This window comes from Flavobacterium sp. LC2016-23 (assembly GCF_009674775.1).
Classification (GTDB): Bacteria; Bacteroidota; Bacteroidia; order Flavobacteriales; family Flavobacteriaceae; genus Flavobacterium.
On the sequence record NZ_WKKE01000013.1, the window covers coordinates 1 to 57,671 of the forward strand.

A 57,671-nucleotide genomic window follows, 5' to 3' on the forward strand; every position below is an offset into this window, starting at 1 on the left:
TCTAAGAATCTAAGAATCTAAGAATCTAAGAATCTAAGAATCTAAGAATCTAAGAATCTAAGAATCTAAGAATCTAAGAATCTAAAATCAAAACCCCCTCTGGCGTTTCGCTTCAAAAATTAAAATGGCAGCTGCGACAGAGACATTCATACTGTCGATTTCGCCCTGCATCGGGATGATGATATTTTGTGTGGCAGCATCACGCCACTCCTGTGTAAGGCCTGTAGCTTCTGTACCGACTACTAAGGCTGTCGGGGTGGTAAAATCCTGTGTGTGATAGGAAGTGGAATCTTGTAAGGTAGCGCAGTAAAAATCGATCTTTTTCTCTTTCAGAAAAGCAATAATTTCAGCCGTGGTTCCTGTAGCAATCTGATTGGTAAACAGACAGCCTACGCTGGAACGAACGATGTTCGGATTGTACAGATCACTTTTTGGGTTGGCGATCAGAACGGCATCTAAATTGGCAGCATCTGCAGTACGCAAAAGGGCACCGATATTTCCCGGTTTCTCGGGTGCTTCTGCTACTAAAATTAATGGGTTGGCCGATAGTTTTAAATCGGATAACTTCAGTGATTTTGTTTTGGCGATAGCCAGAATACCTTCGGTTGTATCACGGTAGGCCAGTTTCTGGTACACTTCCTTGTTGATTTCTATCAGCTGAACCGTTGTGCCAACTAATTTATGAATCTGATTTTCAGTCACTAATTCCGGTAAAAATAAAACCGTTTCTATTTCGTAGCCGCCTTTTATGGCTATTGAAATTTCACGTAAACCTTCAATTAAAAATGTTCCGGTTTGCTTGCGGGCTTTTGCTTTTTCCTGCAGCAAAACAAGTGATTTTATAAACGGATTTTGGATTGAAGTAATTTGTTTCATTTTTTTTTAAAGGTACTTAGGTTCTTAGGGGCTAAGGTACTGAGTTTTTTTTAAAATAGGGGCAAAGGTTTAGAGTTGCAAAGGTTCAGAGGTTTTTTTAAAATAATGGCTAAGTTTCTGAGGGGGCTAAGGTGCTGAGATTTTTTTAAAATAGGGGCAAAGGTTCAGAGTTGCAGAGGTTCAGAGGTTTTCTTAAGATAGGGGCAAAGGTTCAGAGTTGCAAAGGTTCATAGGTTTCTTTTGCAGGGTTTTTAAAACCGTTAGGATTTAAAAAATAAAAAAAGTCGCCACGAATTTGCTTCGCCTTTTCGCTATCGCTCGGGTCACGAATTTTCACGAATTAAAAATTAGTGCAATTGCTTCGCCTGTTCGCTGTCGCTCGGGTTGCGGCAAAAAAATCAAGGCATCTAAACCGTTTATTTCTCAAAAACTTCTTTAATCTCACTCGCAACAGGATGTGCTGCGGTAAAAGTATATCCCATGATTTTGGCGATGGTTTGCGCAAATTGTTTTTGATAGAGCTGCGTTTCTGTTTTGATTTCCCCTTTCGGAGAAATTTCAGGGCCGAGTGCGGCGAACCAAATTTCGGAGGCGCCGGCAATTTTGTCACCGTGGCTTGTCCATTCTGATTTTGTTTTATCGCCACGACCGTGGTCTACTGTGATTAAGAGTGTCGTTTTGTTTTTGTACTGCGGATCATTTTGTACAAAATTCCAGATTTCTTTTATCCAGGTGTCTACCTGATGCGCGGCATCCAGATAAGATCTGTAATGTCCGGCATGTGCCCATTCGTCGGTTTCTCCGTAGGCAATATAAAGTACTTTTGGTTTGTTGGTTTTGAGTTCGTTTATGGCTTCATAATGGGTGAAAACATCCAGGCACTCATCTTCATGAAAGGGTTTGAAAGAATTGTCACGCATTTCATTTAATACGTTCTGAACCGCTGTAGGTTTATTTCCTCCAACGGGATCAAAAGCTGAAATTACGGGGAAATTGCTTCTTTTTTCATTTAAAATGCGATCAAAAGCATCCCAGGCGCCAAAAGCGGCAGTTTTTCCTTTTAATTTGGATTGTTTATTTAAAAATTCCAATACATTCACATTTGGATTCGCCATATACGAATTGGAGTTGACCAAAAGATCTACATTTCCGGTCATAATTTCGCTGTATCCCGGATAACTGAACCAATACGGATTTGAAACATCAACTTTATTGCCTAAATCACGATTGCCGTAAATCTGACCTTTGGAAGCGATTTCAGACCATAAAAAAGGCAGTAGTTTTTTGCGGTTTTCTTTAGAATCTGGACTGTAGTATTTTTTGTAAATGTAGGTACTGTCTCCCTGATTGAAGTTTTTATCATTGGCAATTGCAGCATCCATTCCTTTAAAAACTTCCTGCCATCTAAAACCGTCTGTGGTAATGATAATAATGTTTTCTGTTTTTTGTGCGGTTGACAAAAAGCTGATTAAAATGAACGGAATAAGAAGTAATTTTTTCATTTCTATTATTTTAGATGGAGTTTGAAATTAGGAATAGGAAACGATAAATATGTCAAAACTAACTAATATTATTCGAAACAATAAAGTCATTTTTAATTCATGTTTTAAAAATAACCCTAAATTAACAAAAGGAATACCTATAAAATTCCGCGTGACTTAATCTCCAGATATTTATTAATCGCATCCAAAGTAAGGTTTTCCGGTTGTGTAAGGATGGAGTGAATGCCATATTTTTTGAGTTCATTGGCAATTAAACGCTTTTCGAACATGAATTTTTCGGCAATGACCTTATCGTATACTTCCTGAATTGTTTCGGTTTTTTTGTTGATGATTTGGTTGAGTTCGGTATTGCTGAAGAAAATAACGACCAGGAGATGGTTTTTTGCAATTCCTTTCAAATAAGGCAACTGACGGTTGAGGCCATCCATCGTTTCGAAATTGGTATACAAAATAATCAGACTTCTCTGGTTGATATTCTTTTTGATGTCTACATACAACCTGCTGTAATCACTTTCGAAAAAATCAGTTTTGATATTGTATAGTGTTTCCAGGATTTTCTGCATTTGCGAACCTCTTTTTTCGGCAAAAACCCTGTTTTCAACCTTTTTAGAAAAGGCAAAAATCCCTGCTTTGTCCTGCTTTTTCAGGATCACATTGGATAAAACCAAAGTTGAATTGATGGCATAATCCAGCAGACTTAAGCCGTTAAAAGGCATTTGCATGCTGCGTCCCTTATCAATAGCCAGGTAAACGGATTGCGATTTTTCGTCCTGAAACTGGTTGACCATTAATGCATTTTTTTTGGCTGTGGCTTTCCAGTTTAAGGTTCTGAGGTCATCGCCCGGAACATATTCCTTAATTTGCTCAAATTCCATCGTATGTCCGATGCGGCGGATTTTTTTAATTCCGTATTGAAAGAGGTTATTCGAAAAGGCAAACAAATCGTATTTTTTCAATTGAATATAAGACGGATAGGTAGGAACCATCTGGTCTTTGTCGAAAGTAAATCGTCTTGAAATTAATTTTAACGGGGAAGAAACATAAATATTCAGGTTTCCGAAAAAATACTCACCACGTTCTGTCGGACGCAGTTCGTACTGGATGTCTTCGTGGGCAGAAGCTTTTATGTTTTTCAGAATTTTGAAATCCCTTACCTGAAACTGGAAAGGAATTTCATCAATTATCTTCACGGAAATTGAAAAAGTATACTGATTTTTTATCGCAATTTTGATCGGGTTTAAGTCCCCATTCGAAAGCTTTTCAGGAGTACTTCTCGTTGCTTCAATACCCGTTTTGGCTGCATATAAAAGCAAAATATCGAGCAGCAGAAACGTACTTAAAACCAAAACAACAAACCAGACGCCATCATATAAACGTGGAAAAATAAAAGCACAAACAAACATCCCTATAATGCCTAAAAGCACATAGAAGAAGAAGTTATTGAGATATAGGCTTTTTATGAATTTCATTTTTTTATTTTATGTTTTCAGTCCGGTTTTCAGTCGCAGTTTTCAGTCTCAGTCTCAGTTTTAGTTTTCAGTCTGCCAACTGCGACTGCGACTACAAGCTGCGACTCTTTTCTACCTCGGAATTTCAACTGTTTCGATGATCTGCTTAATGATCTCAGCACTTGTAATACCTTCCATTTCGCGTTCCGGTGTCACGATAACACGGTGTTGTAAAACAGGAACCGCTGCTTCTTTGATATCTTCCGGTGTTACAAAATCACGGCCACGAATGGCTGCAAAACCTTTGGATGCATTCAGTATGGCTATTGAGGCACGAGGAGAAGCTCCTAAGTATAAGAAAGCATTTTCACGGGTATTTACGACGATTCTGGCAATGTATTCCAGCAGGTTCTGTTCTACCCTGATTTGTTTGATCAGTGCCTGATAGGCTTTGATTTCTTCCGCAGAAAGAATCGTTTTTATAGCTTCTAACTTACCGTGATCCTGTAATAGATGTTCTCTTTGAATGATCAGGATTTCTTCATCCAGTTTCGGATAATCAATGGTGATTTTGAATAAAAAACGGTCTAATTGCGCTTCCGGCAAACGGTAGGTTCCTTCCTGCTCAATTGGGTTTTGTGTGGCAATAACAAGAAAAGGAGTTTCAAGAATATACACCGATCCGTCAATGGTAATCTGGCGTTCTTCCATAACTTCAAAAAGGGCGGCCTGTGTTTTGGCAGGAGCACGGTTGATCTCATCAATCAAAATCAGATTCGAGAAAATCGGCCCTTTTTTAAATTCAAATTCAGAATTTTTTAAATTAAAAATAGACGTTCCCAAAATATCAGAAGGCATTAAATCCGGTGTAAACTGAATTCGGCTAAAGCCAATATTTAAAGTTTTGGACAATAATTTAGCAGTAATCGTTTTGGCTACTCCCGGTACACCTTCGAGTAAAACATGCCCGTTGGATAAAATAGCAACCAAAAGCTGATCGATCATTTTATGCTGGCCGACAATTACCGTTTCAAGCTCTTTTTTGATTGTATTAACGTGCTCTAAAAGTGGCGCTAAATTCAATCGGGTTTCAAAATTTACGTTTTCGTTGGTAACTTCTGTTTCTGGTGTATTAAAATCGTCCATGTTTTGGTATGTTTTCTTTTGAATGAATTTCTGTTAAAAATATTAATTTAAAATCTTCTCGATCGCATTATTAATCCGGATTAAATCTTCTTCGAGGCTTCCGTGGTAACTTTTCCGGTGTTCGTTGATCAAAAATACAAGTTCCCGGATATCATTTTGGTCTTTCCCTGATTTATAATGCAGTTTTGTAATAAAAGTATCATCGAGTTTTGTGGTATCAAGTAGATATTCATTTCGCATTCTTTCCAGGAAATAAATAATTTTTTTATCGATAATATTATCATGATCTCCTTCCTGATAATACAAATTGCCGATTGTTTTGGTAAAATCTACTGTCAGGTTAGGCAAAGGTTTTAGTATCGGAACAATTCTTTGTTTTCGTTTGGCATTAAAAAGAATAAAAATAAGCATTCCGATTAAAAATAAATACCACGCCCATTTTAGTGCAGGCTGACTTAAAATGTATCGCAAAGGAGAATCCGAAATCGATTCGCTGTTCTGTCCTTTGGTGTACCAGTAAATATTCCCTTTTGGAACATAGGAAAGTACATTCTGGGCATATTGAAAATGATCTGCTTTTAGTAAATGATAATTTGTAAAAGCTACAGGCTGCATGTGCAGGTAAAAGTAACCATTTACATAAGGGACTTTTATAAAATTAACGTGCTTTTGTTTCTCATCGCCCTGATAGCCCAAAACGGTGGTCGTTGCGGTATCAATTTTGGCAAAGTAATCATCTGCGCCGATATCTTTAATACGATATTTTTTAGGGCTAAGTTTTTGATTGGCCAACCACAATTTTACATTAGGATCCGGGCCCTGAAATTGGGAGTTTAATTCGATTTTCAGACTGTCTAATAAAGACTGCGGAAATGTTTGCATGCTCAGGAAGGCATTATTGCCATGAGACACAAAATAGAAAAGTTCTGTTACCGACTGATTGTCAATTTCTCCCGTCGCTGCTATGTTTAGGAAAGTTCCTTTTATTTTGTATTTCCCTTCAATGGTATCCGGTACATATTTGGAATCTAAAAATTCATAAGGTGTTATGGTGGAAACCCTTTCAATCTTTTGATTTTTTAAAATGCCGTTGATTTCCTTATCAAAAATATACAATCCGTAAGGGATTTTATCATTTACAGAATAGGTTGGACGCCAATCGATAGGTTTTTGCTGGTTCGAACTGGCAATGATAATGATGGCAAAAACAAAAACCAGTATAGCGATGTAAATTTTGATAGACTTATTCATTGCCAAAGGTTTTTATGGAATTCTTAAAACGGTTTTCGGCTTTTTTGAAAGTAGGTTCATCAATTTCAAATTCACCATACCAAATGTAATTGTACAGATAGGACAAATACGTAAACTCTTCTTTATAAACAGGACTTTGGAGCTCGTACAAATAATCGGAATTGGTTTTTTCGATATCCCATTCAATATAATGATTCTGCGCCATCACTTTCAGCAGCCAAAGATAATAGTAGCGGATGGCAATTCTTTTTTCACCTTTTTCGATACTTTCCTGAATCAGTTTTTTAAAATCCAGGAGATGAATATTTTTCTCCAGTTCCGAGTAGTAAATGGTTTTTTTGCCGGAATCTTTTCCGAAAATCCATCTTCCTTCTTTTCCAATTAAAGCCTTTACGATCAGATAAATCACAAAAACAATAATCAGAACGGCCAGTACTTTTATCAGAATTGCTACAAAATTGAGTGCCGCTGCAGGATTGTTAAAAGTGAATAATCTTCTTAAAATTCCTGCCAGCCATTCTTTAAAATGATCCCAGCCATTCTTTTCAGGCGCTTTGTATTCATACACAAAATCGGAATTGGTATATTTTTTTTTGAAATTTTTAGAAAAGGTTTTTCCTTCAACCGTGGTCGTATCGATTTTAATATCTTTCTCCGTATACTTTACGGATGAAATTTTAGGAGGATCAATTTCAACTGCCGAAGAATCCTGGGCATTTGAAATGCCAAAGGACAAAAGAAAAAATAAAACAAAGAAAATTTTATTCATTATCGGTTCTGATTAGGTCAATTTGGCTGATAGTGGTTGTGTCTTTTTGTAAACGATATAGGGGTAAACCAGATAATAATATGAAATTACGCTCAGCGTAAAAAGTATAATAAAACTGCTTAGCCAGTTCGGCATATCAATCGAATAGCGGGTGATAAAACCTTCCAGAAATCCGGCGCTTATGGTAAAAGGAAAGGTGCTCAGGAAGATTTTGAAACTGTTTTTAAAACCGATTTTAAAAGAATTTACTCTCGAGAAAGTTTTAGGAAACAGAATAGAAGCTCCTAAAATAAATCCGGCAGAAGTTTCAATTACAATGGCAAAAATTTCCATAGAACCGTGAATCCAGATGCCGCGCACGCTTTTCCAGAAAACACCCTGTTCATAAAAAAAGTACTGAAAAGACCCGAGCATAATGCAGTTTTGGAGGGAAATATAAAAAGTTCCAATTCCTCCAAAAATTCCGTAAATATAACATCTTGCACCTACATATAGGTTATTCATGGTAATACCGATAAAACTTCCCCAGTTGCTTCCGGTTCCGTAAACGGCCATTGGATCTCCTTTTTTGATGTTTTCCAGGGTCATGTTTACATAACCGTCACCTAAGATCAAACGCACAAAATTCTGATCGTATCGTGCTGAAATCAACCCTATTGCAACGGTAATAAAAAAGAGCACGAATGAATACATCAGATACCTTCTGTATTCGTAAACAAGCAGCGGAACTTCAGTTTTGAAAAATTCCATAAACCGGTTCTTTTCAGCGCGTTTGGTTTTGTAAATCTTCTGATAAATCTGTGAAGCCAGGTGATTCAGGTAAACTACCGTTTTGCTTTTTGGATAATAAGTTTGGGCGTAAGATAAATCATTCATCATTTGAATGTATAAATTAGCTAACTCATCAGGATTTTTTTTAGCTTTACCGAAAATTGCCAGCTCAAACTCCAGCCATTTTTCTTTATTTTGTTTTATGAAGGCGATTTCTCTCATTAAGGGCTAAAATATAAAATATGTCAGAATTATCAATTAATACGACGCAAAATGTCAAAATAAATTTTAAGTCAGCTTCTGTCGGCGAGCGGATAGGCTCTTATTTTGTCGATTTGGCCATTAAAATAGCCTATGGGATAGTGATTTGGCTTATCTTTTTTTATTGGCTGCAATTGGGAAAATTATTAGATACCTTAGATAGCTGGTCCAGAATGTCAATTCTTTTGTTCCTATATTTTCCGATTATCATTTATTCGATCACTCTGGAAAGCATTTTTGAGGGACAGACCATTGGCAAAAAACTAATAAAAATAAAAGTAGTTAAAATTGATGGGTATCAGGCAGGTTTTGGAGACTATCTGATGCGCTGGTTTTTCAGGCTGGTTGATATCTCCATTTTTAGCGGAATTATTGCGATGGTAACGGTTGTTTCCAGTAAAAAAGGACAGCGTCTGGGCGATATGGTCGCAGGTACGGCCGTCATTACTTTAAAAAATAAAATCAACATCAGCCACACTATTCTGGAAGAAATAGGAGATGCCTATGTGCCAACTTATCCTCTGGTGATAAAATTGTCTGATAATGATATGCGGATTATTAAAGAGACCTTTCAGAAAGCCGATAGCAGAAATGATTACGAAACGATTCATAAACTGGTTTCTAAAATAGAAAGCGTATCCGGCATCAAAAACCAGTCAGGAAACGAACGTGATTTCCTTCGGGTAATTTTAAAAGATTATAATTTTTACACACAGAATATGTAGAATATTATTTTAAATAATTAATTTTATAAAAGGCGTAACCGAAAAGCCATAAGAGTAGGGGTAACTTAAATAATAAAGATTATGAGAATTACAAAAATTTTTGCGATTATAATGTTGCTTGTTTCAGTATCCGGTTTCGCTCAGGGCGGAAGCAAAAAATTAGATAAAATAATAAAACGTGATTATCAGATTATTGAATGTACGATTTCGAAAATGTCTGATAAAACAGTTGAATATTCCTTACCCGGAGAAACATTACAGATTTCATTGGATGTTTCCCAAATAGCCAGAATTGATTTTTCAAGCGGCCGTTCCCAGACTTTCGATGTTGCTGCAGCCAGTAATCCTGTTAGCAATAGCGGTTCATCAACTCAGATGACAGGTAATGCAGAAATGAAAACCAATACTATTGCTGTATTGCCGGTTCCTTATGTAAATTCAGATAATTTGCAAAGCTCGGAGGACATGTCAAAATTTGCCCAGAATGATCTTTACAATAAATTAATAGACAAGTCGGCTAACATTTTGCCGCTTACGGTTCAGGATTTAAGGACTACCAATAGTTTACTCCATAAAGCCGGAATTGACCATACCAATATTGATGATACGCCGATCGAAGACCTTCAGAGAATTTTAGGGGTTGATAATATTGTGGCGGCCAAAGTTTCGTTTACCATGTCTTCAAGTTCAACGGCTACCACTTATAACAGCGGAAATGCAAAAATAAGTGACAATGACAAAAAAATAAAAACAAACGATATTTCGACAACCACTGCTAATACTCAGATGTACTATTATTACACCGTATATTTTGATATGTACAAAAACGGAAGTAAAATTTATTCACAAACGAGAAAACCTTTCCTAAACCTGAAAGACAGCTGGATCGATTCTGTTTCGTATTTATTAAAAAGAAGTCCGATCTACGTAAAAAGATAGAGATTAAATCCAACCGGGAAATTCAAACCCTGGCTGCTAAAAATATAAAATGTTCCATATACTAGATATAATCGGCACCATGGCTTTTGCCATGTCGGGTGCCTTAACGGCCATGCACAAAAAGCTAGATCCGTTTGGTGTCTTTATTATTGCTTTTGTTACTGCCGTGGGCGGAGGAACACTTCGTGACGTTCTGATCGGCAGGACACCGGTAGGATGGATGCAGGACCTGCAATATGTGTATGTTATTACTTTAGGTTTTGGACTCGCGATTCTTTTCAGGAAAAAATTTGACAAATTACGGACTTCTTTATTTTTATTTGATACGATCGGGCTGGGTGTTTTTACTTTAATTGGATTGGAGAAAGGAATTTCAATAGGGCTGCATCCTTTCATTTGTATAGCTTTAGGGACAATGACAGCCTGTTTTGGCGGCGTAATCCGGGATATTCTTTGCAACGAAATTCCAACTATTTTCAGAAGAGAGATCTATGCAACAATCTGCATTTTGGGCGGAATCGTATTCTTTATTCTGAAAAAGCTGAATCTGGAAAATGATATTCTATATGTACTTACTTCTGTTGTAATTATTTCAGTTCGATTGATGGCAGTAAAATTTAAATGGTATTTGCCGGTATTTGACCAGAAATAGATTTTAAGCAATATATTAGCCACAGATTAAATAGTTTTTTGGTTAAGAGTTGAGAGAAAATCATTGAAATTATTAAATTTCGTGGCACAAAAATGACAAAGTATACCGTAAGAAAATATCAAAAAAAGGATTATAAAACCTGGAATTCATTTTTAGCTCAGGCCAAAAATGCTACGTTTTTATTTCACAGGGATTTCATGGAATACCATCAGGATCGTTTTGAAGATTTTTCACTTTTAGTTTTTGAAAATCAAAAGATAAAAGCAGTTTTACCCGGAAATAAAGCGGAAAATTCGATCCATTCGCATCAGGGATTAACGTATGGAGGACTGGTGTATGAGGGAAGTACAAAACTAGCATCGGTAATCGAAATTTTTAAAACCATTTTGTTTTTTCTGAAGGAAAATGAATTCGAGAAATTGTATTTCAAGACAATTCCGTCAATTTATCATCTCAAACCCGCCGAGGAAATTTTGTACAGTTTGTTTTTAGCTGAAGCCAAATTAGCCCGGCGCGATTCACTTTCTGTAATTGATTTATCACAGGAAAAAAACATTTCAAAAATCAGGAAAAGAGGCGTTCAGAAAGCAATTTCAAATCAATTGGTTTTAAAAGAAGAAAATGATTTTGAATCCTTTTGGAATGAAATCCTGATTCCGAATTTAGCCGACAAACACCATGCAAAACCGGTTCATTCGATAGCCGAAATGAAACAGCTAAAAGCACTTTTCCCGAATCATATACATCAGTTTAATGTGTACTCCGATACTAAAATTGTGGCAGGAGCTACTATTTTTGAAACGGAAACAGTCGCCCATTGTCAGTATATTTCGAAAAATGAAAAGCAGGGCAACCTGGGCAGTTTAGATTACTTATTTCAATATTTAATTGAGGAAAGATTTGCCGGAAAGAAGTTTTTCGATTTTGGAATTTCGAACGAAAATCAGGGAAAAAACCTTAACGAAGGATTATCATACTGGAAAGAAAGTTTTGGTGCCGGTACTATAATTCATGATTTTTATGAAGTGGAAACCGCAAATTATAGTAAATTAGAAACCGTTCTTATCTAATCAGACAAACACATGATACCTTTTCTGGATCTTAAAAAAATAAACAAACCGTATGAAACTGCTTTTCAGGAAAAACTGAAATCGGTTTTGGATAACGGCTGGTATATTTTAGGAAAAGAAGTAGAAACATTCGAAAAAGCTTTCGCGGCCTATTGCAAAACCGATTACTGTATCGGAGTGGGAAATGGTTTTGATGCTTTGGTGTTAATCTTTAAAGGTTATATAACGTTAGGAACACTGCAAAAAGGAGATGAAGTCATAGTGCCTGCCAATACCTATATTGCCAGTGTTTTAGCCATTATCGAAGCCGGTTTAGTGCCCATTTTGGTCGAACCAAAATTAGAAACCTACAATCTAAATCCGGATTTGATTCAGGAGAAAATCACTCCGAAAACAAAAGCGATTCTGGCCGTACATTTATACGGACAACTGGCCGAAATGGATCAAATTAATGAAATTGCAGACCAGAATAATTTGTTAGTGGTGGAAGACGCGGCACAATCGCATGGTGCTTTTGAAAATACCAACAGGGTGAAAATTCCAAATTCCAAAAATGTCACTTGGAACGAAGGCAAAAAGTTTTCAGGGGCAATTGCGTACAGCTTTTATCCGGGAAAAAATTTAGGCTGTTTGGGAGATGGAGGAGCCATTGTCACAAACGATTCGGCATTAGCAAAAGTGCTTTTTTCGCTACGAAATTATGGTTCTGAAAAAAAATATTATAACGAATATATTGGCGTTAATTCAAGACTGGATGAACTTCAGGCCTCATTTTTACATCTAAAACTGCCAGATTTAGATGCGGACAATGATAAACGCAGAAGTATAGCCAAAAGGTATGTAACCGAAATTAAAAACGACAAAATAGTGCTTCCTATTTGGGATTTTTCGAACAATCATGTTTTTCATTTATTCGTTATCCGAACTCCAGATCGCGAAGATTTACAGGAATATCTAACCCAAAATACAATTCAGACCGTTATTCATTATCCAATTCCGGTACACAAGCAAAAAGCATTTTCAGAATGGAATGATTTGTCATTTCCCATTACGGAAAGGATTCATAAGGAAGTTTTGAGTTTGCCGATGAGTCCGGTTTTGACAGCAAGTGAAGTGGATTGTATTATTGCCGTTTTAAATAGTTATTAATGTCTAATAATAAGTCATATCAACAGATTTTAAAAACGACTTCTCTTTTTGGTGGAGTTCAATTTCTCACAATAATCATTTCGGTAATTCGAACCAAATTTATTGCAGTTTTTATAGGCCCGACAGGTATGGGTATAATTGCGTTGCTAAATTCCACAATTAATATATTAGGTGGAATTTCAGGTTTAGGAATTGAAACTAGCGCTATTAAAAATATTTCGGAAAAGTATCAAGATGAAAATTTAAAAAGTATTTCCAAAATAGTTGCCGTAGTAAAAAAAATGATGTTAATTACGGGTATTCTTGGAATGTTATTGACTATTATCTTTTCAAAATGGCTTAGTATTTTTACTTTTGGAAACACGAATCAAATGTATTCTTTTATTTTTTTGTCAATAACATTATTATTTAAACAACTAACGTCGGGACAATTAATAATTTTACAGGGATTAAGAAAAATTAGGCTTTTAGCTAAAGCAAATTTATACGGAAATTTATTTGGTTTATTGTTTTCGCTTCCTCTATATTTTTTTTTTAAAATTGATGCAATTGTTCCCACTATCCTTATAACTTCTTTGTCTGCCTTTTTGTTTTCTTTTTATTTTTCAAACAAAATAAAGATTGAAAAAGAAGAAATTGATAACGCTTATTTCGCAACTGAAGGGAGAATTATCATTAAACTTGGAATAATGCTTACTTTAAGTGGACTTTTGACATTATTGTCTACGTATCTAATTCAGGTTTTTATTAGCTACGTTAGTGATGTTGAGCAGGTCGGTTTTTATAATGCCGGTTTTACGCTTTTAAATTCGTACGTTGGAATTATTTTTACAGCTATGAGCACCGATTATTTTCCCAGATTGGCTGCCATAAATAATGATAGCGAAAAAATTAAGGTAAGTGTGACGCAACAATCTTTTATTTCAATTTTAATCATTACACCTATTATAGTGTTGTTTTTAACCTTTATTCCCTTAATAGTAAAAGTTGTATACACTTCAAAATTCACTGCAATAGTGCCAATGGTCTGTTTTGGTATTTTTGGAATGCTATTTCGGGCAGTTTCATGGTCTATGGGTTATATTTTAATTGCTAAAGGAGATTCTAAAATGTTTATTAAAACGGCTATTTTATTTAATATTCTATCGCTTATAATGAATGCTTTTGCGTACTATTTTTATGGTTTGGAAGGCCTCGGAATTAGTTTTCTGATTTATTATAGTTTTCATTTCCTGATTTTAAAGATCATTACAAAAAAGCGATACGGTTTTTATTATGAAAAAGAGTTTTATGGTATTTACGTAATTTGTTTTGTAGTGTGTATTATTACTTTCTTCTTGAGATATATAGAGTTTGAATTTTTAAAATATAGTTTAATGGGGTCAATGTGTTTAATAGCAATAGTTTTTGTTTTGTTTCAAATGAATAAAGTGATGGATTTGAAAAATGTAGTAATATTGCCTTTTAGGAATAAAAATAAATAATGTTTTTTTATGTATAACAAATTGAGATTAGTTTACAAGCGATTTAAATTTTATTATTCAGTGAACTGGACTAAAACGTTATATTTTAATTTTAAAAAATTTCCTTTTGCTATTGCCAAAAAGCTTCCTGTTTTTTTTTACGGAAAGGTAAAGTTTACTTCTATTACTGGTGAAATTGAGATTAAAGCTCCCATAAATAAAGGAATGATTGGTTTTGGGCAATCCTATGAAATGAATACTATCCATAGAGGAACAGCAGAAATCAATATAAGTGGAAAATTAATTTTTAAAGGGCGTATACAGCTAGGGAAAGATTATTTTATCTTCATAAAAAAGGGCGCATATTGTGAATTAGGTCATATGTCTTCTTTAGGATCAAATGGAAAATTAATATGTACTGAAAAAATTATTTTAGGAGATTATGCCCGACTAGGATCAGAATGTCAAGTGATAGATACTAATTTTCATCAGATGATTGATACTAAAACTGGTACGATCTATAAAATGAGTTTACCTATACAAATTGGAAATTATAATTTTGTCAGTAATAGAGTTTCGATTATGAAAGGAACAAGAACTCCGGATTATTGTACTATTGCTTCAAATAGTCTATGTAACAAAAATTATTCTTCTTTCGGTGAAAATATCTTAATTGGTGGAGTACCAGTAAAATTAATTAAAGAAAATATTTCAAGAGATTGGGAAGGCGAAAAAGAAAATCTAGAAAAATGGCTTAGTGTTTAGTAATTTGAAGCTATGAATACTTTTTTTACTAGCATAATTTTACTCTTCTTTTTGTGATTCTATGATTTTAAAGATTTATTATTTGTAATTAAAACAAGATCTAATACCTTAACAAAGCTATTTAATATATCTTACTAGCTAGCTTTAAATGGATTACTGCTATTTTCTTAAATTCATTTAATAGTTTTCTTTAAGCCTTATAACACAATCACATTTTACTTTTTTGACTAATTTTTACTATAAATATATAGATGTTTTTAACATTAAATTTTTAATAAATTTCTGAATAAAAAAAACAGTAATTTCCTTTCTTGGTATAAAGTTTTTGCTACTTTTGCGCCAATTAATTTAGTCTTGAAAGTTTAATATGATGAGAGTTACTACAAAAATTTATTTAGCAATTATTTTTTTAATGGCATTACAAACAAGTGCCCAAATTAGCACAGGAACTGGAGGTGCAGCAAGTATATTAGCTAATACTCCTGCAACCAATACAAATGTAGGAATAGGAATTACTAATCCTACCGCTAAACTACAAGTTAATGGTGATATTAAAGGAGTACAAGGTTTTTTTTCAAATTCATTGCCAAACGGCTCCACTTTTTCAGGATGGCAAGAAAGGAATGATAAATGTTTGGTATTATCAGGAGGTGCATTAGTTGGAACTGGCCCCGGATATTTAAATACAAGAACATTTCAGTTTTTTGATTTTCCTCAATCAAATATTGATGCGAAATCATTGTCCTATTTTATAATAGGAGATAGAAGTGATAATAATAGATTAACATTTTTTTCAGAGACAGGGGGAAAATCGAGTTTTTTATTAGATGATAAATCTCAGACTAATATTTTTGCTGTTAATGAAGATGGAAATGGTAATGTTTTTATGCATTTACCTAAACCCAATTCCAGAGTGGTAATTGCTGGCTTCGGTGATTATCTACCGGAGCACAAATTTGTAGTCAGAGGTAGTGCCAAAATCGAAGGTAACATTTTAACAGACGCAAATATCGGTATTGGAACTTCAAGCTTTACAGATGGAGCTACTACGTATAAGCTTTCGGTAAAAGGAAAAATCAGAGCTGAAGAGATAAAAGTATATAACACCTGGGCTGATTACGTTTTTAGTCCGTCCTATGAATTGCCAACTTTAAATGCGGTAGAGACTTTTATCCATAAAAACGGCCATTTACCAAATGTACCATCAGCTAAGGAAATTGCGGAAAAGGGTCTGGAACTTGGAGAAATGACCAAAATTCAACAGGAAAAAATCGAAGAACTTACCTTGTATTTAATTCAGCAGCATAAAGAGATTGAAGAATTAAAGGCACAGGTTAAAGCATTATTAATTGCAAAATAAACGTTCCGTTTTTTATTAGAATATATGAAACACTACATAACGCTCTTTTTGTTAGGATTTTCACTCTTAACAAAAGCGCAAACAAACAAAATTGGCTTTGACTATGATGCTGCCGGAAATCAGATTAAACGCTATTTGTGTATAAATTGCCGTACGACAACTGAAAAAAGGGCTGATGTAAAGGAAATCGATTCACTTGCAGAAAAGGATTTGCAGAAATTTTATAGTGAAGATGTGATTTCCTATTATCCAAATCCCGTAAAAGAAGAATTGTATCTGAAATGGGAATTTTCAAGCGATAATACAGTGTCTTCTATACACGTAAATAACATCAATGGTCAGGTTTTAAAGACGGTATCCAATCTGCAGCAACTGACTACTCAGACTCTTGTTTTTGAACCCTATCCTTCAGGTCTCTATCTAGTGGTGCTCAATTACAGTAATGGCCGGCAAAAGACCATTAAAATCATCAAAAAATAAATTTTGACTGTAATTTTTAAGATTATAATTCCTGAACAAAACGGGTAAATTATTCTAAAAATTCAGTTTTCTTATTAGGAAATCATACTATCAGTTTAAAAATAACCTTTAGTTTATTGCTTCATTTTTAAATGAAAGTTAAACTGCCAAGGGAACAAATATTGTAATGAAGCATCATCTATTTACCTTTTTTTCGTTATTAATAATAAATTTAAGTTTTTCTCAGCAAATACTTAATAAACCTGAAACAGTTTCAAGAACGGTTTCTGATCCCAAGACAGTTATTTTGTTAAGTGGTTTTAGTAGCAATTCAGCAACGGCGGGTTCTTTTACTGCTAAGATAGGAACAAGCTCAGATCCTTTTGTGAGTGGCGGAACAACGAATTCAACTGCGGGAGAAAGCAATCTTTCGGGAGAAGTAGGAACAGGCAGTTTCCACGATACCAAAGGTACAATTGCCGTTGGAGGTGATGGACAGCTGCAGTTTATGCTGCCCATTGCATTGCCCCCGAGTATTAATGATGTGGCCCCACAAATGAATTTGTTTTACACCAGTGGTTTCGGTGTAGGGGTTGCCGGTATGGGTTTTTCACTTTCGGGCGTTACCAGTATCAGAAGAGTAGGTAAAAATATCGAAAAAGATAGTGAATCAAAAGGGGTACAGCTGGATTATACTGATTTTTATGAGTATAACGGACAAAGGCTATTGCTAAAAACATCCGGTGTTCCAACAACATACGGAAAAGATGGTACTGAATACGTTACAGAGAAATTTTCGACCCTGAAAATAAAATCTGTTGGTGCAATCAGTGGTCAGACGTATACGGGACCAGGCTCATTTGAAGTTACTTTTGATAATGGGGCTCAGGCCTGGTATGGTACTACAACAGATGCGCAAACTCCGGTGGAATATAATATTGTAAAATGGAAAGATGCACAGGGGAACTACATCACCTACAATTATAAAAAAAGCAATAATGTCTCTGTAATTTCAAGTGTACAATGGGGAGGTAATGAAACTTTAGGAAAACCGCATTTCAACTCTATTGTTTTTAATTATGTCACGAGAGAGCTCCCGGAAGTATCCTATGTACACGGGATTCGGTTTTTGCAGGACAAAATACTTTCAGACATTGTAGTCAACGCTAATGGCAAACAATTCAAAAAATATGTAGTCAGCTATGGCAAAGATGCAAACGGAACAAACTACCAATATGCCAAAAATATAACCGAGTACAATTCCCAAAATCAGGCAGCAAATCCGGTAGCCATGAGTTATGAAGGCTCAAGTGCATCGGCTTGGGCAGCCAAATCGTTTGCAGATAATGAAAACAATAAAATTGTAGGGGATTTTGATGGAGACGGTGTTTTGGATTATTTAAAGTATTTTGAAGCAACGCCAGCCGCAACAATATGCAATCAATGGGTAATGCAGGAGTATAATTACGAATGTTTACAATATAATGAAATTCCGGCACAGCCTAAAGCCATACGTTTTTTTAAATCATTTATGGACAACACAGTAAATGAAGGCCTTATTGTGATGGCATCGCCGACATTTACTAAGGATGAGTTTGATAAAGCAGTCGTTATTACCTTTAAAAATAGCAACAATGAAATTAGCCCCAGACAAGGTATTTTAATTCCTAAGAAATTAGGAATACAAGGTGCTACAGAAGGTCAGATCTATTCTTTAGATGCTAACAACCAGTTAAAATTAGAATACAGTAAACCATTAACCAATGATCAGACGTACCGGGATTCCTTTACGGAATCCGGAATAAAGGGAACAGGTAATTATCAGAGCTACAATATAGTAACTACTGTTTTAGATCCTACCCAGCTGGATTTGGATGGTGACGGCGTTTCTGAATTAATCATTCACATCAAAGAGAATACAACATCGGTCTATGAGACGATTGATAATTCGGCAGCTAAGTTAAAAAAAATGGCAGCGCCTCCTGTAGGATATCAAATTCATACCAATACAAGAGAAGAATACCGATATATCATACTGAATCTTGACTATAACCTGAGCGCCGCGAATTCTTTTTCAGAAACGTCGTATTATACCAATCTTTTTCGAAAACCCGTAATAGGTGATTTTAAAGGAGACGGAAAAATAGCCATTCTTAGTTTTAAAGCCGGTAATGCCACCACCATAACGTCATTTAAAAAAGATAAAACGACACAAAAATTTACAGAAGAAACGAGTCCGACTTCGTTTGTTTTTAATGGGTTGACAGAGAATGCGATTGTAGGCGATTTCAACGGAGATAAAAAAACAGATTTGATGATACCGGTGGCACTGGGTGCTGCAGTATCAACCAGCAACATGCAAACGAACTATAAAGCGGATGCACTGTCGGGAGACTGGCGACTTTATATTTCTACTGGCAACGGATTTAAGGAAGAATATAAAGCAGGACTGGGCAAATGGTATCCTTTTCAGGCTTTAAATTTATCCAATGTAGCCGCTTCCAGAAGAATAAATTATCAGGCTTTAGATTTGGATAAAGATGGTAAAAGTGAATTGATTCAGTTTGATTTATACACTATAAATTCTGAATTGTCTGCCGGTAAATATTCAGAAACTACCGTAAATATATTTAGTGATAGTGGCGCCGGCAGCACAACAGACGTTAATTTTAAAGCTCCGTCTACTTACACGTTCAAAAATAATGGATTGTATGATTATAACGAACTTGTTGGGGATTTTTATATCAATCAAATCAACAACAGCATTGTGCTTTTGGGCAAAAATCGGGAGGATGTTACTAAGGGTTTTATGTATACCTTCAATCTTTACGATACTTCAAAAACAGCACGTATCAATACCATCACACAGGGCAATATCCCTACGATAATTGACTACAAAGAACTGGATGGACAGGCAGATCCTGATTTTTATGCTGCCGTCAAAAAGGAAAAATACCCTTATGTAGAGTTAGACAGAGTTTCGAAATCTTTTGTGGTCGCACAATTGCGTCAACTCGACAGGAAGCAGGATTTTAAATACCGCGGACTTTTGGCGCACGTAAATGGTAAGGGAATGATCGGTTTTCGTAAAACCGCCCGTTCCAATTGGTATGCCTCAGGTTTCGAAAATACCAAAACCTGGTCCGGTCTGGAGATCGATCCGCTTCAAAGTGGTTCAGTCATCAAAGAATGGAGCACAAGGCAGGATAACGATGTTTTTCCAACGGATGTTTCCGTAAATAATCTGCAGTTACTATCTTTTAAATTTTTAGAATATACCACAACTAAATCGGCAACCACGGGAGTCGAAGCCATAGTGCCAAAACAGTCTACAGAAAAAAACTTCTTAGAAAACAAAACCCAAGTGGCAACCATGACCTATGGTGATTTTTATCTGGTTACTAAAGTAGAAACCAAAATCAATAATGGTTTTGCTACATTAACCTCTAATACCACTTATTTACCGGACAACGCGGCCGGAACAGGCAAGGATTATTATGTAGGAAGAGTTAAGGAAAAAGAAGATATTGTAACCGCTTATGGGGATACCAAAAAAAGCAAGGTGGGGTATACGTACGAAAATGGCCTGCCTAAAACCATAACAACATTCAATCAGGATTATTCGAAATCGGTAACTGAAACCTACACCTATGATGGTTTTGGTAATGTTACAGAAAAAAAGAAAACCAACAATCAGGACAGTCAGTCGCAATCGGTCAAAAATGAGTATGATGCTAAAGGATTGTTTGTGATAAAAACTACTGACAATTTAGGTTTGATTACCCAGACGACCAGTAATGACTGGGGGCAAGTGCTTACACAAACTGATCCGCTTGGAAACACGCTGACCAATATGTATGACGGATGGGGAAAATTGACGAAATCTAAACACAACTTAAGCGGAACTACTACATATACTTATCAAAAACAAGGGGACGATATCGTTACTACAGCATATAGTCCGACAGGAGATATCAAAGAAACCCGTACCAACAAAAAAGGAGAACAATACCTAGTGAGATCCAAAGGATTTGAGTCCGGATCTTATATTGCCAAACAGGTAGAATATGATGCAGTAGGCAGAAAAATAAAAGAGAGCGAACCTTACGATCAGGCTGAAACACCAAAATGGAATGTGTTCAGTTATGATGATTCGGTTTTTCCTCCAAAAGCGACCGTAACAGGATTTAATGGAAAAATTGTAGAAACAGAAGTAAAAGGACTGACGACAACCGTAAAAGAGTTAAACGGTTACAATCGAACGACCCGAAAAACTACTGATGTACTGGGTAATGTGACGGAATCAGAAGATAAAGGAGGAATTATAAAATTTACGTACAATGCGGCAGGGCAGAATACTTCGGCTGTTTACGCACAAAATACGGTGTTAACCAAATATGATTCCTGGGGAAGGAAATCAGAATTTACCGATCCGTCTAATGGAACCTATCTGTATAATTATGACGGGTTTGGAAACCTGATCAAAGAAACCAGTCCAAAAGGAAGCAAGGAATATAGCTACGATACCAATGGCCTGTTGATCACCCAAAAAGAGCTGTCAACAGCGGATAATGGGAAGGCAACCAACAAAGCCATCAGTTTCATTTACAATGCCACCGGAATGGTAACGGATAAAAAAGGGACTGCCAATGGTAAAAGTTACCTGACGTACCTGACTTACGATGCAAACGGGCGTGTCCTGACCACAAGTGAAAGCAGCAATGGAAAGTTGTTTTTTAAAAAGAATATCTCCTATGACGATAAAGGACGTGTAGCCAGTTACGACAAAGGACTCTATTCTTCCGGGCAGATGACCCAAACGACCCTCGAGAACGTTTACAGTACGTGGAGCGGTATGCTGTATCAGGTAAAAGATAAAAACACAGGAAAAGTACTATGGCAATTGAACAAAGCAAATGCCAACGGGCAGGTACTTAAAGCCAATTTAGGTGCCGTGGCGATAGATAATAAGTACGATGCCAATAATTTTCTGACAACTGTAGCGCATGCTTCAACAGTACAGCCCAATGTACTGCAAATGACATATGCTTTTGATGCGATAAAAAATGAATTAAAAAACCGAACCCGAAAAGGTGGCATAGTGGTAAATGAAGTATTTACCTATGACGATAATAACCGACTAAAAACCTGGACCAACCCTAAAACCGGATTACTGTCCAGTAACGGCTATGACGATAAAGGGCGTATTCTCGAAAACGATCAGACCGGAACAACCACTTTTAGAACAGACAAAATATATCAGGCCGACACGCAGCTGCTGAATGCAGTAGGTATGCAAAATTATACCAATAACATACCATTGACGATAAGTTATAACGAAAATAACGACCCCATCTATGTTGACGGAGAAAAAGGGGATGCACAATTTGGTTACGGACTTACCGACATGAGGCAAATGGTCACTTATGGAGGCAATTTTGTGGAAGACAAGCAGGGTAAATTCACCAAATACTACAGCGAAGACGGCAGTTATGAAATAACGACAGACAATACTACAGGACAGGAAAAGCACGTGCTGTATCTGGGAGGCACACCTTATGACAGCGATATTATTTACACAAAGAACTATGCTGATGCTACTGCAAAATACCTATTTTTACATAAGGACTATTTGGGCAGCATTCTGGCCATAAGTGATGAAGCAGGTAATCTGGTAGAACAACGCCATTTTGATGCCTGGGGTATTCTGACAAATGGTGCATTAAGTGTACTGGATCGCGGCTATACAAGTCACGAGCATTTTACAGAATTAGGTATTATCCATATGAATGGCAGGCTGTATGACCCGTTGCAAAGGCGTTTTCTGAATGCCGATGAAAACATTCAGGATCCTTACAATACACAATGTTACAATAAATATGGCTATGTAACGAACAATCCGCTGTTGTTTAATGACCCAAGTGGAGAAATTGGTTTAGGCGAGGGAATACTTGCTTCTATTATTATTGGCGCCATAATAGGTACGGCAAGTTATATGATAGGGGTTACGGCGGCTATAATGAATGGTGCCGATGCCAGTTTAAGTTTATCAGGAATGCTAAAATCAGCTTTTTGGGGAGCGGTATCGGGCGCTGTTACCTTTGGTATCGGAAGTTGTTTTACGGTCGCAGGAACAGGAGCTAATACGGTATTTGCGTCAAGTTTGAAAGGTGCCAAATTTTTGGTACAGGCAGCGGCGCATGGAGTAGCGCAGGGGGTAATGGCGATGGTACAATCGGGTGGTTCAGGTTTTCTGAGCGGAGCAGCAGCAGGATTTTTTGGTAGTCTGGGAGCAACGGCATGGAGCTCAGGACCGGGTAAGTTTGCTAACAGCGCAGTGGGAACAATAGCCTTTGGTGCACTAAGCGGAGGTGTTGGAGCTGAATTGACAGGAGGTAATTTCTGGCAGGGAGCGGTTACGGGTGGTCTTGTTGCCGGGTTGAATGAAGTGATGCACTCAATGATGGAAAAACAGGCAAGAATGGCTTTTTTAAAAAGATTTCATAAAACAAATCCATTTGCAAAACCAAAGATGAATGAGGAGTCAATAAATGCTTTATTAGAAGATGTTGATGGTTTGGATGCACTTCATAAAAAAAGTAATTATAAAATCGAAGTAAGTGATAGAAAAAATTCTGGCATGAGAGGCTATACGGATAATAAAACACACTATTTTTATGAAGATGCGTTTACATCAAATTTTAAACTAGCCTCTACAATGTTTCATGAATTTTATCATGCCTTTCAAGAGGTGTTCATGGGAGGATTGGCATATAGATTAGCAGCGAAAGAAGGACCATTTGGTTATATTAGTGAAGTGCCTTTGGGTGGTGAAAGATATTTAGAAAGAGCCGCATATGAATTTGAATGGTATTTAGGAAATCGTAGTTCATATGTTTCGGAAGGAATTAATAAATATAAAAAATTATGAAAAAAAATATATTAATTATTATGTTATGCTTATCTGTTTTAGGATGCAAAAGGAAGGAAGGATTAGAACTTGAGATAATTAATAAATCTATTCTTTCCTTAGTTCCTGAAGATAAGAATACATATAATAATATGGATGACAGTTTAACTAATTATAAATCAAAAACAATTATCGTTTTTAAACTGACAAATTATGATTGCAAAAGTTATTATTTTAATTTGAACTATTTTGGTAAATTATATTCTAATTTGGACGGTTTAACAATAAATCAAGCTACAATTTATTTTTATAAAGATAATAGAAATAAAGAGGAAAAAGTTAAAGTGAGATACGGTCATCCAAATTTTAATCTTAATCCAAATTCTATATCGAATAAAAGGAATGTTGATATTTTAAAAATGTTAAATTATTCTACTACGGGTAATGAAAAATATTTTGACAATTCAAATTTTATAATTCATTCAAATGAGACTCTTTATTTTGAAGGGTTTGTAAATCTTCCTTATGGAGATCCAATCCAAAATGCTCATGTGGATTTTGATAAAAATGCAAAATATAGTGCTGAAATAACGATGTTTAGTGACTCTACCAACTATAAAAAAATGTTGTCAAGACCGATTTTAAGAACTATTCAAAAAAATGGATATCAGGTTTATCATGGTGTAATCAAATCTAAGAACAGAGTTTCGATTAAATTTATAGAATAGGGATTAGGTACCTTCACTAATGCCAGCGCACTCTCATTAGCGCAAAGTACTATTATCGATGGGCAACAGCAGAAGGATTTTGTGGAAGTTTAGGAGCCACAGCATGGAGCTCAGGACCGGTTAAATTTGCTAACAGCGCAGTGGGAACAATAGCCTTTGGTGCACTAAGCGGAGGTGTAGGAGCTGAATTGACAGGAGGTAATTTCTGGCAGGGAGCTTTAACAGGAGGTATTGTTGCTGGACTAAACCATGTTTTACATAGTAATCCTAATAAGAGCTTAATAAAAAAACTAAATGAAGATCTTGATAAAGAGTTTGGAAATGAAGGGAATGGTAAAGCGCCGGCAAATCAAGAAACGTTAAATAGATTAATGAAATTAAGAACTTTTAGAGCTTTAAACAAGGTAGCGGGAGGAAAAGTTAGAGCTAATTTTAAAGATTCTTCTTGGTCAGATAATGGTGCTTCAGCACAGTATATGACTCTGAGAGAGAGTAACGGAGAAACTTACACAGGCTCAGATGATGGTTTTATAAGTGTTTACAGAAGCGCATTTACTACATATCGAGAAACAGCAGGATTGTTAATACATGAGTTTGGACACGCTATATCAAGATACACAGGTTTTTTCGATAATAGTTTTAATAATTATAAAGATTGGAATAAATCAATTGCCTTAGATGAAAGCTATGCATATCAATTTCAAGATCGATTTGGCTTTTCATTTTATCAGCCAAACTCAAATATTTATTTACCAGGGTTACAAAGAGCTCTAAATAAACTATAACTAAGCTTATGAGATATATTATTTATGGAATTTCATTTTTAACATTATTTCTGTCGTGTAAAAATGTAAACTTAAAAACAACAACAACAAATATTGAAATAAGAGTTTTCAATTTCTCTACAAATAGCGACAGATATGAACTATTTAATTCAGAAATGATAGAAAATGAGAAAAATAATGAACATTATTATGTTTATAAATTCGACAGACATATTGATACTTTACGATATTTTGATAATAACGTTTATTTTAATTCTCAAATTTTAAAAAAAATTGATACTCAAGAATTAGTTGATAATGGAAAACCTTTAACTATTTCGAAATATTATTTCGAAAATAAAAAAAATTACAAAGGTGACCGCTATATCTTTATTTGTAATGAAGAAGGCATAGTTTTTATTGAATCACTTAATTCAGGTACTATGATTGAATTTGATGTCAAAAAATTTAGTAAAATTCATAAAAAAATTGCATTAAAAAAAGTAGGTTTTAAAGATGGTCCTTTTGAATTGCAATATGCGAAAAGGAATTATAAAGATTTTAAATACAATTAGAAATAAAGGCTACTCATTATGAGGATATAAGATAGATAATCTACAGGTTAAAAAAAGCTTACAATAAAAGAGGGATATACATTTTAAATGATCAATATTACTTAAATAGCTCCACTTTTATAGTTGGAACTAATACAATTAAGATAGAGGATAATGCTATATAGAGACCGAAGGGGAGTAAATATAAACCAAGTATTCTGATATTGAAGCTCCTTTTATAATTAGCAAAAATAAAAATAGTGATACTATTTTTATTCAAAAAGATGGAAATACAATTTCATTGCTGATATTAAAATAAAAACTTATTGTGAGATATAAATTCTAGAATACGTGACAATATGACGCAAAAAGAACAAATATTCTAAAATTTATCAACAAAATTTAGATATAAGACCGACGGAGCGGTGACGGAAGAGTGACGGAGCGGTGACGGAGAAACAAACTAACGAACGTACAATGTCAAAATGTCAAAAATCAAGCACTAAAAGCTTTAAAAAAAGGCAATAAGATTGATAGCGGTTATAGGATATTTTTAATAAATTTCACTTTCCACTCCACACATTCAGATACCGCTCGGCAATTTTTACATAATCATGTTCCTTTTCAATAAAAGCTCTGGCACGTTTGCCTATTGCAGTTATTTCTTCGGGATTTTCGATTAAATACGATAATTCAGCAACGAGATACTCTACATCCGGAAGTGCATTTACGCAGACTCTTTCGGTAAGGTGGTAATAGTTTGTAAATTCAGTTTCCGCCCCTGTGAAAACGACTTTTCCTTTTGCCATCGCTTCCAGGGCATTGTATCCCTGATCGTACGAGTACACCTGATCTAATACAATTTGAGCATGATTGTAAAGTGTGATGTATTGTTTATAAGGAGCGTTTTCAGTTTTGATGATACCGATTTTGTTACCATATTTTTGCAGAATAATTTTAAGAGCTTCTTCGAAAAAAGGAGTTCCTTTTTTTATGCTGCTTGTATTATTTACGCCTAAAAAAATGATGACTTTTTGGGTGCTATCCAATGCTTCAAAAGCAATTTTAGCGGTATTTACCGGATTCGGAATTAAGGTTTTTTCCGGCAATGGAATTTTATAATCCAAATCAGAAACTATGGTTTTGGAAACGCTTTCGCTTACGAAATCATAGAGATCGCGATACTTTTTCTTACTGTATTTTAGTGAAAAACGATAATAAGAAGCAAGTTTTCTGTCTTGTAGCAAAGGTGTCAAAATAGAATATGGTAAAGAATCTTTTAGCATGAAATCTATTATGGGCGTGTCTTCACCGCAAACGAGCAGAAAACTTTTTTTATTCTGACGGAAGAGTTTTTTTAATAAAAATTTAGAAAAAAAAGGGTAGGTTTCAATTGCGTTGGAATTGATCAACTGAACGACATCATAGTCTTTTAATCGGGGTAAAAACAACCAGAAACGAATTCCTTTTTCAGCCAGTGGCAAATCTAGTTTGAAAAGGCGGAACAGGATTTTGTTTAAAAATACTAAGAGTTTATTCTCCATAAAATACTTGGGGAAAATAGAATAATCCACGGGAAATTGCTTAAAACTATCCCCTGTCGCGATAATGGTGACTTCATGCTGCAGGACTTCCAATCCTTCTTTTAAAGAATTATGCAGCCTGCTATATTCTCCTACCAATAGTATTCTCATTTGTGCCGGAAATATTTATATTTACGTAAATATATATGAAAATGTCAAATGTCTTTTCTGAAAATGACTTCGAAATTTTAATTGCTACCAAAGATAGGAGCAATTTTGATTTTTTGGTACCTATGTTTCCGTTTGAGCATTTTTCAGGTTTCAATATTTTGATTGTAAATCAATCCCAAAATCATGTTTTAGTATCTGGTTTTGATTCCGTTAGGGTGATTAATAGTACTGAAACAGGTCTGTCTAAAAGCAGGAACAAAGCCATTCAGAATGCCTCAAAAAAAATCTGTTTAATCACCGATGATGATGTTGTTTTTGCAGAAAACTTCAGAAACCATATTCTTTTAGCTTTCCAAAATCAGGAGAAAGCAGACATCATTACCTTTAATCATCAGCGGATTGGTGTTTTGCAGCCGCAGAAAAAATGGAATTCAGCCTTTAAACATAATTCAAAAACCATCTGGAATGTAAGTTCCATTGAAATTGCATTTAAAGTAGCAGAGATTAAAAAAAAGAATATCGCTTTTGATACCAATTTTGGACTTGGCTCCTTTTTTGAAACTGCCGAAGAATTTTTATTTTTAAAAACAGCCTTAAATCAAAGCGGGAACGTTTATTTTAGCCCGGAAATTATAGTTTCGCATCCTAAATTTTCATCGGGAAAAGACGAAGGTTCTGATACTTTAATTTATTCGAGAGCGGCTTTGTTTTATAAACTGTACGGAAGCTTTGCTTTTGTGTGGCTGGCCAAATATGTCTTTTTTTTGATTAGAAAAAAGTACATTCGCTTTTCTGAAGCTGAAGAAAAATATAAAAGCGGTTTAGCAGGAATCGCAAAATTCAGAGAAATAACGCAACATAAACTATGACTACAAATACTGATATTCAGTTAATCGAAATTCCAAAAATTCAGGACAGACGCGGCAATCTTTCAGTTATAGAAGGAGATACCATTCCGTTTGCCTCAAAACGGGTGTATTATTTGTATGATGTTCCCAGCGGAAGCAAACGCGGTGGGCACGCCCATAAAAAACAGCAGGAATTTTTAATCGCTTTAAGCGGAAGTTTTGACGTGGTTTTGAAAGACGGAAAAACATCACAGACCGTAACACTCAACAGGCCTAATTTAGGTTTGTTAATTGTGGACGGAATATGGCGGGAATTGCGTAATTTTTCTTCCGGGGCAGTTTGTCTGGTTTTGGCTTCGGACGAATTTGACGAAGAAGACTACATCAGGGAATATAAAAATTTCAAACTATTTAAAAACCGATGAGCCTAGACCCAGGTCAGCCATTTTTAATTTTAGCTGAATCAAAAGCCATAATAAAGAGGAGGGAAGGCTTAGTAAAAATCTTTTTTTGAAACCTATTTTCCTTAAATCAATTCCAGCATAAAAGTGAGTAAAAAGGGCTTTGTTGCCGGTTAATTTGCTTTTTATGGCGAGCGAGAACCGATTTAAATCTAAATAAGACTTCAGTTCAGCATTGGTTTTTTCAAGTGCTGTAAATTTCGAAAAATCCATTTTTGCATGCAGTAAAGTATCGTTTTTAGACAAGCTGTTGTTGTCATAGACATAACGCGCCAGGATTTTCCAGGAAAACAAAACAGGATAAACCAATCCGATTCTGATCCAGAGATCGGTATCCTGACCGCTTTTTATTTTGGGGTCAAAAACTCCGATTTCGTCAAAAATGCTTTTGTGAAATACGGCGCAGGAAGTACAAATAATGGGTTCTTTTATACTGGCGCGAAAGTAATTTACAAGTTCGGAACTGCCTGATTTGGGTATCGAATATTGAGCAGGAAATACTTTTTTTGAAGTTTCAATTTCAATGGCGGCACTAAAAACTTTTTGTTCCGGATACTGCCTGATTTGTTCAAACATTACCTGCAGAAACTCAGGATACCAGTAATCGTCAGCATCAAGAAAAGTGATGTGTTGTGCGCTGGCTTTTTCGATACCGAAATTTCTTGCCAGTGAAACGCCTTCATTCTTTTTGGAATAATACTGAATTCGGGGATCTTTAAACTGAAGTGCTTTTGCCTCACTTTTATCCGTTGATCCGTCATTCACCAGGATCACTTCATAATCCTGAAAACTCTGGTCCAGCACACTTTGTATCGTGTTTTCGATAAAGTTTTCTTTGTTGTATAGCGGAATAATGATAGAAAAAAACGGCATTGTTTTTAAGGTTTAACGGGTTGAAATATAGCCTTTTTGTTCTTTCTCAAGTTGGCATAAATAGCACAATCGGTACAAGTCAAAAATAAACAAAAAAGGACGGTTCCCACCTAAATTTTTCAGAAACAGAGAAGCTGTTATTTTATGAAAAAAAGCAACCGCTGACAATAAATGGATCTTATGAATTTTCAATAACAATCTGGAGAGCCGGACATAATCGGGAGGCAGTAACTGAGTGTCAATTAAGTGTTTTAAAGCATGCAGCGATTCATTTTCTTTGCGAATGGCCACTTCAAAATCATCCATTCCATAATGATAAACGGGATTGTTAATATGCTTTATTTGAATGTTTTCTTTCTTTAAACTATAAGAGAATAAAGTGTCTTCATGTCTTAAATTCGGAATGGTTTCATTAAACGAAACTTTCTCAAAAATCGATTTATGAATTATAAAATTAAGGCTCAAAGAACTCAGGTAAGGATTCTTTTGTCTTATTCTATAGTCCAGCGCTTCTCTGTTTTTTCCGTAAAGCCATCGAAACAGCTTGCTTTTTTCTGGTTTTTCATCAGGGTATACTAGACCGCCATTTACCAATTTTACGTCATTGTCGAGGTGATTTATGTAGTTTGAAATGAAGTCTTTATTTTTAGGAAAAACATCAGCATCCAGAAAAAGTAACCAGTTATAATTTGCTCTTCCGGCCAGTAGGTTTCTAATCTTGCTTCTTCCGATATTGTTGCTCAGTATTTCGTAATAGCAATATTCCAGCGTATTTATTTTTTCATTCTCAGCAGCTGCAATTGTCGAAGCATCATCCATTGCAATAATTTCAAATGCAATCCCTAAACCTGCACATTGTTTGTGTAATTCTAAAACAAGCGGATAAATAGTATAATTGTATGTCGGGATAAGAATGGAGAGCATTAATAGCAATTTTTAGTAATATATTTGCAACGTAACAGAAGATTCAAAAGTATGGAATTTATAAATAGAATTGCACTTGCTGAAATTATTTATAATAAAATCAACGATAACAAAATGCTTTTAGCCAGACAGTTTGCCGCGTCAAAAAACGCAATTGGCTACCTTTTTATCGATGATTTACTTCCTGAAGCAATAGCTGTTAGTCTATACAATGTTTTCCCGAAGAAAGAAGAGATGGTTTTAAAGAAAAGCATCAAGGAAGATAAGTACGTAGCAGTTCAAATGAACCTTTATAATCCTGTATTGGAAGAGATTATTTATGCCTTTCAGGATCCTAAAATTGTTGATTTAATTGGAGAGATCTGCCAGATAGAAGCGCCAATTCCGGATGATTTTTTGTATGCAGGCGGGCTTTCGATGATGGGAAACAAACAGTTTTTAAACCCACATTTAGATAATTCACACGATAAAGACAGGGAGTGTTGGCGTGTCCTCAATTTATTGTATTACGTTACTCCGGATTGGAAAGAGGAATATGGAGGAAATCTTGAATTGTGGCCCGAAGGTTTGCAAAACAAACCAGTAACAATCCATAGTAAATTCAACCGACTGGCCATTATGGTGACGCACAATCAGTCGTTGCATTCGGTATCGCCAATCGTTTTTGACGGATTCAGATGTTGTATCTCCAATTATTACTTTTCAAAAGTACCGGTTTATGCAACAGATAAATTTCACGTTACTTCCTTCAGAGGAAGACCTGAACATAAATTTACGGATGCAATTTTAAAAATAGATACTTTCCTTAGAATGAATTTGAGAAAGTTGTTTAAAAAGGGAATTCGTGAAAACCCACATGTTTATAAAAAATAATCGGGTTTTACACGCTGCGTTGCACCACTTCAAAAATTCTTTCGTCTTCACATTTTAAAGTTTTAGACGGGAATTTCATCAATAAAGCATAATCGTGAGTGGCCATGATGACCGTTTTACCGTTGGCGTTGATTTTTTTCAATACCTCCAATACTTCAGAACTCGTTTGCGGATCAAGGTTTCCGGTTGGTTCATCAGCCAGGATGAATTCAGGATCGTTTAGCAGTGCTCTTGCAATGGCTACACGTTGCTGTTCTCCTCCTGAAAGCTGGTGCGGCATTTTGTTTACAAATTCTTTCATGCCGACCTTATCCAGAACTTCATCGATTTTGTGTTCCATGGCGTCTTTTTCATGCCATCCGGTTGCTTTTAGTACAAAAAGCATATTGTCTTTTACAGAACGGTCCGGGAGTAATTTAAAATCCTGGAATACGATTCCAATTTTACGTCTCAAAAACGGAATTTCACTTTCTTTTAAAGTCGCCAGATCAAATTCAACGATATGGCCTTCTCCTTCACTTAAAGGCAAATCACCGTACAACGTTTTCATGAAACTACTTTTTCCGGAACCGGTTTTCCCGATGATGTAGATGAACTCACCATGCTGAACATCTAAATTAATATGAGATAAAATTTTTCTTCCTTCCTGATATATAGTGACTTCTTTAAGAGACAGTACGATTTGTGACATAATAAATTGATTTGAATGGTAAAAGTAATAAGATAACGGATGGATTCAAAATAAATTTCAATCATTTCTGAAGAAAACCTATAATGGAAAGAAATAAAAAGTCAGACACTGTAAGCGATATAAGTTCATTTTAGGAAAATGTTGCTGAACGTTTTTGGTATTGAATTCTAAATTAAGAAGTACGTTATAAAAGCATTAAGCCTGTGAAAAATTGGAACGGATAAGTACTGTGAGTACATTTCGGAAAATGATGGATAAAGTTTTTATTTATAAAAATTATATACTCCCAATCTCATGGAGCGCTTTGTTAAATAGGCTAACGTATAATAACTTACACTACTTATAGGGTTTAAATGTAGGCTTGCAGAAGCTGTCAGATATAAGTTTTTAAAATGTTTTTTTATAATAAAAGACGGAAACGTTTCGTTATAAACGGTATTAAATGATAAATTTGAATACTAAATAAAAATAAAATGCGTAAACTTTTCTGGTTCTTTTTATTACCAATTGTCCTTTTTTCGACCCTGGTATCAGCACAAAAATCAGCTATATATACCTACGATTTAAAGGATTTTGACAAAGCACTTGCTTTATACAATGACAAACAATACGCTTCGGCACAACATATTTTTGAATATGTAAAGAATAGTGCAACGACAGAAGAAGTTCAGTCCGATTGTGCCTATTACATTGCCAATTGCGCCATCAGGACCAATCAGGCCAATGCTGATGCGCTGATGGAAAAGTTTGTAACCGACTATCCGACAAGTACAAAACAAAATCAGGCTTATGTAGAAGTAGCTCATTTTTTCTTCGAACAGGGCAATTATCCGAAAGCTTTGCAGTGGTTTGATAAGGTAGATGAAAGCTATATGAGCAAGTCTGACCTGGATAAATTCAACTTTCAGAAAGGATACAGTTATTTTAATGCTAAAAATAAAAAAGAAGCAACCACCTATTTCAATAAGGTCGTTAATTCTCCCGAGTTTGGTTCTCAGGCCAAATATTACCTAGGGTTTATGGCATATGAAGGAGACGATTACAAAGAAGCGACCAAGTATTTTGATGAAGTTTCAGGCGAAGAAAAATACAAGGAAAAGCTGTCGTACTACCAGGCCGATATGAACTTCAAATTAGGAAATTTCCAAAAAGCGATTGATTTGGGACAAAAGGCAATGGGTAAATCGAATGCCCTTGAGCAATCGGAATTGAATAAAATTATTGGGGAAAGTTATTTCAATTTAAAACAATACGACAAAGCGATTCCGTTTTTACAGGAATACAAAGGAAGAAAAGGAAAATGGAATAACACCGATTTTTACCAGTTGGGGTATGCTTATTATGAGCAGAAAAACTACGAAAGTGCGATTTCCCAATTCAATAAAATTATTGAAGGTAAAGATTTCGTAGCTCAAAATGCCTACTATCACTTAGGTTTAAGTTACCTGAATACCGGAAAAAAACAAGAAGCACTGAACGCATTTAAAAATGCTTCTGAAATGGATTTCAATACGCAAATTCAGGAAGACGCCGCTTTAAATTATGCTAAGCTGAGTTATGAAATCGGAAATGCGTACCAGACCGTTCCAGGAATTCTGCTTGATTTCTTAAAAAAATACCCAAACAATTCCAGTAGATCAGAAGTAGAAAAACTACTGGTGGATTCGTATATATCTTCTAAAAATTACAAGGAAGCTTTAGTTTTACTGGAGAAAAACCGAACTCCTGAAAATAAATTAGCGTACCAGAAAGTTCTTTTTTACAGAGGTGTGGAATTGTACAATGAAGCTAATTATGCCGAAGCACTAAAAATGTTCAATAATGCGGTAAAAGAACAAAAGAATCCTGACTTTACGGCCAGGGCTACCTTCTGGAAAGCAGAATCAGAATATGTTACCGATGATTTTAAGGCTGCTTTATTGAGTTACAAGCAATTTGCGGGACTGGCTGCCGCAAAAACAACTGACGAATACAAAAACATCAATTACAATATTGCCTACACGTATTTTAAACTGAAAGAATACGATCAGGCCGGTACTTATTTTCAGGCGCAAATTGATAATTCGAAAGAAGATAAAGTACGTTTAAATGATTCGTACTTACGTTTGGGCGATTGCCGATTCGTGAGTGCTAAATATGGCCCTGCAATGGAAGCATACGCAAAAGCCATGGAAGCCAAAGGGGTTGACGCAGATTATGCGCAATATCAGAAAGCACTTTCGTACGGTTTTATGTCTAAAAATGATAAAAAAATTGAAGAGCTGAACAATTTTTTGCTGATGTATAAAAAATCATCCTACAGGGACGACGCTTTGTATGAATTAGGAAATACTTACGTTGCCCAGAAAAAGAACGATTTGGCTATTAAAACATACGACCAGTTGATTGCTGAATACAAAAACGGAGCCTTTACCTCAAAATCAATCCTGAAACAAGGGTTGGTATACTATAATACCGATCGTGATAATGAAGCTTTAGTAAAATTTAAAAAAGTTGCAGCTGAGTTTCCAAAAACACCGGAAGCCTTAGAAGCAGTTTCTACAGCGAGATTAATCTACGTTGATTCCGGAAAAGTAGACGAATATGCCACCTGGGTCCGTACGTTGGATTTTGTCGCGGTTACAGATGCAGAACTGGATAACGATACGTATGAAGGAGCCTTTAAGCAATACAGTCAGAATAACAGCAAAGTAGCTATTACGGGTTTTGCAGGTTACATCAGCAAATTCCCGACCGGAATTCATGCGTTGGAGGCCAACTATTATTTAGCACAATTGTATTATGCAGAAGGTTCGGAAACGAAATCGGTTGCTAACTATCAATACGTAACGGATCAGCCGAGAAATGAATTTACGGAGCAATCCTTAAACAGAGTGGCCCAGATTTTCCTGAAAGCAAAGGATTGTGATAAATCGATTCCGGTATTAGTTCGTTTAGATAATGAAGCCGATGTTGCCCAGAATCAAAACTTCGCACAGGCCAATCTGATGAAGTGTTACTACGATAAAAAGGACTATACAAATGCAGTAGTTTATGCTGACAAAGTATTGCAAAATCCAAAAGCAGATGCAAACGTAAAAGCAGATGCTCAGATTATCGTAGCCCGCGCCGCAATGCAGACTGGTGATGAAGATAAAGCCAAAGCAGCCTATGCTAAATTGTCAACCACATCAAAAGGAGAACTGGCCGCGGAGGCCTTGTATTACGATGCGTATTTTAAAACAAAAGAAGGCAAATTTGAGGCTTCAAATATAGCAGTGCAGAAGTTAGCGAAGAGTTATTCGGCTTATAAATATTACGGTGCGAAAAGTCTGGTGCTGATGGCCAGAAATTTCTACGGACTGAAAGACAGCTATCAGGCCACGTATATTTTAGATAATGTCATCAACAATTTTACCGATTATCCCGATGTAGTGGAAGAAGCGAAAAGAGAACTGAGCGCTATTAAACTGGAAGAGTCTAAAACGAATTCGTCGATTACTAAGTAAGAATATAGAGAAAAGAATATAGAGAAAAGAATATAGAGAAAAGAATATAGAGTCAAGAGCAAAGAGCAAAGAGAATAGATGATAATTATAAATTTTAGAAAAATCTTGATTCTATGTTCTTTTCTCTATGCTCTTAAAAAAAACAGAAAAAATGACTTTACCCTTTTATATCATTGATGTCTTTGCTGAAAATAAATATGCCGGGAATCAACTGGCGGTTTTTTTAGAAGCAGAAAATCTAAGTTCGGAAGAAATGCAGAGGATCGCCAAAGAAATCAATTTTGCCGAGAGCACTTTTATTACAAAGCTGGATTTTGAAAATAATAGAGCGGAGATCAGAATTTTTACGCCGGCAAGCGAAATGAAATTTGCAGGGCATCCCATTATCGGAACTTCATGGGTGCTGATCCATAAAATATTCAAAAATGAACCTGATGCCATTACACTGAAAGTTCCCATTGGAGATATTGCGATTCATAAAACAGAAGATTTAATTTGGTTACAAGCGGCTCAGCCGGAGTTTTTAAATGTTTTCGATAAGGCAGACTTTTTATCCTTCAGTACTTTGAAAAGTACAGATTTTGAGGATCAGTATCCTATTCAGGAAGTGACCACGGGAAGTGCTTTTGTGATCGTTCCGCTTAAAGATAAAAAAGATTTGGAGGCATTGCTTTTAGACAAAGACAAAACCAATGAGTGGCTGATGAAGAATTGCAAAACAAATCACAGGGCCTTATATTTTTATTGCCTGGAAGATTCCAAAATAATAAGCAGAATGCTCTGTGTAGAGCATAATCAACTGGTAGAAGATGCGGCAACGGGAAGCGCAAGTACCTGTTTACAGGCCTTTCTTTTGAAATATCATTCGGATAAAATAGAGACTATAAATCATCAGGGCGATTATATAAACCGACCGTCCCGAATTTATTTTAAAGGAGAATTGACAGAGAATGAGTATACGATACAAATTGGAGGAAAATCTCAATTTGTTGCCAAAGGAGATTGGGAAGTATGATAATTAGATGATTAGATAATTAGAAAATTAGAAAATTAGATAATGTAATAGCTAATTGTAAAATGTAAGCTGTAAAAAGATATTTCACGTTTTACCAATTAGATTTTACAAAATAAAATAATATGAAAATGAATTTCAATAATAAAACGATCCTTTTGATTTTGCTGTTTGTTGTTCAGCTTTCCTTTTCGCAGACGAAAGAAGAAAGTATCGGAACCGAAACGGTAAATGTGGTAAAGCCCTATTCGCCGACAGTATCAGATGCTTTTAAGGTAAAAGAAACCCCTTCGCTTGACGATGCGGGAAACCAGCCCAAAGAAACGATTAAATACAGTATTTTGTCTGTTCCGGTGGCTTCCACTTTTACGCCTTCAAAAGGAAAAGCAGAAGGCGTAGAGAAGTCTAAACAGGAACGTTTGTTTAGCAATTATGCCACTGTAGGAGTAGGGAATTATTCCACTTTAAACGCTGAATTATTTGTAACACAGGATTTAGGAAATAACGATTACCTTTCCGGCATGTTCCGTCATCATTCGTCTCAGGGCGGGATAAAGGACGCAGAACTGAATGACGAATTCTATGATACCGCTTTAAATATTGGTTATGGCGCCAACAATCGTGATATGTCCTGGGCCGTCGATTTAGGGTATCAAAATCAGATCTACAACTGGTACGGTTTGCCTGCTGCCTTTGGTTCGGCTTTGCTTCCCGGCGAGCGTTTGGAGCTGGTTGATAAAATTAATCCGAATCACTCGTACAACACGATCTCTTTAGGAGGAAATATCGATTTTACAGAAGGCGTTTTCAATAAAATAACCACCCGATTTACACATTTCTCGGATAGTTTTTCTTCTTCCGAAAACAGGTTTTACCTAAAACCATCGTTTAAAGTGGATATAATGGACCAGTCTATCAATACCAATATTATTGTAGATCATGTGAGCGGAAGTTTCGAAAATAATTATGCGAATGATAATACGGAGCCTTTAAAATACAGCCTGACTAATTTTGGAATTGAGCCTAGTTTTGTAATTCTTGAAAACGACTGGACATTAGAGTTAGGTGCCGGATTGTTTTACGGTCTGGACTCTGAAAACAGCGGGAATAAATTTTATATTTATCCAAAAGTAAATGCTTCTTATAAATTAGTAGGTGACCTTATGATTTTTTATGCGGGTGCAAATGGTAGCCTGAATCAGAACTCCTACGCTGATTTTGTAACCGAAAATCCGTTTTTGTCTCCAACGCTTAACATGAGACCTACTAGTAATCAATACACTGTTTTTGCAGGATTGAAAGGGAAACTGGCCAATAATATCAATTATAACGTAACAGGTTCTTATCTGAATGAAAAGAATAAAGCATTGTTTAAAAGCAATGATTACACAGAAGACCTTGCAAATGAAAATTACGCCTACGGAAACTCTTTCGGAGTGGTGTATCAGGACGTCAGAACATTTCGTTTTTACGGCGAACTAAAAGCTGATTTTTCTGAAAATGTTACTTTTGGAATCAACGGAACTTTTAACAGCTACAAAAATGACGGTGCTTTAGAAGCCTGGAATTTACCAACAATCAAATTAAGTTCAAACCTGGATGTCAATATCACCAAACAATGGTACGCCGGACTAAATGTTTTTTATGTGGGAGAACGTAAGGATATGCAATCGAATTTAGATTTTGCCACAGATCCTGTTATGGTAACTTTAAAAAGCTATTTTGATGCCAATGCGCATTTAGGATACAAATATAGCGAACGTCTGACTTTCTTCTTAAAACTCAACAATATCGGAAATCAGGCTTACGAAAAATGGCTGAATTATCCTGTACAGGGATTTCAGGTCTTAGGCGGCGCCAATTACAAATTCGATTTTTAATTTTTTTTACCGCAAAGGGCGCTAAGTTTTACGCAGGGTTCGCTAAGTCTTTACAGAGATTTAGCGAACTTTGCTTTTATAGTTAGCCACGAATGACACGAATTTTCACGAATTAAATCCTTATAAATTAATTGAAGTAGGATAATCCTTTTAATCAGTGAAAAAAAATTAGTGCAAATTTGTGTAATTCGTGGCTGAAAAAAGAAGAACCTTTGCATCTTTGTACCTTAGAACCTCAGTACCTTTAAAAAAAATGGAATTCAAACAAAAAATACATACGCATTACTTACAAATGGTTCAGGATCGAATTGATGTTTTCAGGGACATGATTTCAGCCCTGACCGAAGATTCAAAAAACGATGCGAAAGGTTCTGCCGGCGATAAGCACGAAACGGCCTTGTCGATGATGCATATCGAACAGGAAAAGCTAACCAACAAACTAAAAGAAGCAATCACTCAGAAAGCAATTTTAGATAAGATTGATGCCTCAAAAACAGCAGAAAATATTATTTCCGGAAGTCTGGTCAAGGCCAACGGAATTTACCTTTATTTAAGTGTCGCCCTTCCCAAAATCACAATCGACGGTATAAATGTGATCGCCCTTTCGCCTCAGTCTCCTTTAGGTGCGCATTTAATGGGAAATAAAGTGGGGTTTCAGTTTGAAATTAATAAAACGCATTATACGATCGAGAGTGTTTTATAAAGATTCACATCATTTATTCTTTTCAGATAATTAAAAACAGTGATAAATCTGCTTGATCTGCCAAATCTGCGTGCCACATTTGCAGCGTAGAAATATAGTTACCTCTAAAACAATAAATGTATTTGTGAGCGTATCCACAAGACAAGATTTTAGAAACCTCATTTTTTAAAGAATTTCTATTCCTTCTATTTGTAATCTTTCATCGTTTTTAAAACATCGTTCGTTATAATTCAACAATCTCTTTAAAAAATTGAGTTTTGTTCTTTGTTTACCTTCAAAATTAAAATTTTCAAGTTCAAAGCTTTTTTTACTGTTAAAATTTTACAATTTACATGTAAAATTCAATTTATGGTTTTAAATTATAACTCAAATTGGGTTTTGTGTTTTTCAATTATAACCATTACTGCATCTTTGCCCTATCAAAATAAAATTTAAAAATAAAAATATAGAATTATGTGTGGAATCGTATGTGCCTTTGATCTAAAACAAAAAGCCGAAACTTTAAGACCTCAAGTATTAGAAATGTCTAAAATCATTCGTCACCGCGGACCGGACTGGAGCGGAATTTACAGTAATGAAAAAGCAATTCTGTCTCACGAGCGTCTGGCAATTGTAGATCCGGCTTCAGGAAAGCAGCCTTTGTTTACAGAAGATAAAAATTTAGTCCTGGCTGCAAACGGTGAAATTTACAACCACAGAGAATTACGCAAACAATTTGAAGGAAAATATAACTTTCAGACGGAAAGTGACTGTGAAGTTATTTTAGCACTTTACCAGGAAAAAGGTCCTCATTTTGTGGATGAAATGAACGGAATCTTCGGATTCGCAATTTATGATGTAGAAAAAGACGAGTATTTTATTGCCCGTGACCATATGGGAATTATTCCGTTGTACATTGGCTGGGATCAGCACGGGACTTTTTACGTAGCTTCTGAATTGAAAGCGTTAGAAGGATACTGTACCAAGATTCAGTTGTTTCCTCCGGGACATTACATGAGCAGTAAAGATGGTGAATTTGTACAATGGTACAAAAGAGACTGGACAGACTATGATGCGGTAAAAGACAACGAAACAAGCATTCCTGCGATAAAAGAAGCACTGGAAGCAGCGGTACACAGACAATTAATGAGTGATGTTCCTTATGGAGTTTTACTTTCAGGAGGTTTAGATTCGTCTATTACTTCGGCTGTAGCCAAAAAATTTGCACAAAAACGTATTGAATCAGATGATACCACAGATGCCTGGTATCCGCAATTGCACTCTTTTTCAGTAGGATTAGAGGGTTCTCCGGATTTAGCAGCTGCTCAAATAGTAGCCAAACATATCGGAACCATTCACCATGAAATAAAATTCACCATTCAGGAAGGTTTAGATGCAGTTCGTGATGTAATTTATAACCTGGAAACGTATGATGTAACTACGGTTAGGGCTTCCACTCCAATGTGGCTGATGGCAAGAGTGATCAAGTCAATGGGAATCAAAATGGTATTGTCCGGTGAAGGAGCAGATGAATTATTCGGAGGATATTTGTATTTCCATAAAGCGCCAAATGCACGAGAATTCCACGAAGAAAACGTTCGTAAATTAGGCAAATTACATATGTACGATTGCCTGCGTGCTAACAAAAGTCTTGCAGCCTGGGGAATTGAAGGCCGTGTACCCTTTTTAGACAAAGAATTTATGGATGTTGCCATGCGCATCAATCCACAAGATAAAATGATCAACAAAGAGCACCCGATGGAAAAATGGGTAGTTCGTAAAGCTTTTGAAGACATGTTGCCGGAAAGTGTGGCCTGGAGACAAAAAGAGCAGTTTTCTGACGGAGTAGGATACAGCTGGATCGATACTTTGAAAGAAGTAGTGGGAAAAGAAGTTTCAGATGAACAACTGGCCAATGCGAGATTTAAATTTCCATTGCAGACCCCAACTTCAAAAGAAGAATACTATTACCGTTCTATTTTTGCAGAACACTTCCCAAGCGATGCAGCCGCTTTATGTGTACCTCAGGAAGCAAGTGTGGCCTGCAGTACAAAAATTGCTCTGGAGTGGGATGAAGCGTTCAAAAACATGAATGACCCTTCCGGAAGAGCAGTAGCCAGCGTACACGATGATGCCTACGCAAAAGCATAAGAATCATTAAATTAAAAGTTGTTAATATGAAAGACGTTCTCCTAATCGGGAACGTTTTTCTTCGTTAAATGTTAAATTGTATTATTTCAGCTACTTAAAAATAATTATTGGCAATTATTTAACTTTCTTTTTTATATTTGACATTCCCCAAAGAATATCCTGAAAACGAACTTTAATAATACTGTGAGATAAAATTTAAGGTTGCTAAAAAAAATAGAAATAAAAAAAAGAATGGTATGTCTGGAATATTAGCCGTTATAGGTAAAGGAAAAGACCCGCAGCTCGTGAGAGAGCTTTCTAAAAGAATGTCGCACCGTGGTCCTGATGAAAGAGGGTATCAGATCATGGAAAATGGTAGTATTATCTGCCATGAAAGTTTGTCTATTATAGATTTGAATTCGGGGAAACAGCCTATTCAGGGGACTAAAAATGCCTGGATGGCACATGATGGGGAAATCTATAATTATCAGGAATTAAAAAACGGGCTTTTAAAAGCGTATACGTTCAGAACCAAATCAGATTCGGAGGTTATTGTGCATTTGTACGAGGAATTCGGATATAATTTTTGTAATAAACTCGACGGGGATTTTGCTTTTGTAATCATTGATGGAGACGATTATATTGCCGGCAGGGATCCGTTGGGCGTTAAGCCTTTGTATTATGGTTTGGATGAAAGAGGAAGGATCTATTTTTCTTCTGAAATGAAACCAATTGCAGATCAGTGCAAAACATTCTCCACTTTTCCTCCGGGACATTATTATACCCCGAAAACCGGTTTTGTAAAGTATTACCAGCCGGAATATGAGGATTACGAAAAGGCCAATCATGATCTTGACTTGTCTTTAATAAGAGAGACGCTGACAGAAGCAGTCCGCAAGCGTTTAATGGGGGATTTACCGGTTGGCGTTTTACTTTCGGGTGGTCTGGATTCCTCTTTGATCTCTTCGATTGCGGCCCGGTTACTGGCCGGAACCGGGAAAAAAATACAATCCTTTTCAATTGGCTTAAATGCTGAGGCTCCCGATAATAAAATTGCGAGAAAAGCAGCTGAATTTTTAGGAACAGAACATCACGAAATTCATTTTTCTGTTCAGGAAGGAATTGACGTGTTAGAAAAAATAATTCAGAATATTGAAACATACGATGTCATCTCGGTAAGAGCGAGTGTCCCCATGTTTATATTGTCGAAAGCAATAGCAGAAAAAGGTATAAAAGCCATTCTGTCCGGAGAAGGTGCGGATGAAATCTTCGGAGGTCATTTGTATTTTAGAAATGCTCCGTCAACAGAAGAATTTCAAAAAGAAACCATCGAAAGAGTGCAGAAACTGTTTACGGCAGATTTATTGCGAGCTGATAAATCGACGATGGCAAATGGTATCGAAACAAGAGTTCCGTTTTTAGATAAAGATTTCCTTGATGCCAATATGCTGATCAAACCCGACGAAAAACAGCCTAAGACATACGACGGAATTGAGAAATATATTCTGAGAAAAGCATTTGATACTCCGGAAAATCCTTATTTGCCGACAGAGGTTTTATGGCGTCAGAAAGAACAATTTTCAGATGGAGTCGGATACAGCTGGATTGACGAATTGATTGAATATTGTGCAACACAGGTCTCAGATGAGCAATTACAAGGTGCCAATGCAGAATTCCCATACAATTCGCCAACCACAAAAGAAGCGTATTTATACCGATCGATTTTCCATAAATATTATCCACAGGTCAGTGCGGCGCAAACCGTTCGAAAATGGATTCCAAAATGGCAGGAAAATCAGGATCCAAGCGGAAGAGCAAATGCAGCGCACCTGAAAGCAGATGTTAAAATTGCAAAATCCGGTGTAGCGGTTTAAAAGATAAAATTTTCACTGCATGGGATATAAATTCCGGATTGCAATTGGATTTATAACAATAGATAAAATCCGAAACGACATTTTAAATGTTTGTTTCGGATTTTTTTTGTGCTATTCCATTTTTAAATGATCCGTTGTATCTAAGAAAAGTACTATATTTGATTCAATCATAAATAATTAATCCTGTTTTAATAATTTGAATAAAAAATATGAAAAAAGTATTACTTAAAGGAATTTTGTGTTGCGCTCTGGGCGTTGTGAGTTCTGGTTACGCTCAAAAAAAGGAAACCCCCAAATACATTACAAATGTAGAAGGAGTGAAAGAATATTCATTAAATAATGGATTGAAAGTACTATTGATTTCAGATGCTTCCCAAAGTAATATGGTAGTGAACATCATTTACAATGTAGGTTCCAGAAATGAAGGGTATGGCGAAAAAGGAATGGCACATTTACTGGAGCACATGCTTTTTAAGAGTACTAAAAATCTGGGTGATATCAAAAAAATGCTTTCAGACAAAGGCGGAAATGCCAATGGAACGACCTGGCTGGACCGAACTAATTATTATGAAGTTTTTCCTTCCAGTGATGAAAATCTGAAATGGAGCCTGGAGATGGAAGCAGACAGGATGATTAATTCTACTATTCTGCAGACCGATCTGGATAAAGAATTCTCTGTGGTAAGAAATGAATTTGAGATTGGAGAAAACAATCCCGATGGCGTTTTGCAGGAGAGAATAATTTCTACCGCCTATTTATGGCATAATTACGGAAATAGTACTATTGGAAGTAAAGAAGACATAGAACGCGTAAAAGCAAATACATTAAGGGTTTTTTACGAAAGATACTATCAGCCTGACAATGCTACTTTGGTGATTGCAGGTAAGTTTGACGAACAAAAAGCACTGGAATATATTGGACAGTATTTTTCTGTAATACCAAAACCAAAAAGAGTTTTAGATAAAACCTATACTATTGAACCAGCTCAGGATGGAGAAAAATTCGTAGAATTAAAAAGAGCAGGGGACAGTAAAAATGTAGGAGCTTTATATCATACAGCACCTTACGCAGATAAAGATTATGCCGCAATTGACGCTTTGACAGAGATTTTAACGGCAGATCCTTCCGGTTATCTTTATAAATCATTAGTAGAAGCCCGCAAAGTATCCAGTATTTACAGCTGGCAGCCAACGGTAAGAGATGCAAGTTTTGTGTATTTCGGAGTTGCTGTACCTAACGATAAAGATATTAAAGAAACTGAAAATATCGTACGGGCAGAACTGGATAAAATTCCGACAACAAAATATACCGATGAAGATGTAGCGAGAGCGAAAGCAAAAATTATTAAACAGATCGAAAGTATAAAAAACAACACAATTTCGTATGCAATCAATCTGACAGAAATTATCGGAGCAGGAGATTACAGACTTGGGTTTATCTATCGTGATGCTGTCGAGAAATTGACAAAAGAAGACATACAAAGAGTTGCAGAGAAATATTTCAGAAGCAATAACAGAACCGTTGGGATTTTTATTCCGTCTAAAGAAGAGCAGCGATTAAAATCGGTAGAATTTACAGACGAGCAAATAGCGGCTATTACCAAAGACTATAAAGGAAAAGCTCTGGAAAAAGAAACAGCTGCATTTGAAGCTTCTATCAAAAATTTAAAACAAAATCTGGTAGAGGGCAAACTCAGTAATGGTGCAAAATACGGATTGGTTAAAAAAGAAATAAAAGGCGGAAAAGTTCAGGCAAGTTTTAAATTCCCGGTAAGTAACGAAAAGGATTTGGCAGGTAAGTCAGATGTAGGGGCAATTTTGGCACAATTGCTGAAAACAGGGACCAAAACCAGAACAAAAGAACAAATTCAGGATCGATTAGATCAGTTGAAATCTAGTATAAATTTTAGTTTTTCAAGACAAACTTTATCGGTCAATATCAATACTTATAAAGAAAACTTTAAAGAAGTAATGGATATTTTGTCTGATTTACTGGTAAATTCTACTTTCCCGGAAAATGAATTAACAAAAACCATTACGGAATACAATACTTATTTAGAATCTAACCTGAATGATCCTCAGTCGGTAGCCTTTACAGAAATAGCAAGACTAACTTCTAAATATCCGAAAGAAAGTATTTTTTACACCTCAACAATTCAGGAACAAATAGATGCTTACAAGAAAATCAAGCAATCCGAAATAGTAGATTTCTACAAAAACATTTTAGGAGGACAAAACGGAACAGGTTGTGTGATCGGAGAATTAGATGCCAAAAGTACCGTTGAAATCCTGGAAAATACTTTCGGTAAATGGAATTCTAAATCCAAATACGAACTGGCTAATCCAACGTATTTCGATACTCAGAAATTAGATAAGGACTACACTACTCCGGATAAGGAAAATGCGGTGGCTATTGGTAAAATCAGTTTAAAAATGAATACAAAAAGCCCTGATTATCCGGCTTTCATTATGGTGAACGAAATCATCGGAAGCGGAGGTTTTTTAACTTCAAGAATCCCGATGCGATTAAGAGAAAAAGAAGGAATCAGCTACGGAGCAGGCTCCTTTATTGATGTGCCAATTACGAACGATGTTGCTTTTTGGGAATATTATGCTTTCTTAAATCCTACGAAAAAATCGGCTGTTGAAGCAGCAACAAAAGAGGAAATTACAAAAGCATTAAAAGACGGATTTACCGAAGAAGAACTGAAAACAAATCTGGTAAGCTGGCAGAACAAGAGAAAAACCAGATTAGGAAGTGATGATACGCTGATGAGTTTGGTAAATACACATCTTACTTACGGAATTCCACTGGAGGATTATGATGATTTAGAAACTAAAGTTAAAGCGTTGAAAATACAAGAAGTAAACAATGCTTTGAAAAAGTATTTAAGTCTGGATAAAATGACGTCAATTTATGCAGGAGATTTTAATAAAAAATAATAAAATAAATTCCAATTTTTTAAAATTCCAGGCTTCAATTTAGCATTTGAAATTTTAAAAATAAAAACTTCAAAAACCGAAATAACATCACGATGTTTGTTTCGGTTTTTTTGCATAATCAACTTTTGGAATTTGGAATTTTAAAAAATTGGAATTTAAATCGATTGTTCCTTTTTTTATTAGCTTTTTTTGATAATATGTTAATAACTTACCAGCTTTAAATCGTAATTTAACGGATATATAATTTGCGTTTTTATATATTTGCGTGTTAGACAATAATTACATTTTTTAGAATAAATTATATGAGCGAAGAAATCAAGAAGAACAATTATTCAGCAGATAGTATTCAGGCATTAGAAGGAATGGAGCACGTAAGAATGCGTCCATCGATGTATATTGGAGATGTAGGGGTTCGAGGGCTGCACCATTTGGTTTATGAGGTTGTTGATAACTCTATTGATGAGGCGATGGGAGGACATTGTGATACTATTGGTGTTGCAATTAACGAAGACGGTTCAGTAACAGTTGAAGATAATGGTCGTGGTATTCCGGTTGATTTACATAAAAAAGAAGGTGTTTCGGCACTTGAGGTAGTAATGACTAAGATTGGTGCCGGAGGTAAATTTGATAAAGATTCTTATAAAGTTTCCGGAGGTCTGCACGGTGTTGGGGTTTCAGTCGTGAATGCCCTTTCGGTTCATATGAAATCGACTGTTTTCAGAGACGGTAAAATATACGAACAGGAATACGAAAGAGGTAAAGCTATATATCCGGTTAAACAAGTTGGAGAAACGGATAAAAGAGGTACACGTCAGACTTTTTACCCGGACGATACCATCTTCACTCAGACAATTGAGTTTTCTTATGATACTTTATCAGCGCGTATGCGTGAGCTTTCCTTCCTGAACAAAGGAATTACCATCACCTTCACAGATAAAAGGGAAGTAGATGAAAAAGGAGAGTTTAAAGTGGAAGTTTTTCACTCAGACGAAGGTCTTAAAGAATACATTCGTTATTTAGACGGTAACCGTGAGCCAATTATCTCTCACGTAATCAGCATGGATCACGAAAAAGGGGAGATTCCGGTTGAAGTTGCCCTGATTTACAATACAAGTTATACAGAGAATATTTTCTCTTACGTAAATAATATCAATACTCACGAAGGAGGAACGCATTTACAGGGCTTTAGAAGTGGTTTGACAAGAACCCTTAAGAAATACGCTGATGCATCCGGAATGCTGGATAAACTAAAATTCGAAATTGCAGGAGATGATTTCCGTGAAGGACTAACAGCTATTATTTCGGTAAAAGTTGCAGAACCACAATTCGAAGGCCAGACCAAAACAAAATTGGGGAACAGAGAAGTAGTTTCTCCGGTTTCTCAGGCGGTTGGAGAAATGTTAGAGAATTATCTGGAGGAAAATCCAAATGATGCCCGTATCATTATTCAAAAGGTAATTTTGGCTGCTCAGGCCCGTCACGCTGCTAAAAAAGCACGTGAAATGGTACAGCGTAAAACCGTTATGGGTGGCGGCGGATTGCCGGGGAAATTATCAGATTGCTCTGAACAGGATCCTGCAAGATGTGAAGTGTACCTTGTCGAGGGAGATTCGGCTGGTGGAACAGCGAAACAAGGTCGTGACCGCGCATTTCAGGCGATTTTACCCTTACGTGGTAAGATTCTGAATGTCGAAAAAGCGATGCACCATAAAGTATTCGAAAACGAGGAGATTCGTAACATCTTTACCGCTTTAGGAGTTACCGTTGGTACTGCAGAAGACAGTAAAGCTTTAAATCTTGAAAAACTTAGGTATCATAAGGTAATCATCATGTGTGATGCCGATGTCGATGGTAGTCACATTTCTACCTTAATATTAACATTCTTCTTCCGTTTCATGAAAGAACTGATCGAAGAAGGCCACGTTTACATTGCAGCTCCGCCTTTATACCTTGTTAAAAAAGGTAATAAAAAAGAATATGCATGGAATGATGTTCAACGTGATCAGGCTAACGAAAGAATGGGAGGAAGTGCTGCGATTCAGCGTTATAAAGGTCTTGGAGAGATGAACGCCGAGCAATTGTGGGAAACTACGATGGATCCGAATTTCAGAACGTTACGTCAGGTAACAATCGACAGTCTGGCAGAAGCCGACAGAGTTTTCTCAATGCTGATGGGTGACGAAGTACCGCCACGTAGAGAATTTATTGAGAAAAATGCGGTTTATGCAAATATTGACGCATAAAATAAAAGTTTAATAAATCAATTCGTTTAATTGTTTAAATTTACTAAACAATTAAACGAATTGTCCATTTAGAGACATACAAATTAATTAATAACCGATAAAGTATAAAATATGAAAGTTACCATTGTAGGAGCAGGAAATGTTGGAGCTACATGTGCAGATGTTATTTCTTATAGAGGAATTGCCAGCGAAGTAGTGTTGTTGGATATTAAGGAAGGTTTTGCCGAAGGAAAGGCATTGGATATTATGCAATGTGCGACAAACACAGGTTTTAATACCAAAGTATCCGGAGTAACCAATGATTATTCTAAAACAGCCGGAAGTGATGTAGTTGTTATTACATCCGGAATTCCAAGGAAGCCAGGAATGACCCGTGAAGAATTAATTGGAATCAACGCAGGAATTGTAAAAACAGTTGCTGAGAACGTGTTAAAACATTCACCGGATACCATCATTGTTGTAGTTTCTAATCCAATGGATACTATGACGTATTTAGCTTTAAAATCAACCGGATTGCCAAAAAACAGAATTATTGGTATGGGAGGGGCTTTAGACAGTTCGCGTTTCAGAACTTATCTGTCCCTGGCTTTAGATAAACCGGCAAACGATATCTCTGCAATGGTTATTGGTGGTCATGGTGACACGACTATGATTCCGCTAACCCGTTTGGCCTCTTATAACGGAATCCCGGTGACGGAATTTCTTTCAGAAGAAGTATTGCAAAAAGTAGCTGCAGACACGATGGTAGGCGGAGCGACGCTTACCGGTCTTTTAGGAACTTCAGCTTGGTATGCGCCGGGAGCTTCTGTAGCGTACCTTGTAGATAGTATTTTAAATGATCAGAAGAAAATGATTGCGTGTTCCGTTTTTGTAGAAGGAGAATACGGTCAGAACGATATATGCATAGGAGTGCCTTGTATAATTGGTAAAAACGGAGTGGAAGAAATTCTGGATATCCAGTTAAACGAGCAGGAAAAGGCTTTATTTGCTAAAAGTGCAGATGCAGTTAGAGGTATGAATGATGCTCTAAAATCGATTTTAGTATAATGATTTTGGTAAAAAAAAGATAAGGCTGCACTTTTGCAGTCTTTTTTTTGAGATTAATTAATAAATAAATTGGTTAATCTTTTCGTAAATTATATATTTGCTCGGTTTAAAAAAAATGTTGTAATTCGTGATCTAGTTTTTTAGTTTTAAAAAAATCATGTCAGGGCTTATTTTATGGGACTTTAAAACAAAAACAAACAATAAAACATAATTAATTTTTAGTAATAATGCAGAATAAAGGACTTATTAAATTTTTCGCAATTCTATTTGCATTGGTAAGTATTTACCAACTTTCGTTCACTTATGTGGCAAGCAATGTCAAAAGTGAGGCTAAGGCTTTTGCAGGAGATAATCCTGATAAAGAGCTAAAATATTTAGATTCTATTGGTAAGGTAAGTGTACTGAATCTTGGATTTACGAATTTTACTTATAATGAAGTAAAAAACAAGCAAATCAATAAAGGTCTTGACTTAGAAGGAGGAATCAACGTTATTCTTCAGATTTCTATTAAAGATGTTTTAAAAGGTTTAGCAAACAATTCTAAAAACCCGGTTTTCAATAAATCTTTAGCTGATGCGACTGCAAATTTAGAAGGAAACAAAAGTTATTTAGATAAATTTTTTGAGGCTTTTGATGCAAATTCAAACGGTGCAACAAAATTAGCATCTCCTGAAATTTTCGCCAACAGAAACCTGCAGGGTGAAGGTGGAATTGCTTTTGAAATGACTGATGCACAAGCGCAAAAAGTAATTAGAAAAAAAGTAGATGAGTCTATCGAAAGTGCTTATAAAGTATTAAGAGAGCGTATCGATAAATTTGGTGTTACACAGCCAAACATCCAGAAATTAGGATCAACAGGAAGAATCTTAGTAGAACTTCCGGGTGCCAAAGATGTGGACAGAATTAAAAAATTATTAGGTGGAAAAGCTCAGTTAGAGTTTTGGGAAACGTATAAAATAGAAGAAATCGGAAACTTTTTAGTGTCTGCAAACGAAGCACTTAAAAAGACTGAAATCAAAAAAACAGAAACTAAAACAGTTGCTAAGGATTCATTGAATGCTTTGTTGACTGACGCTAAAGATTCAACTGAAGCTAAAAAAGGAAACAACCCGTTATTTGACAAAATTTTAGGTCAGGGTGGTGGACCAGTTTTAGGTTATTTTGCTCCAAAAGATACTGCAACTGTTAATGCATATTTCAAAAGACCTGAAATCAGAATTTTATTAGGTGCTGATCAGCATTATGCAAAATTTGTATGGAGTAAACCAACTACTATAAAAGACCCGCAATCAAAAGATGTTAAAAACGCGAAAGATATTGAAGTAGTTGAATTATATGCTTTAAAAGGAAACAGAGACAATATCCCGGCAATGAACGGAGGTCTTGTAACGGATGCAAAAGATACATTTGACCAAATGGGTAAACCAGCTGTTTCTATGCAAATGAACAGTCAGGGTGCTAAAGTTTGGGAAGAACTGACAGGAAGAGCTTTTTCTCAAAAAAGTTATATCGCTATTGTTTTAGATGATATCGTTTATTCTGCACCAGGTGTAACCAGCGGACCAATTGCCGGAGGAAGATCTGAAATTACAGGTTCTTTTGATGTGGCTGAAACTAAAGATTTAGCAAACGTATTAAACGCAGGTAAATTACCGGCTTCTGCAGATATTATTCAATCAACAGTAGTAGGGCCATCTTTAGGTCAGGCTGCAATTGATGCAGGGACAATGTCATCTGTAATTGGATTTTTATTAGTTTGTTTATGGATGGTTTTCTATTACGGTAAAGCAGGTTGGTATGCTAACCTTGCCTTATTGTTAAACTTACTTTTCTTATTCGGAATTATGGCAAGTTTTGGTTTTGTATTGACATTGCCAGGTATTGCAGGTATCGTATTAACATTAGGTACAGCGGTAGATGCTAACATTATTATATTTGAAAGAGCAAAAGAGGAATTACGTGATGGTAAATCACTGGCTGAAGCAGTAGCTACATCTTACGGATGGCACGGAGCAATGCGTTCGATCATTGATGCAAACGTTACGCACGTTTTAACCGGAGCGATCTTGTTTATTTTCGGAACGGGACCAATCAAAGGTTTTGCTTTAACATTGCTTATTGGTATCGTAACGTCTATGTTTACGTCAATCTTTATTGCAAGAATTTTTATTGACAGAAACATTGCCGGAAAAGGTGATTTAACTTTCTCTACTAATATTACTAAAAACTGGTTTACGAACTTCCACTTTGATTTTATCAAAATCAAGAAATTTACTTATATCTTCTCTTCAATTGTAGTGGTAGTAAGTTTGATTTCTATCTTTTTCGTTAACGGATTAGATCAGGGTGTTGACTTTGTAGGAGGAAGAACTTTCCAGGTTAAATTTGAAAAACCGGTTGATGCAACTGTAGTTTCAGATGAATTATCTGCTGCTTTCGGAACTCCTGTAGAAGCTAAAATCTTAGGTGATGATGATCAGTTGAAAATCACAACGAAATACAAAATCAAAGAAGACGGAGTAGCAGTTGACGAAGAAGTAAATCAAAAATTATACAAAGCGTTAGCGAAATATTATCCTAACACTTCTTATGATAAGTTTACAAACACTTACGACGGTAAAAAAGTCGGAGTATTACAGGCTTCTAAGGTTGGAGCTTCGATCTCTGAAGATATCAAAACGAACTCTTACTGGGCAGTTTTAGGTGCTATGGCAGCAATCTTCCTATACTTAATGGTATCGTTCCGTAAATGGCAATATTCATTAGGTGCGATTGCAGCTGTTGCGCATGACGTGATCTTTGTATTAGGAATTTACTCTTTATGTTATAAATTCATGCCTTTCCACATGGAAATGGATCAGCACTTTATTGCTGCAATTCTTACTGTAATCGGTTACTCGATGAATGATACTGTAATTGTATTCGACAGAATCAGAGAGTTCATTATTGGAAACCGTAAAGGAAGTTTTGAAGATATCGTAAATGCTTCTATTAACACTACATTATCAAGAACATTAAATACTTCATTAATGATGATCATTGTATTATTAACAATGTTTATTTTCGGTGGAGAGTCCATCAGAGGATTTATCTTTGCTATGTTAGTGGGTATTGTTGTAGGTACTTATTCTTCATTATTCATCGCGACACCGGTATTGGTTGACACGATTTCTAAAGATGATAAACATAGTATCGAAGACAAGCATAACAAAGCATAATTATTTGCTTACACTATATCAAAAAGATCCAACGAAAGTTGGGTCTTTTTTTTTGTGCCCTGCATAAACGTATTAGAAGTGATTTGTAAGTAAATCTATAGTCATAGAGTTCTGTATAATTTCCATTTGCATCAGTAACAGAACCGTTTATTACGAGATACAGGCCGTTTATTTATGTTCTAAAAAGATACTCAATAAAGCTCTTAATTTTAATTCTTTTTCTTGTTAAAAAATAATTAAAATATAGTGTAATGAAGAAATTAACAACTTTAAATTATGGCTTTCCGGTATTATTTGCAGTACTAATCGGGTCCTGCAATACGGAACCTGTTCTGACAGAAAACAATGCAAATGCCAGAGGGAAAGAGTATTACTTACAATTAGGGCAGAAATTGGAAAATCCTTACGCTGTAAAAAACATGAGGAAGGCTCTGGATAGTGTGAAATCAAAAATGAAATTTTCAAAATCTGCCAAAAACACATCAGAATTTGATATTGAAACCTCTCATCTTTATGTGAAGATAGAGCCTAAAAATGCAGATGAAGAAGCAGTCCTGAAAAGAGATACTTCTCAGGTATTTTTCGACTATCCGCTCGATTACGAATTTCCCGAGGAAGTTTTACAACAAATGGGAACTAATGATGCCGAAAGTATAAGTACATATTATGTAGCTGTGCCAAAAGAGTATGTATTCCCTGCAGGAATTAAAACGGAGGTTTTGGAAGAATTATACATTCCGGAACAAGACCCTTACTTTGATGATGTAACTGAAACGGGTCAGGTTAATAAAAGTACAATCGGGACAAAAGAGGATCTGCTGGGTAGTTTGTTGATAGAAGCCTTTAAGCTAACGAATAATGAAAAAGAATTAGGATTAGAAAGTTGGACTGCGGGTAAGTCTTCCTGGTGGATGTTTGGATCAAAATGGCGTCCAAGTGGTAAAATTACGATGTTTGATAATTCACTCAACAAAGTAGTTCCTGTGGAAGGAGCGCAAATACTGATCAGGCAATGGTTCACCGTTGACAGTGGCATAACCGATGTCAATGGTAATTTTTCTACAGGAACTGTGCGCGGACAGGCCAGATACATTATTCAATGGGAGAGACAGCACTATGATATTAGAAATGGCTGGTTTGGTCAGGCAGAAACAAGAGGGCCTTCTAAAAAGAAAGAATCATGGAATTATACAATAACTGATGTAGATGATATTCAATATGCCATGATTCATCGTGCCGCACACCATTATTATTACAAAGACATTAAAGAATTGAGACGACCTCCTTTTGATAGCGAAATGCCTTCAAGAATGAAAATTGCTGCAATTCATGATTTACCCAATGGTTTAAACGGAGATACTAGTTTTTGGAGAGGTTTGGCAGGTGTTCTGCCGACAATTAGAATCTACAAAAGGAATAATTGTCATGAATATTACGGAACAACCATACATGAGCTGGCTCATGCTTCACATTGGAAAATGGGATGGTGGACTTTTCAAAGCGTAGAGGATAAGGTAAAAGAGTCATGGGCTAGAGGAGTGCAATGGGAGTTGACTAGGATGGTGTATCCCATTTATACTAATGAATATTTTGGAGATTATACCGGAGTTGTACAAGATATGATTGATAAGGATTATTCAATAGGTGATAACGTAACGGGATATAACATTAGGCAGATAGAAAATGCACTGATGTATCAAAAAACATGGAATGATTGGAAAAATAAAATTAAACAAGATTATGAAAACACAACAGAGAATAATTTGGATCAATTGTTTAGTTAATGGAATTAGTACAATTAGTACAATGTTTATTACTGCTTGTTCCAGTCCTCCCCCGGAATATTTTATAACAACAACTTATATTTATAAAAATTTAACTTCGGAGACTATTACTATTTCACTTTTTAATGAAGATAATATATTATTAAATGAGTATATAATCTATCCAAGTGAAGAAGAATTAATCATTATAAAAGATGCTGGGAAAATTGGTTTAGTTCAACCTTTTATATTTAGAAACAATAAGTACGGCAAAACAACCAATGTGATTATTGACTTTGCTGGTAATAATAAGTGCCTTACCTTTTTAGAAGGGCAGGGAATTCTTGATGTTAAGTCTTATGATAATTTTACTGAAAGCATGTATGATAAGTCAAATAATACGTTGATTTATACTATTGATGATTCGGAACTTAATTTATCGATACCTTGTTTATAAAACATTTTGAATAAAAGAAGATTATGAAAACCCTACCGAAAATAACCTTGATAAATATATTTATTTATTGTTGGTCAAAATGGTGTTAATAGTATAATAAAGCGAAAGTTATAAAAAATAAAAACGTACCAAAAAAAAGGTAAAATGATAAAGATTCTTTGCTCAATACTGCTCTGTTTAACGATTCAAACCAGTTATTGTCAAAATACCGGAGTAGAAAAATCAATTTTTAATGTCCAATCCGGACTTTTTGGAGTTTGGATAAATCATGAGTTTCGAATATTTTCGGAAGTAGCCATAAGAAGTGAAATTGGTTTAAATTCCTTTTTCCGGGATTGCTCCAATCGAGGGTGTTCTGATTGTGACATACGATATGGTTTAGTTCCTGTAATCAATTTAGAGCCCAGATGGTATTATAATATCGACAAACGAAACTCTAAAAACAGAGGCTTGAATAATAGCGCTAATTTTTTAACGCTGGGCATCAAATACGGTCCTGATTGGTTTGCAATTCTAAAAACGGATTCGGCTAAGCCCTCAAGTCAGATTGCTATTGTTCAAAAATGGGGTATCAGAAGAAATATCGGGAATAGTAATTTTAATTATGAAGCAGGAATTGGAATTGGATTTAGATACTACGTTCACCAAAATGATTTAATGCCGGAAGCTGATTTGCATCTCCGAATAGGATATGCTTTTTGAACAAGCAGAAAGAAATCTGCATAAAGGGATTGATTATTGAAATACAACCAGGCTGTCAGATCTTTTTTTATGGTATATTTAAACCAGCAAATATGTATTTATGAGTAGAAAATTACTATTGATTCTGGTGATTCTTTTAAGTGTATGTAAAATCGTTGGACAAGTTAAAAAAGAGAGACTGGCGATAGGTTTCAATTATGGTTTCGGAAGTGAATTCAATAATCGGAATTATACCTTTACCAATCATTTTTATAAAGCGCAATTGTATTACAGGTTCAAGGAAACCAGAAGTTTTCAATATGAAATTTTGGTTCAGCCGGAAATTAATTTTGGAACGCATCAATTACTGAATTTCTATTTTGTTAAACCGGAAGAACCGGATTACATAGAAAAACGGGCTAAATATGTACAATTAAAAGATGTTCATGAATACGTATTAAATGTTGGTTTTTTAATCAGAAAACCAATCGGTGAGCGTTTCTCATTTTATCTTTTAGCAAGCGTTGGACCAATGATTACGGATACCGAAACAGAACGTATGTCTGAGGGATTTGCTTTCGCAGATGTGCTGGCAGTTGGTTTTTCGGCTAAAGTCCAGAGATTTCAGTTTGATATTCGTCCGTCTGTACGGCATGTTTCAAATGCGGGTCTGGGGAGTTCAAACGCGGGCTATAACACCAGAAATATTGAGTTTGGAATTTCTTGTTCCTTATAAAAAAAGCGTCCGGTATAGTTGAATACCGAACGCTTTTCTATTTTTTATTCTATTTGTAATTATGAAGTGACTAATGGATTTCTTTTCGCTCTGATAATAAAGAAAAGACCAATTATAATGAATGGAATGCTTAACCATTGTCCTGTTGAAAAGATTCCTAATTCATTTTCAAATCCGCCCTGGCTTTCTTTTACAAATTCTACAACGAAACGAACGACAAATAAAAGGACTAAAAATAAGCCGAATAAATAGCCGGATCTCAATCTTGCATTTGTTTTCCAGTATAAAAAGAACAAAATAGCGAATACAAAAATATAGCTAAACCCTTCATAAAGCTGAGTTGGGTGTTTTGCGGGAACCTGAGCTAATAAATCAGCGAATTTAGGATCGGTAACAATAGCATTGTAAGCTTCTTTTGGATTCGGAATATTGGTCGCATTTACGGCTTCTGCTTTGCTGTATTTGTCGTGAAGAAAACGAATCCCAAATGCAGAAGTAGTCTCATGCCCGATAATTTCAGAGTTGAAAAAATTTCCCAGACGTACAAAAATAGCACCGCTGGCAACAGGAATTACAACCCTGTCCAAAATCCATAATAAAGGACGTTTCAGGATCATTTTGCTGTAATAATACATGGCAATGATAATAGCAATGGCAGCTCCGTGGCTTGCTAATCCCTGAAAACCTGTAAATTCAAATTTGGGTTCAAATTTAAAAGGCAAAAAGATTTCAAGTAAATGGTTTCTGAAATATTCCCAGTCGTAAAATAAAACATGTCCTAAACGCGCGCCAATTAAAGTTGCTAAAACAGTCCATACAAATAAAGAATCTAATTTGTCAATTGGTTCATTTTCGCGTTCAAAAATCTTTTTCATTAAGTACCATCCTAATCCAAAAGCGATTACGAACATTAGACTGTAATAACGAATCATAAAAAATCCTAAATCGATTCCTTCTGAAGGATTCCAAATGATATTTAAGGCGTGTGTCATAGGTTAATTTTTTTGTGTGTTGTAAAAATAAATATTTAAAACAGAGTAAGTCTTTATTTAAAGTTAATCTTTATGCGAACATTTCTTTTCCGGAACCGGATCATAGCCTGTTCTTCCCCAGGGATGACAACTCAGAATACGTTTTATTCCCAGGTAGCCTCCGTAAAATAATCCGTGCCTTTGCAGCGCCTGAATCATATAAGACGAACATGTGGGTTCAAATCTGCAACTTGCCGGTGTAAAGGGCGAAATGGCAGTTTGATAAAAGCGTACTAATAAAACAAAGGGAGTGATTACTTTCATGATTTATTAGAAATTGAATCTGTTACAAGGAGAAACTGGTGCCTTCTTTTCCATCTTTCAACTGAATGCCCAAACCAATTAACTGATCGCGAATCTGGTCAGAAAGTGCAAAGTTTTTATCCGCTCTGGCCTGATTTCTCATACCGATAAGCATGTTGATGACACCGTCTAATTTATCGTTATTACTGTCGGCGGCCTTTTCGTCGCTCAAACCTAAGACATCAAAAACAAAAGCATTGATTGCGGTTGTAAAGGTGTTTAAGTCTTCGGCTGAAATTGTTTCTTTTCCTTCCTTCA

44 protein-coding genes (1 of these 44 running past the window's edge) are annotated in these 57,671 nt (G+C 35.7%); 30 read left to right on the top strand and 14 right to left on the bottom strand.

The features are described 5' to 3' along the window. Window positions 1-87 precede the first annotated feature (87 nt). The 7 genes from GJU43_RS12260 to GJU43_RS12290 all read right to left on the bottom strand — a co-directional run bounded on the left by GJU43_RS12260 (window position 88) and on the right by GJU43_RS12290 (window position 7,985). Window positions 88-876, bottom strand: a complete 789-nt coding sequence (locus GJU43_RS12260) for an RNA methyltransferase (RefSeq protein WP_154341045.1) — start codon at window positions 874-876, stop codon at window positions 88-90. 416 nt (window positions 877-1,292) lie between these two features. Continuing rightward, on the bottom strand, window positions 1,293-2,378 hold the full coding sequence (locus GJU43_RS12265) for a phosphoglyceromutase (protein WP_154341046.1): 1,086 nt from the start codon (window positions 2,376-2,378) through the stop codon (window positions 1,293-1,295). Window positions 2,379-2,515: 137 nt separating this feature from the next. After that, on the bottom strand, window positions 2,516-3,847 hold the full coding sequence (locus tag GJU43_RS12270) for a DUF58 domain-containing protein (protein ID WP_154341047.1): 1,332 nt from the start codon (window positions 3,845-3,847) through the stop codon (window positions 2,516-2,518). 111 nt (window positions 3,848-3,958) lie between these two features. Next, window positions 3,959-4,972, bottom strand: coding sequence for a MoxR family ATPase (locus GJU43_RS12275; protein WP_154341048.1), 1,014 nt, complete (start codon window positions 4,970-4,972; stop codon window positions 3,959-3,961). A 42-nt stretch (window positions 4,973-5,014) separates the two neighbouring features. After that, entirely contained in the window at window positions 5,015-6,223 is a 1,209-nt protein-coding gene (locus tag GJU43_RS12280; protein WP_154341049.1) for a DUF4350 domain-containing protein, read from the bottom strand. Continuing rightward, window positions 6,216-6,992 (bottom strand): DUF4129 domain-containing protein, encoded by a 777-nt coding sequence (locus tag GJU43_RS12285; RefSeq protein ID WP_154341050.1) that lies wholly within the window; start codon window positions 6,990-6,992, stop codon window positions 6,216-6,218. Before GJU43_RS12285 ends, GJU43_RS12280 begins: the two co-directional genes overlap by 8 nt. 12 nt (window positions 6,993-7,004) lie before the next feature. Further along, window positions 7,005-7,985, bottom strand: a complete 981-nt coding sequence (locus tag GJU43_RS12290) for a stage II sporulation protein M (protein WP_154341051.1) — start codon at window positions 7,983-7,985, stop codon at window positions 7,005-7,007. A gap of 20 nt (window positions 7,986-8,005) precedes the next feature. Here GJU43_RS12290 and GJU43_RS12295 point away from each other — a divergent pair, with 20 nt between their 5' ends. The 13 genes from GJU43_RS12295 (at window position 8,006) to GJU43_RS12355 (ending at window position 25,583) form a co-directional block, all read left to right on the top strand. Further along, the gene (locus GJU43_RS12295) at window positions 8,006-8,749 is read left to right on the top strand and encodes an RDD family protein (RefSeq protein ID WP_154341052.1); all 744 of its coding nucleotides are present in this window, start codon (window positions 8,006-8,008) and stop codon (window positions 8,747-8,749) included. An 81-nt stretch (window positions 8,750-8,830) separates the two neighbouring features. Next, window positions 8,831-9,688 (top strand): hypothetical protein, encoded by an 858-nt coding sequence (locus GJU43_RS12300; RefSeq protein ID WP_154341053.1) that lies wholly within the window; start codon window positions 8,831-8,833, stop codon window positions 9,686-9,688. Window positions 9,689-9,737: 49 nt separating this feature from the next. Continuing rightward, a complete protein-coding gene (locus GJU43_RS12305) occupies window positions 9,738-10,340 on the top strand; it encodes a trimeric intracellular cation channel family protein (protein ID WP_154341054.1) in 603 nt (200 codons plus the stop codon). A gap of 92 nt (window positions 10,341-10,432) precedes the next feature. Then, the gene (locus tag GJU43_RS12310; RefSeq protein ID WP_154341055.1) at window positions 10,433-11,410 is read left to right on the top strand and encodes a GNAT family N-acetyltransferase; all 978 of its coding nucleotides are present in this window, start codon (window positions 10,433-10,435) and stop codon (window positions 11,408-11,410) included. Between the two features lie 12 nt (window positions 11,411-11,422). After that, on the top strand, window positions 11,423-12,559 hold the full coding sequence (locus GJU43_RS12315; RefSeq protein WP_154341056.1) for a DegT/DnrJ/EryC1/StrS aminotransferase family protein: 1,137 nt from the start codon (window positions 11,423-11,425) through the stop codon (window positions 12,557-12,559). Continuing rightward, window positions 12,559-14,043 carry an oligosaccharide flippase family protein gene (locus GJU43_RS12320; RefSeq protein ID WP_154341057.1) on the top strand — a complete coding sequence of 495 codons (1,485 nt, stop codon included), beginning with the start codon at window positions 12,559-12,561 and terminating at the stop codon, window positions 14,041-14,043. The genes GJU43_RS12315 and GJU43_RS12320 overlap by 1 nt, the downstream gene beginning before the upstream one ends. A gap of 60 nt (window positions 14,044-14,103) precedes the next feature. After that, the gene (locus tag GJU43_RS12325) at window positions 14,104-14,787 is read left to right on the top strand and encodes a transferase (protein ID WP_229655051.1); all 684 of its coding nucleotides are present in this window, start codon (window positions 14,104-14,106) and stop codon (window positions 14,785-14,787) included. A gap of 370 nt (window positions 14,788-15,157) precedes the next feature. Then, window positions 15,158-16,147 (top strand): hypothetical protein, encoded by a 990-nt coding sequence (locus tag GJU43_RS12330; RefSeq protein WP_154341059.1) that lies wholly within the window; start codon window positions 15,158-15,160, stop codon window positions 16,145-16,147. A gap of 24 nt (window positions 16,148-16,171) precedes the next feature. Next, window positions 16,172-16,627 carry a T9SS type A sorting domain-containing protein gene (locus tag GJU43_RS12335; RefSeq protein ID WP_229655052.1) on the top strand — a complete coding sequence of 152 codons (456 nt, stop codon included), beginning with the start codon at window positions 16,172-16,174 and terminating at the stop codon, window positions 16,625-16,627. Window positions 16,628-16,793: 166 nt separating this feature from the next. Then, complete coding sequence (locus GJU43_RS12340) at window positions 16,794-23,537, top strand: RHS repeat-associated core domain-containing protein (RefSeq protein WP_154341060.1); 6,744 nt, start codon at window positions 16,794-16,796, stop codon at window positions 23,535-23,537. After that, on the top strand, window positions 23,534-24,244 hold the full coding sequence (locus GJU43_RS12345; protein WP_154341061.1) for a hypothetical protein: 711 nt from the start codon (window positions 23,534-23,536) through the stop codon (window positions 24,242-24,244). The genes GJU43_RS12340 and GJU43_RS12345 overlap by 4 nt, the downstream gene beginning before the upstream one ends. 140 nt (window positions 24,245-24,384) lie before the next feature. Next, the gene (locus GJU43_RS12350; protein WP_154341062.1) at window positions 24,385-25,029 is read left to right on the top strand and encodes a hypothetical protein; all 645 of its coding nucleotides are present in this window, start codon (window positions 24,385-24,387) and stop codon (window positions 25,027-25,029) included. Window positions 25,030-25,037: 8 nt separating this feature from the next. Next, complete coding sequence (locus GJU43_RS12355) at window positions 25,038-25,583, top strand: hypothetical protein (RefSeq protein WP_154341063.1); 546 nt, start codon at window positions 25,038-25,040, stop codon at window positions 25,581-25,583. 542 nt (window positions 25,584-26,125) lie between these two features. On the opposite strand, the gene GJU43_RS12360 is transcribed toward GJU43_RS12355, so the two are convergent. Next, entirely contained in the window at window positions 26,126-27,256 is a 1,131-nt protein-coding gene (locus tag GJU43_RS12360; RefSeq protein ID WP_154341064.1) for a glycosyltransferase, read from the bottom strand. A 41-nt stretch (window positions 27,257-27,297) separates the two neighbouring features. Here GJU43_RS12360 and GJU43_RS12365 point away from each other — a divergent pair, with 41 nt between their 5' ends. Beyond that, window positions 27,298-28,125, top strand: a complete 828-nt coding sequence (locus tag GJU43_RS12365; RefSeq protein WP_195760041.1) for a glycosyltransferase family 2 protein — start codon at window positions 27,298-27,300, stop codon at window positions 28,123-28,125. Next, the gene (locus GJU43_RS12370) at window positions 28,122-28,529 is read left to right on the top strand and encodes an FdtA/QdtA family cupin domain-containing protein (RefSeq protein ID WP_154341066.1); all 408 of its coding nucleotides are present in this window, start codon (window positions 28,122-28,124) and stop codon (window positions 28,527-28,529) included. Before GJU43_RS12365 ends, GJU43_RS12370 begins: the two co-directional genes overlap by 4 nt. Here the strand turns inward: GJU43_RS12370 and GJU43_RS12375 are convergent. After that, window positions 28,512-29,438: a glycosyltransferase family 2 protein gene (locus tag GJU43_RS12375; protein WP_154341067.1), complete on the bottom strand. Its 927-nt coding sequence runs from the start codon at window positions 29,436-29,438 to the stop codon at window positions 28,512-28,514. The two genes, GJU43_RS12370 and GJU43_RS12375, sit on opposite strands and share 18 nt — an antisense overlap. A 12-nt stretch (window positions 29,439-29,450) precedes the next feature. Then, complete coding sequence (locus tag GJU43_RS12380) at window positions 29,451-30,362, bottom strand: glycosyltransferase (RefSeq protein ID WP_154341068.1); 912 nt, start codon at window positions 30,360-30,362, stop codon at window positions 29,451-29,453. Between the two features lie 51 nt (window positions 30,363-30,413). On the opposite strand from GJU43_RS12380, the gene GJU43_RS12385 reads away from it, so the two are divergent. Then, on the top strand, window positions 30,414-31,235 hold the full coding sequence (locus tag GJU43_RS12385) for a 2OG-Fe(II) oxygenase (protein WP_154341069.1): 822 nt from the start codon (window positions 30,414-30,416) through the stop codon (window positions 31,233-31,235). Window positions 31,236-31,242: 7 nt separating this feature from the next. On the opposite strand, the gene GJU43_RS12390 is transcribed toward GJU43_RS12385, so the two are convergent. Continuing rightward, window positions 31,243-31,926, bottom strand: coding sequence for a cell division ATP-binding protein FtsE (locus GJU43_RS12390; RefSeq protein WP_127336939.1), 684 nt, complete (start codon window positions 31,924-31,926; stop codon window positions 31,243-31,245). Between the two features lie 473 nt (window positions 31,927-32,399). On the opposite strand from GJU43_RS12390, the gene GJU43_RS12395 reads away from it, so the two are divergent. From GJU43_RS12395 to GJU43_RS12460, 14 genes are all read left to right on the top strand, one after another. Then, window positions 32,400-35,414 (top strand): tetratricopeptide repeat protein, encoded by a 3,015-nt coding sequence (locus GJU43_RS12395; RefSeq protein WP_154341070.1) that lies wholly within the window; start codon window positions 32,400-32,402, stop codon window positions 35,412-35,414. A gap of 151 nt (window positions 35,415-35,565) precedes the next feature. Beyond that, entirely contained in the window at window positions 35,566-36,429 is an 864-nt protein-coding gene (locus GJU43_RS12400) for a PhzF family phenazine biosynthesis protein (protein WP_154341071.1), read from the top strand. 122 nt (window positions 36,430-36,551) lie between these two features. After that, window positions 36,552-38,306, top strand: a complete 1,755-nt coding sequence (locus GJU43_RS12405; protein WP_154341072.1) for a TonB-dependent receptor — start codon at window positions 36,552-36,554, stop codon at window positions 38,304-38,306. 253 nt (window positions 38,307-38,559) lie between these two features. Beyond that, window positions 38,560-39,009 carry a hypothetical protein gene (locus GJU43_RS12410; RefSeq protein WP_154341073.1) on the top strand — a complete coding sequence of 150 codons (450 nt, stop codon included), beginning with the start codon at window positions 38,560-38,562 and terminating at the stop codon, window positions 39,007-39,009. A gap of 453 nt (window positions 39,010-39,462) precedes the next feature. Then, window positions 39,463-41,139, top strand: coding sequence for an asparagine synthase B (asnB, locus tag GJU43_RS12415; protein ID WP_154341074.1), 1,677 nt, complete (start codon window positions 39,463-39,465; stop codon window positions 41,137-41,139). Between the two features lie 236 nt (window positions 41,140-41,375). After that, on the top strand, window positions 41,376-42,992 hold the full coding sequence (gene asnB / locus GJU43_RS12420) for an asparagine synthase B (RefSeq protein ID WP_154341075.1): 1,617 nt from the start codon (window positions 41,376-41,378) through the stop codon (window positions 42,990-42,992). 209 nt (window positions 42,993-43,201) lie between these two features. Continuing rightward, a complete protein-coding gene (locus tag GJU43_RS12425) occupies window positions 43,202-45,934 on the top strand; it encodes a pitrilysin family protein (protein WP_154341076.1) in 2,733 nt (910 codons plus the stop codon). Between the two features lie 302 nt (window positions 45,935-46,236). Continuing rightward, entirely contained in the window at window positions 46,237-48,177 is a 1,941-nt protein-coding gene (gene gyrB, locus GJU43_RS12430) for a DNA topoisomerase (ATP-hydrolyzing) subunit B (RefSeq protein ID WP_154341077.1), read from the top strand. 111 nt (window positions 48,178-48,288) lie between these two features. Next, window positions 48,289-49,224, top strand: a complete 936-nt coding sequence (mdh, locus tag GJU43_RS12435) for a malate dehydrogenase (RefSeq protein ID WP_154341078.1) — start codon at window positions 48,289-48,291, stop codon at window positions 49,222-49,224. A 227-nt stretch (window positions 49,225-49,451) separates the two neighbouring features. After that, window positions 49,452-52,442, top strand: a complete 2,991-nt coding sequence (gene secDF, locus GJU43_RS12440) for a protein translocase subunit SecDF (protein ID WP_154341079.1) — start codon at window positions 49,452-49,454, stop codon at window positions 52,440-52,442. A 251-nt stretch (window positions 52,443-52,693) separates the two neighbouring features. Beyond that, window positions 52,694-54,226 (top strand): hypothetical protein, encoded by a 1,533-nt coding sequence (locus GJU43_RS12445; RefSeq protein WP_154341080.1) that lies wholly within the window; start codon window positions 52,694-52,696, stop codon window positions 54,224-54,226. Then, window positions 54,183-54,662 carry a hypothetical protein gene (locus tag GJU43_RS12450; RefSeq protein WP_154341081.1) on the top strand — a complete coding sequence of 160 codons (480 nt, stop codon included), beginning with the start codon at window positions 54,183-54,185 and terminating at the stop codon, window positions 54,660-54,662. Before GJU43_RS12445 ends, GJU43_RS12450 begins: the two co-directional genes overlap by 44 nt. Window positions 54,663-54,806: 144 nt before the next feature. Continuing rightward, window positions 54,807-55,364 (top strand): hypothetical protein, encoded by a 558-nt coding sequence (locus GJU43_RS12455; RefSeq protein WP_154341082.1) that lies wholly within the window; start codon window positions 54,807-54,809, stop codon window positions 55,362-55,364. 100 nt (window positions 55,365-55,464) lie between these two features. Then, on the top strand, window positions 55,465-56,079 hold the full coding sequence (locus tag GJU43_RS12460; RefSeq protein WP_154341083.1) for an acyloxyacyl hydrolase: 615 nt from the start codon (window positions 55,465-55,467) through the stop codon (window positions 56,077-56,079). A 59-nt stretch (window positions 56,080-56,138) separates the two neighbouring features. Here GJU43_RS12460 and lgt read toward each other — a convergent pair whose 3' ends face one another. The 3 genes from lgt to cysS all read right to left on the bottom strand — a co-directional run. Then, complete coding sequence (gene lgt / locus GJU43_RS12465) at window positions 56,139-57,071, bottom strand: prolipoprotein diacylglyceryl transferase (RefSeq protein WP_154341084.1); 933 nt, start codon at window positions 57,069-57,071, stop codon at window positions 56,139-56,141. Between the two features lie 63 nt (window positions 57,072-57,134). After that, window positions 57,135-57,374: a membrane protein insertion efficiency factor YidD gene (gene yidD, locus GJU43_RS12470; protein WP_154341085.1), complete on the bottom strand. Its 240-nt coding sequence runs from the start codon at window positions 57,372-57,374 to the stop codon at window positions 57,135-57,137. A gap of 22 nt (window positions 57,375-57,396) precedes the next feature. After that, window positions 57,397-57,671 carry the 3' end of a cysteine--tRNA ligase gene (cysS, locus tag GJU43_RS12475; RefSeq protein ID WP_154341086.1) on the bottom strand. The gene runs 1,204 nt beyond the window's last position, so only the last 275 of its 1,479 coding nucleotides appear in the window; the start codon falls outside the window, past its right edge; it ends in the stop codon at window positions 57,397-57,399.

What these genes read in the sequence shown, in the direction of transcription:
- GJU43_RS12400 (WP_154341071.1), top strand. Translation starts at nt 35,566, where the DNA reads ATGACTTTACCCTTTTATATCATTGATGTCTTTGCTGAAAATAAATAT.
- GJU43_RS12270 (WP_154341047.1), bottom strand. Translation starts at nt 3,847, where the DNA reads ATGAAATTCATAAAAAGCCTATATCTCAATAACTTCTTCTTCTATGTG.
- GJU43_RS12445 (WP_154341080.1), top strand. Translation starts at nt 52,694, where the DNA reads ATGAAGAAATTAACAACTTTAAATTATGGCTTTCCGGTATTATTTGCA.
- GJU43_RS12395 (WP_154341070.1), top strand. Translation starts at nt 32,400, where the DNA reads ATGCGTAAACTTTTCTGGTTCTTTTTATTACCAATTGTCCTTTTTTCG.
- GJU43_RS12310 (WP_154341055.1), top strand. Translation starts at nt 10,433, where the DNA reads ATGACAAAGTATACCGTAAGAAAATATCAAAAAAAGGATTATAAAACC.
- GJU43_RS12425 (WP_154341076.1), top strand. Translation starts at nt 43,202, where the DNA reads ATGAAAAAAGTATTACTTAAAGGAATTTTGTGTTGCGCTCTGGGCGTT.
- GJU43_RS12280 (WP_154341049.1), bottom strand. Translation starts at nt 6,223, where the DNA reads ATGAATAAGTCTATCAAAATTTACATCGCTATACTGGTTTTTGTTTTT.
- GJU43_RS12260 (WP_154341045.1), bottom strand. Translation starts at nt 876, where the DNA reads ATGAAACAAATTACTTCAATCCAAAATCCGTTTATAAAATCACTTGTT.
- GJU43_RS12275 (WP_154341048.1), bottom strand. Translation starts at nt 4,972, where the DNA reads ATGGACGATTTTAATACACCAGAAACAGAAGTTACCAACGAAAACGTA.
- GJU43_RS12385 (WP_154341069.1), top strand. Translation starts at nt 30,414, where the DNA reads ATGGAATTTATAAATAGAATTGCACTTGCTGAAATTATTTATAATAAA.
- GJU43_RS12345 (WP_154341061.1), top strand. Translation starts at nt 23,534, where the DNA reads ATGAAAAAAAATATATTAATTATTATGTTATGCTTATCTGTTTTAGGA.
- GJU43_RS12285 (WP_154341050.1), bottom strand. Translation starts at nt 6,992, where the DNA reads ATGAATAAAATTTTCTTTGTTTTATTTTTTCTTTTGTCCTTTGGCATT.
- GJU43_RS12340 (WP_154341060.1), top strand. Translation starts at nt 16,794, where the DNA reads ATGAAGCATCATCTATTTACCTTTTTTTCGTTATTAATAATAAATTTA.
- GJU43_RS12315 (WP_154341056.1), top strand. Translation starts at nt 11,423, where the DNA reads ATGATACCTTTTCTGGATCTTAAAAAAATAAACAAACCGTATGAAACT.
- GJU43_RS12265 (WP_154341046.1), bottom strand. Translation starts at nt 2,378, where the DNA reads ATGAAAAAATTACTTCTTATTCCGTTCATTTTAATCAGCTTTTTGTCA.
- GJU43_RS12355 (WP_154341063.1), top strand. Translation starts at nt 25,038, where the DNA reads ATGAGATATATTATTTATGGAATTTCATTTTTAACATTATTTCTGTCG.
- GJU43_RS12375 (WP_154341067.1), bottom strand. Translation starts at nt 29,438, where the DNA reads ATGCCGTTTTTTTCTATCATTATTCCGCTATACAACAAAGAAAACTTT.
- asnB (WP_154341074.1), top strand. Translation starts at nt 39,463, where the DNA reads ATGTGTGGAATCGTATGTGCCTTTGATCTAAAACAAAAAGCCGAAACT.
- GJU43_RS12320 (WP_154341057.1), top strand. Translation starts at nt 12,559, where the DNA reads ATGTCTAATAATAAGTCATATCAACAGATTTTAAAAACGACTTCTCTT.
- GJU43_RS12295 (WP_154341052.1), top strand. Translation starts at nt 8,006, where the DNA reads ATGTCAGAATTATCAATTAATACGACGCAAAATGTCAAAATAAATTTT.
- yidD (WP_154341085.1), bottom strand. Translation starts at nt 57,374, where the DNA reads ATGAAAGTAATCACTCCCTTTGTTTTATTAGTACGCTTTTATCAAACT.
- GJU43_RS12365 (WP_195760041.1), top strand. Translation starts at nt 27,298, where the DNA reads ATGTCAAATGTCTTTTCTGAAAATGACTTCGAAATTTTAATTGCTACC.
- GJU43_RS12390 (WP_127336939.1), bottom strand. Translation starts at nt 31,926, where the DNA reads ATGTCACAAATCGTACTGTCTCTTAAAGAAGTCACTATATATCAGGAA.
- asnB (WP_154341075.1), top strand. Translation starts at nt 41,376, where the DNA reads ATGTCTGGAATATTAGCCGTTATAGGTAAAGGAAAAGACCCGCAGCTC.
- GJU43_RS12405 (WP_154341072.1), top strand. Translation starts at nt 36,552, where the DNA reads ATGAAAATGAATTTCAATAATAAAACGATCCTTTTGATTTTGCTGTTT.
- GJU43_RS12370 (WP_154341066.1), top strand. Translation starts at nt 28,122, where the DNA reads ATGACTACAAATACTGATATTCAGTTAATCGAAATTCCAAAAATTCAG.
- GJU43_RS12360 (WP_154341064.1), bottom strand. Translation starts at nt 27,256, where the DNA reads ATGAGAATACTATTGGTAGGAGAATATAGCAGGCTGCATAATTCTTTA.
- GJU43_RS12380 (WP_154341068.1), bottom strand. Translation starts at nt 30,362, where the DNA reads ATGCTCTCCATTCTTATCCCGACATACAATTATACTATTTATCCGCTT.
- GJU43_RS12290 (WP_154341051.1), bottom strand. Translation starts at nt 7,985, where the DNA reads ATGAGAGAAATCGCCTTCATAAAACAAAATAAAGAAAAATGGCTGGAG.
- GJU43_RS12410 (WP_154341073.1), top strand. Translation starts at nt 38,560, where the DNA reads ATGGAATTCAAACAAAAAATACATACGCATTACTTACAAATGGTTCAG.
- secDF (WP_154341079.1), top strand. Translation starts at nt 49,452, where the DNA reads ATGCAGAATAAAGGACTTATTAAATTTTTCGCAATTCTATTTGCATTG.
- lgt (WP_154341084.1), bottom strand. Translation starts at nt 57,071, where the DNA reads ATGACACACGCCTTAAATATCATTTGGAATCCTTCAGAAGGAATCGAT.
- GJU43_RS12300 (WP_154341053.1), top strand. Translation starts at nt 8,831, where the DNA reads ATGAGAATTACAAAAATTTTTGCGATTATAATGTTGCTTGTTTCAGTA.
- GJU43_RS12460 (WP_154341083.1), top strand. Translation starts at nt 55,465, where the DNA reads ATGAGTAGAAAATTACTATTGATTCTGGTGATTCTTTTAAGTGTATGT.
- mdh (WP_154341078.1), top strand. Translation starts at nt 48,289, where the DNA reads ATGAAAGTTACCATTGTAGGAGCAGGAAATGTTGGAGCTACATGTGCA.
- GJU43_RS12330 (WP_154341059.1), top strand. Translation starts at nt 15,158, where the DNA reads ATGAGAGTTACTACAAAAATTTATTTAGCAATTATTTTTTTAATGGCA.
- GJU43_RS12335 (WP_229655052.1), top strand. Translation starts at nt 16,172, where the DNA reads ATGAAACACTACATAACGCTCTTTTTGTTAGGATTTTCACTCTTAACA.
- GJU43_RS12455 (WP_154341082.1), top strand. Translation starts at nt 54,807, where the DNA reads ATGATAAAGATTCTTTGCTCAATACTGCTCTGTTTAACGATTCAAACC.
- gyrB (WP_154341077.1), top strand. Translation starts at nt 46,237, where the DNA reads ATGAGCGAAGAAATCAAGAAGAACAATTATTCAGCAGATAGTATTCAG.
- GJU43_RS12450 (WP_154341081.1), top strand. Translation starts at nt 54,183, where the DNA reads ATGAAAACACAACAGAGAATAATTTGGATCAATTGTTTAGTTAATGGA.
- GJU43_RS12305 (WP_154341054.1), top strand. Translation starts at nt 9,738, where the DNA reads ATGTTCCATATACTAGATATAATCGGCACCATGGCTTTTGCCATGTCG.